Raw genomic sequence first — 57,671 nt, 5'->3', positions numbered from 1 at the left:
CTAAACCATATGGTCTTTATTAAAGATGTGCTGGTGAATGGCACCTCACGGTTCGCAGAATTACTGGATGGCGTGGCGTCCGGTCAGTTGAAAGCGTCAACCGTAAAAAATATCTTTGATCTGCCGTTTAGTGAAGGATTGATTCGCTCGCTGAACATGCTGCCGTGCTCTTATTTGTTGTATTACTTCAAGCAAAAAGAGATGTTGGCGATTGAAATGGGCGAATATTACAAAGGCGGCGCGCGCGCTCAGGTCGTACAGAAAGTGGAGAAACAACTCTTCGACTTGTACAAAAATCCTGAGCTAAACGTGAAGCCGAAAGAGCTTGAGCAACGCGGCGGCGCTTATTATTCCGATGCCGCTTGTGAAGTCATTAACGCTATTTATAATGACAAGCAGACTGAGCATTACGTTAATATTCCACATCATGGGCATGTCGAGAATATCCCGGCGGACTGGGCGGTGGAAATGACCTGCATTCTGGGACGCAATGGCGCGACGCCGCACCCGCGTATCACCCGTTTTGACGAAAAAGTGCTGGGGCTTATCCACACTATTAAAGGATTTGAGGTCGCGGCCAGCAATGCGGCGCTGAGCGGAAACTTTAATGATGTTCTGCTGGCGCTTAACCTGAGTCCGCTGGTGCATTCCGACCGCGACGCAGAAGTCCTGGCGCGTGAACTCATTCTGGCGCATGAAAAATGGCTGCCTAATTTTGCCGCTTGCATCGAAGCGCTTAAAGGTAAGCACCACTGACAGAGGTAGGCTATGGAACGCGTGTTGATTGTGAATGCCGATGATTTTGGCCTGAGTAAAGGGCAAAATTACGGCATTGTTGAAGCATATCGCAACGGCGTTGTGACCTCCACGACGGCGCTGGTCAATGGCGAGGCTATTGACCATGCGGCGCAGCTTAGCCGCGAGCTGCCTGCGCTTGGGGTGGGAATGCATTTTGTTTTGACGTTAGGCAAACCGGTGTCAGAGATGCCGGGCCTGACGCGAGACGGCCTGTTGGGGAAATGGATCTGGCAAATGGCGGAGGAGGATACGCTTCCGCTGGATGAAATTGCGCATGAACTGGCGTGTCAGTATCAGCGTTTCATCGACGTATTTGGCAGCGAGCCAACGCATCTCGACAGTCACCATCATGTGCATATGTTCCCGCAAATTTTCCCCATCGTCGCCCGCTTTGCGGCGCAGCGCGGGATTGCGTTACGTATTGACCGCCAGACGGTGTTGAACGCCGACGATCTGCCGTCGGATTTGCGCAGCACTCAAGGATTTAGTAGTGAATTTTACGGCGAGGAGATCACCGAAGCGTGCTTTTTACGCATTCTGGATGCCTCGGCGCATCGAGGAGAGGCCTCGCTGGAGGTGATGTGTCATCCGGCGTTTGTGGACAACATTATTCGCCAGAGCGCCTATTGTTACCCCCGCTTAACTGAACTGGAGGTGTTGACGTCTGCGTCACTCAAGGCAGCGATTGCGGAACGTGGATATCGTCCTGGCAGTTTTCTTGATATTTAGCTCCTGAGTTTGCGGCGCAAGAATGCGCCGCATTTTTTGCTGTTTATGCAGGAATCGCGTTAATTTTCCCCGCACGCGACCAGACACGGTGTGCCGCCATCAGCGTCAGCAGAGTGTCCATAAAGTGGTGGTCAACGTTATCTGCCTCAACAAGTCCTTCTTCCCCCTGGCTATCAATGTTTAAAAGCGCCTTAAACCGTCGGGCGTCGCCTGCCAGTGCGATGGGCTTCAGATGTTTGTAGGCTTCCAGAAGGTAGTAACGGGCATCGCCGCAACTCTCGATATCGGCAATATTGCCGCACGGTACTATTACCGCATCGACCGTTAGCGACGGCGCGCCGGCAAAGGTTGCCGCAATCGTTAATGTTGAACCATCATCAGCCGTTACTTCACCCATCCGTGAATAGAGCAGTTTTGCGTGGACGCCTTTGGCTTTTAAAGCCTGCAAAATGGTCAACAGTTCGGCGGCGTTAACTTTGTCGTTCAGCAGAATAGCGACCACTCGGCCTTTAACATCGCCGTCCGGCACCGCATACAGGCTGAGCGCCGGATCTTTTTTCAGACCGTTGACATCAGGAGGCGGGGCAATTTGCGTTTGCTCATGGGTGAGTGCAAAACCGAGATTATGCGCGACGCCCTGAGCCAGCGTGACATCAATATGCGCTAACTGATCGACCACCCGCTCCCGAATATACGCGCGGGCGACTTTACCCAGTTCAAAGCTGAACGCGTCAATAATATGCTGCTGTTCTATCGGCGTCTGACTGAGCCAGAACAGGCGAGGATGCGAGTAATATTCACCGAAAGAGGGGCTGCGTTCGCGGATTTTATTGCCATCCACGCGTTCCTGGTATGATTCGAAGCCGCCGCGTTTTGGCGCTGGCGGCGTTTCGCGTGGCCAGTTGTCATTAATGGAGTTTGGTTCATAGTTCGCCGGATTGGTGTCGATATCCATCCGGTGCATACCGTCACGCTGGAAGTTATGGTAGGGGCAGGTAGGGCGGTTAATCGGAATTTCGTGGAAGTTTGGCCCGCCCAGACGACTGATTTGCGTGTCGGTATAAGAGAACAGACGCCCCTGTAACAGCGGATCGTTGGTAAAATCAATGCCGGGAACAATATGTCCTGGATGAAATGCCGCCTGTTCGTTTTCAGCGAAAAAGTTATCCGGATTACGGTTTAACACCATTTTGCCGACGCGTTGTACTGGCACCAACTCTTCCGGAATCAGTTTGGTCGGATCGAGCAGATCAAAATCGAATTTAAATTCATCCTCTTCGGCAATGAGTTGTAGGCCCAGCTCGTATTCCGGGAAATCGCCCGCTTCGATGGCCTCCCACAGATCCCGGCGGTGAAAATCCGGATCGCGACCGGTCAGTTTTTGTGACTCATCCCATACCAGCGAGGCTTTACCTGCCAACGGTTTCCAGTGGAAACGGACAAAGGTCGCTTTCCCTTGTGCATTGATCAGACGGAAGGTGTGAATGCCGAACCCTTCCATCGTCCGATAACTGCGTGGAATACCGCGATCCGACATTGCCCACATGACGTTGTGCAGCGTCTCAGGCTGTAAGGAAACATAGTCCCAGAAGGTGTCGTGCGCACTCTGCCCTTGCGGAATAGCCCAATGTGGTTCGGGCTTAACGGCGTGCACAAAATCCGGAAACTTATGCGCATCCTGGATAAAAAAGATCGGCGTGTTATTACCGACGAGATCGAAAATTCCCTCTTCGGTATAAAATTTGGTCGCAAAACCGCGGATATCACGTACGGTATCAGCAGACCCCGCGCCGCCCTGTACTGTCGAAAAGCGAACAAAGACCGGGGTAATTTTCTGTGGATCGCACAGAAACGCGGCTTTCGTGATGTCGCTCAGGTCTTTATATGGCTGGAAATAGCCGTGCGCTGCAGATCCGCGGGCGTGAACGATCCTCTCCGGGATGCGCTCATGGTCAAAGTGGGTAATTTTCTCGCGCAGGATAAAATCTTCCAACAGCGTAGGGCCGCGGCTGCCGGCGCGAAGAGAATTTTGATCGTCGGCGATGCGCACGCCCTGATTGGTGGTCAGCGCATAATTTTCGCTGCCTTTACGAAAGGCGTCGAGGGCAGTGAGCTTATCATTCGCGGTCTCGGGCGCTTTTAAGCTGCCGGGGGCCGTCGGTTGCGCGCCCGGCGGCGTCGTTTCTGGCGTGGGGCGATGTGAACCGTCTGACGGCGCCAGGGAGTCCAGGCCGGGCTGTGATTCACGGGTATCATGCACGGGGGACTGATGGGGGGATTTCTCATTATGCGACATTGAACTCGTCTCCTGCTTTCATCACTGAAATGGGCGTGGTAGTAGTCAAAATCACTCTAACTATAGAACATTTCAGCAATTATGCTGGGGGAGAGCGGAACGGCAGACAGGGTATAACAGGGAAATCGCACGCGCGGAACAGGACGTCGGGGGCGAAGATCGGCTAAAATAGTGTTTTTCTGATTTTTAGCCTTAGAGCCTATCCCAGTAGGCGTTATTGGCGCAGCCAGTTTGGACACGGACAGCGCGCAAAAACCGGAGCGTACACGTAGTACGTGAGGATTTTGAGCACTGCCCAGGACCAAAATGGCAAGTAAAATAGCCCTAATGGGATAGGCTCTTAGCCTCTTTTAGTGAAGCATTAATGATGAAACCTCTTCGCCAGCAAAATCGCCAGATTATTAGCTATATTCCGCGTGTTGAACCCGCGCCGCCGGAACATGCGATAAAAATGGATACGTTTCGCGACGTCTGGATACTGCGCGGTAAATATGTTGCCTTTGTTCTGACGGGGGAGTCATTTCAACGGTCGCCCGCCTTTAGCGTGCCAGAATCGGCGCAACGTTGGGCGAATCAGGTTCGCCAGGAAAACGAAATCGCTGACTAAGAAAAAACAAAACGCCGGTACTGGAGACCGGCGTTTTTAGTGACAGACATTTTGAGTTGCCGATCGTCATGTCTCAGACGATGTGAACGCCCGATAATGTATTATCGATGCGCCAGTTCAGCGTCTTCTTCGCTATCGAGAATGGTTTTATCGGTCTGCTTCAGCCACTGGCTGGTCAGCGTACCAGCGGTCATTGAGCCACTCACGTTCAGCGCGGTACGGCCCATATCAATCAACGGTTCGACGGAGATTAACAGCGCGACCAGCGTGACCGGTAAGCCCATGGCAGGCAGCACAATCAGCGCGGCGAAGGTCGCGCCGCCGCCAACGCCGGCAACACCCGCCGAACTTACAGTAACGATACCCACCAGCGTGGCTATCCATACGGGGTCTAAGGGGTTGATGCCGACCGTCGGCGCAACCATTACCGCCAACATCGCAGGATAAAGACCGGCACAACCGTTTTGGCCGATGGTCGCGCCAAAAGAGGCAGCAAAGCTGGCGATGGACTCCGGCACGCCCAGGCGGCGGGTTTGCGCTTCGACATTAAGTGGAATGGAGGCGGCGCTGGAGCGGCTGGTAAAGGCAAATGTCAGCACCGGCCACACCTTGCGGAAATATTTCAGCGGGCTAATCCCGTTCACGCCCAATAGTATGCCGTGAACCACAAACATTATCGCCAGACCAAGATATGACGCTACCACGAAGCTTCCAAGCTTAATAATGTCCTGCAGATTGGAGCCGGCAACCACTTTCGTCATCAGCGCCAGTACGCCGTAAGGCGTAAGTTGCATCACCAGACGCACCAGCTTCATCACCCAGCTTTGCAGGGTATCGATAGCAACAAGCACACGCTCGCCTTTTGGCGCATCATCTTTCAGCAGTTTAAGCGCGGCCACGCCCAGGAATGCGGCGAAAATCACCACGCTGATAATAGACGTAGGATTTGCGCCAGTCAGATCCGCAAACGGATTTTTCGGTACAAAAGACAGCACCAGTTGCGGCACGCTGAGATCGGCCACTTTGCCGACATAGCTCGTCTCAATGGCATTCAGACGCGCGGTTTCCGCGCCGCCCTGAACCAGACCTTCCGCCGTCAGTCCGAACAGATTGGTGACCAGCACGCCCACCAGCGCTGCGATAAGGGTAGTAAACAGCAGCGTGCCGATAGTCAGAAAACTGATTTTCCCCAATTGAGAGGCGTTATGCAGTCGTGCCACGGCGCTTAAAATAGAGGCGAATACCAGCGGCATCACAATCATTTGTAGCAATTGCACATAGCCGTTGCCGACAATATTGAACCACTGAATGGAGTCTTTTAACACCTGACTGTCAGCGCCATAAATGGTGTGCAGGGCCAGACCAAAGACCACGCCCATCACAAGGCCGACAAGCACTTTTTTAGCCAGACTCCACTGTTTATGACGGGCCTGCGCCAGTACAAACAGCAGAATGACGAACACCGCAATGTTCGCAATTAATGGAAAATTCATCCCCGTTCTCCTGATTTTTTTATTATGAAGCGCTGTGTTTTAGCGATTCTGTTCGCGCAAGATTAGCAGAACTGTGAGCTGGCTCTTATATTCAAATGGAATGGTTTATACCAAAAATGATTTTGGCGTTGATTTACTAATCAATCTGGTGATTTATAAAACGATTGAACTGCATTTGCAGGATAGTAATCATCTGCGAAGACCAGCGTATGACGTTGTTTTCCGGCATGGACTGTGGCATCCACACCGCCCAGGCAAACAACGCCATGCATAAAAATCGCTCCAGTTGATTGCCTTTGCGCGGCGCCAGAATAGGCAGGCGGAAACGCCAGCGGCACGGCCACAGTAAGGGAACGCCTGCGGGGGTGAGCATATCCGCGACGATATGGCTTAAATAGCCAAGTACCATGCCTTGCAGCGCATCCGCCGGGATAATCCACGTATCCGGTACCTTGAGATAAAAGGTCGCCAGTAGGGCAAAGACCGCCAGCAGACTATGGGTAAACCCCCGGTGACCGAACGCGCGGGCGATCGGTTTCGATACCCATTTCAGGCGCTGACCAAGAAAAGATTTGGGGTGGTCGATATCCGGCAGCAGACAGGTCAAAATAGCCGAAGGAATAATATGCCACCAGTCGCCGTGCGCAAGGACGGGCGTTAACTCGGCATTCTTGGCGAAAACCGCGCTGGCTATAGAAAAAAGAAGATGTCCTTCCGCCGTCATGATAAAACCCATTAAACTGTCAATTCATACAGTATAGGGTTTTTATACAGTAGGCGGAAGTGGTGACGTTGTAACTCTTTGTCTCTGTCAAAGCCGCTTGCCGTCTGGCTCAGCGGCTAATTGCCCGTTGACTTTGTTTCGGAAACATCTTAACCGAGTAGATGCGCCGCCGTCAGCTCTGTCAGTGAGTTAAGTTTGACATTCGCCAGCGCAAAGCGCGGATCAGGCTGGTTTTCTTCTGCTGGCACCACAATGGCGCGCATTCGCGCCGCCTTTGCCGCGATTAAACCATTCACCGAATCCTCCAGCGCCACGCAGGTTAATGGATCAACGCCTAATTTGGCCGCACAATCCAGATAGACCTGCGGGTGCGGTTTGCTGTAGGGCAATTTTTCTGCAGAAGCCAGCGCGTCAAAACTGTCGCGCAGTTCAAACATGGTGAGCACTTTTTCCAGCATATGCAGCGGCGATGCCGAGGCAAGCCCCACTAATAGCCCCTGCGCTTTACACAGCGCCACAGCTTCGCGCACACCCGGCAAAAGAGGGCGCGTCTCTTCGATAAGCGTAATCGCGCGGGCAATAACACGGTTTGTCACTTCCTGGCGATCGGGGCCGTTCCACGGTTGCTGCGCAAACCAGAGATCGACAACCATATCAATGCGTAGCCCAAGCGTGTCTGGCAGCTCATGGCGCCGAGTAATATCTACGCCTAAACTTGCCATCACGTCCAGTTCAGCGCGATCCCAGAGCGGTTCGGAATCGATCAGTAGTCCATCCATATCGAAAATTGCAGCAAGAATTTGACGTGGGGTTGACATCACAACCTCTCCTGTTGAGATTAAAAAATAACGAATTAAGCGTTCATTATGACCATGTTCTTAGTATATCGCCCTTAAAGATCAGGCGAAAACGGGAATCAACAGGTAGACTTAGGCCAAAACGACGCGTCTTTATCAAGGGGAACTCATGACGTATCAACAAGCTGGACGCATTGCAATCCTAAAAAGAGTTGTTGGGTGGGTTATTTTTATTCCGGCACTGCTTTCCACGCTCATCTCAGTCCTTAAATTTATGTATGCGCACAGTGAAAAGCAGGAGGGGATAAATGCGGTAATGCTGGATTTTACCCACGTAATGATAGACATGATGCGCGTGAATACGCCGTTTCTGAATGTTTTTTGGTACAACTCGCCGACGCCGAATTTTCAGGGAAGCCTGAATATCGGTTTCTGGCTCATTTTTATTCTGATTTTTGTCGGGCTGGCGATGCAGGATTCCGGCGCCAGAATGAGCCGCCAGTCACGTTTTTTGCGTGAAGGCGTGGAAGATCAGTTGATCCTGGAAAAAGCAAAAGGCGCGGAAGGGCTAACGCGTGAGCAGATAGAGTCACGTATCGTGGTGCCGCACCATACCATCTTTTTACAGTTTTTCCCGCTCTATATTTTGCCGGTCATTATTATCGTGCTCGGCTACTTTTTCTTTTCCTTGTTAGGCTTCATGTAAACTGAAAAATGCCGGATAGCCCGTATCCGGCATGGGCTGTACCTATACCGCAAGCAGCCGATCCATCGCTTTTTGCGCAGTAGCCAGGTGCTGACCGCCAAACAGCCTTGCCCGATTAAGCAGGGTGTAGAGCTGGTAAATCGGCTGCCTGTCGAGAAAATCCAGCGGTAGCGGCGAAACGGACTGATAGCCGTCATAAATCTGCGGTGGCTGATCGGTATGCAGCGGCAGCATCGCCAGATCGCATTCTCTGTCGCCCCAATAGCAGGCTGGATCGAAGATATAGGGGCCGTCAGGGCCAAGCGCGCAGTTCGCCGACCATAGATCGCCATGCAAAAGAGAAGGCTGCGGTTGATGCGACGCCAGACGTTGCTGAACATGTTCAACAATGGCGTCAATATTACCAAAAGTAATGCCTTTTTCCGCAGCGAGTTCAAGCTGCCAGCCAATGCGCTGTTCGGCGAAAAAAGTCGACCAACGGCGTTGCCAGGTATTCGGCTGCGGCGTGGTAGAGAGCGCGTTATCAAAATCGAGGCCGAATTGAGGTTGGTCGCTCCATTGGTGCAGGCGCGCCAGCTGTTGCCCAAGAATAAACGCATTATGGGCATCCAGCGGGCGGGGCGAGAGGTAGTCCATGACTAAAAAGCTGTAATCCCGATCCGAACCTACCGCCCATACCTTAGGCACAACAACGGTTTTACTGCGGGAGAGCAGCTCCAGCTGATCGGCTTCTGCGGTAAAACCGCGGAGCATTTCTCGTTCATCGCACTTCACGAAAAAATCATGGCCTGCATAACGTAAATGCCATGCGGCATGAACTTCTCCGCCTGGCAGTTCATTACGCAGTTCGATTTCGCCTTCACCGACTTGCTCGCTTAAAAGACGACTGATAGCTTGCCACATAATGTCTCTCCCCACGTTGTCTGCCAGATCATAAGGTTAGTGCAAAAATGCGGTTGAAAAATACGAACTAACGCACATCGCGGACGCGCCGCGGCGGGAATGGCACTTATTGTGCGTTTTTACTCCACGCCTCCCAGGTCGCCACGGTAATGTCGACATCCTTATCTAACGCGCTTTTCGCAAGTCCGGCGACAAGCGCTTTGATTTCATCAGCGCTCTGAGCGCTAACAAAGCCAAACGTATTGGTGCCGAGCTCATGCACATCCCCTTCATCGTCCGTTAATGTCAGCAAAAAACCGCTACGCGTCAGATGGTTATTGAGTTCGTTAATCTCGGTCAGGGAATCTTCATGGAAGGTTACGGTAATAACATAACGGGTAATATCGCCACTGGCCATCGTTCACCTCGTTGGGAGCAACTGTGTTTTTAACAGCGGCGGATGCGCCGCCCGTTAACCGATTTTCCGTTATCCCCCTCGGCGAGGGGGAAACGATTATTGTCTATGGAAAACCCCCAGCTAGGCTGGGGGTTCCGGAAAGCTTTCAGCTTTAAGCCAGTTATTAAAACCCCTTTTGATTTGTTAAAACATCTTGCGGTCTGGCAACTGCAAAAGTTCAACAAGAAATCAAAAGGGGGTCCCAATGGGGGACGAAAAGAGCTTAGCGCACACCCGATGGAACTGTAAATATCACATAGTTTTCGCGCCCAAATACCGAAGACAAGCGTTCTATGGAGAGAAGCGTAGGGCAGTAGGCAGCATATTAAGAAAATTGTGTGAATGGAAAAACGTACGAATTCTGGAAGCAGAATGTTGTGCAGATCATATTCACATGCTTCTGGAGATCCCGCCGAAGATGAGTGTGTCGAGTTTCATGGGATATCTGAAGGGTAAAAGTAGTCTGATGCTTTACGAGCAGTTTGGGGATCTAAAATTCAAATACAGGAACAGGGAGTTCTGGTGCAGAGGGTACTATGTCGATACGGTGGGTAAGAACACGGCGAAGATACAGGACTACATAAAGCACCAGCTTGAAGAGGATAAAATGGGTGAGCAATTATCGATCCCGTATCCGGGCAGCCCGTTTACGGGCCGTAAGTAACGAAGTTTGATGCAAATGTCAGATCGTATGCGCCTGTTAGGGCGCGGCTGGTAAGAGAGCCTTATAGGCGCATCTGAAAAACCTCCGGCTATGCCGGAGGATATTTATTGCGCGGAAAGATAGGCGTATATTTTTTGGGTATCGTCACGAGAACACAGACGCGTACCTTGATTGAGCGTAGCAGCGCTGCCTGCCGCCACACCGAAGCGCACCATCTCTTCCAGCGACGCGTCTTGCGCCAGTTTTAACGTCATCGCGCCTACCATACTGTCGCCTGCGCCAACAGTACTTTGACTTTTCACCGGGGGAGGAACAACCTGGATGCAATTCTCACTGTCTATGCCCAGCGCCCCTTGCGGCCCCAGAGAGACCACTACCCGGCGAGCCTTGCCGCTTTGCACTAATTCCTGGGCCGCTTTACGCACATCATCAGGCTGCGTCAGATCACGATTAACCAACGCGCTCAATTCTTTCAGGTTCGGTTTCACCAGTTCGATATCGCCAAGCGCCAGCGCGGCGGTGAGCGCGTCGCCAGAGCTATCAATAATGCAGCGAATGCCTTGCTTCTGCGCGGCGGAAATCAGTTGCGTGAGTTTCTCGACCTTAACGCCGGGCGGAAGGCTGCCGCTGATAACCAGAATTGCCCCGGATTCAATTTCCAGTACCTGTTCTTCAAGCTGGCGAAATTCGTCATCGTCCAGCGTGGCGCCGGGCATAACAAAACGATACTGTTCGCCGCTGGACTCGACGTGGACGTGCAGGTTCTGACGCGTCCAGTCCTTCGCATCGACGGTAGACACGGGGACATTTTCGTCAGCCAGTAGTGCGACAAGATGTTCGCCGGTAGCGCCGCCAGCCGGGAAAATGGCGGTCGCGGTGCCGCCAAGATGCGCAATGGCGCGAGCGACATTAATACCCCCGCCGCCGGGTTCGAATACCGGCGCGGAGCACCGCAGTTTACCTTCGGGATAAATTTGCGGCGTGATTGTTGCGCTATCGAGAGAGGGCGCAAGCGTCAACGTATAGATACGTACCATCGTTACCTCCTGTTAGGCTGATTTCAGTCTGGCACTTAATCCCCGGAAAGTGAAGGAATTAACAATATGATTTTCCGGATCTTTATTTAAAGAAGTGCGATGTAAAGTTATATAAATAAATGAATGCTTCGGGAGGGTTCTTATTCAAAAAATGAAATAGTAATTGATTGCTATGTTATTCGGGGCTTCTTATAATTCGCTACCTTTCCAGGGGCGTTTGTCATTGATCCCTATGAAAGTTTCCGGGACCGTCGTGGTCTCTTTTTTAGTTGTACGGACTCTATATAAATGAAGCTTTTGAAGGCAGTACCCGCTGTAGTTATGCTGGCGGGTGGCGTGTTCGCGTCTCTGTATGCCGCCGCCGATGATTCCGTTTTTACTGTCATGGATGATCCCTCCACCGCGAAAAAACCTTTTGAAGGTAATCTGAATGCGGGCTACCTTGCTCAGTCAGGCAATACTAAAAGCTCTTCCTTAACGGCTGACACGGCGATGACCTGGTATGGACAACGTACCGCCTGGTCATTATGGGGCAATGCCAGCAATACCTCCTCTAATGATGAACGCTCTTCAGAAAAATATGCGGTAGGCGCACGTAACCGTTTTAATATGACGGATTATGATTATACCTTTGGCCAGGCCAGTTGGCTGACAGACCGTTTCAACGGTTATCGTCAGCGCGACGTACTGACCGCCGGTTACGGGCGGCAGTTCCTTAATGGTCCAGTGCACAGCTTCCGTTTTGAATTCGGTCCTGGGGTTCGCTATGACGAACATACGGACGATACCACTGAAACGCAGCCGTTGGGTTATGCTTCCGGCAGCTATGCCTGGCAGTTAACTGACAATGCTAAGTTTACACAGGGGGTGTCAGTATTTGGCGCAGAAGACACCACACTAAATTCGGAAACAGCCCTCAATGTCGCCATTAACGAACATTTTGGTCTAAAGGTGGGGTATAATTTAACGTGGAACTCGCAGCCGCCTGAATCTGCGCCTGAACATACCGATCGTCGCACTACGGTAACGCTGGGCTATAAGATGTAATATTGTACCGGGTTACGTTACGTAACCCGGTTATTCCGTGGTGACGCCTCAGAAGAAGAAGGTGATGTCTCCGTTGATATAAGAATAGTCGTCTCCGGTGCGAAATTCCGACGTGACTTTGTTTAAAGAAAGAGAAAATGCGACGGGAGAATAGCCGATGGTGGCACCGACGCGATATTCATCCACGGTTTTATTAATATCCACCGTTTCCATTTTTGTTTGCAGCGTTTTCCCCTGTAACGTGTAGTTTTTATCAACTTCCCTGCGCTCAACGCCAGCAAATACTTTATAGATCAATCCCTCTTTTTGAGTGTGTATTAACCCTCGGCGGGACAGTAACCCAAACCCATTATCAGAGTTGAAGGTCTTATCATTTCCCAGCGCAACGGTTGCGCCGTACCCCAAATACTGGAAGAGATTGCCGCCGACAGCAGATACTTCTGGATAGAAGCCCACATTGACGCCCAGAATATCAATAGCTGGCGTAAGGGACACCATTCCTTTTGCCGTGTAACCATAACGGTTTTCAATTTGATCCTGCCAGGCAGGGTATTTTTCTGCGCCTATTATTCGATGCGCCCGATTCTGAACCTCCTGACCGCCTGCGTCAGGACCAATAACGCCAATATCGGTACCTAAACGATAACGTAACCAATTGGTGGCTAATGAATTCCACTCCAGTCCGGTATGAAGAAAGGCGCTGAACGCGCGGTCGCCTTTGACGGCTTCAGGCTTTCTCTTATTGGCGCCTGATGGAGAATAAATATCTTGCGCGATATGAAAAGAGAGTTGACTGGCGTCAGTGAGATCGTGGCTGTAGCCTAAAAAGAGCCCGGCAGTATAATCACCCCGGTCTGCAGCCGGGTGCCCATAAAGGGCATTTAAGGATGGTTGAAATATACCTGCATCATCATTCGCCACTGAAATAGCAAGGCTACTGGCATTGGCCATTGTGGTCGTACTGAGTATGGCGGCAATCATCGTTGCGCAATAGCTGTATTTGTTCACTTTTTACCCCTGAATATGAAAGTGAATACTCTTATTTTTACAAAGTAATAAGCACAGCAGCATGATGCGCAGTGCCTATTAAACCTTTAAATATAACTAAACTCCTGCCAGCAGCGAGTCATTGAGAGGATACGTTGCCTTAATGTTGAAAAATGGTGTTGAAAAACATGCGTCAGATATTATTGAATATCCATTTTTCATTCGCTATCTGAGTGCGAGAAATTATTGGCTTCACGATTATGCATATAATACGATGTTTTTTGGTATCAATATGAATATCACGTTGTATTCTTTTGAGCTCATTTTCTATGATGGCTTCGATGTTTATCTGTTATTAATTTTTACCGTGATAGTGTTGTCTTTAATGATGAGAATATCTAACGGCTGTCAGGGTAATATAACCAAATTATTGCTATCTGAATTATTAGGGCAGTTATTATTAAGGAAGAAAAAGTGAACAAGACCATTAATTTGCTAAAATTACTGCCCGTAGTATTATTAAGCGCATGTACTACATCGTATCCTCCCCAGGATACAACATCGGCACCCGAGTTACCCCATCGTAACGTACTCGTTCAGCAACCTGATAACTGTAGCGTTGGCTGTCCTCAAGGAGGAAGCCAACAAACAATCTATCGCCATGTCTATACGCTCAATAATAATAGCGTCACGAAATTTGCCAACTGGGTTGCCTATAGCGTGACAAAAACCAGCCAGGCAAGCGGTCGCCCGCGGAACTGGGCGCAGGACCCCGATTTACCGCCCTCGGATACGTTGGCCCCTTCCGCCTATAAAAATGCCCATACGCTATTAAAAGTCGACAGGGGGCACCAGGCGCCGTTGGCAGGATTGGGCGGCGTATCGGACTGGCCGTCGTTAAATTATTTATCGAATATTACGCCGCAGAAATCCGCCCTGAATCAGGGAGCATGGGCTGCACTGGAAAACCGGGTGCGCGAACTTGCCAAACAGGCTGATGTATCTGTAGTGCACGTAGTGACCGGCCCCCTTTTTGAGCGGCATATCGCCACATTGCCAGAAGATGCGACGGTAGAAATTCCCAGCGGGTACTGGAAGGTTTTATTCACCGGAATGGCGCCGTCAAAAAGTGAAGGAAATTACGCTGCATTTATTATGGATCAGAATACGCCCCGTTCGGCGAATTTTTGCGACTATCAGGTTACCGTGGAGGCTATCGAACATAAAGCGAAGCCAGTGCTGACGCTGTGGTCTGCTTTGCCTGAAGCGGTAGCCAGCGAGGTGAAAACGACAAAGGGGAGTCTGGCGCAGAAGTTAGGTTGTCGATGAGAAGCGCTATACGGCGCGTAGAAAGATAACGGAGAAACCCTGTCAAGGGTCTTGATTTGCTATAGAGTGATGCAATCTCCCTTTTTTTAGTGTTACCATCATCATGCCGGACGAAGATAGCGATTTTCGTCTGTGTCGAAGGTTGTGCGCCAATTTAGCAATGGTTGGCTAGATGGATACACAACTCACTGTCAATAAATTCATTTTCTCTTTGTATGTGATCTTGCGTAATAAGTACAATCCTTCATTCACATCCATTCTCGTTCGTTTAAACCTGTTTCACCAGTTCCGCGTCATTACTGGTAATAGCGGATATATATGTTTCATACCGTTTTACATTGATCCCTTTCGCGCCGTAAGATGTACGTACCTAATCTAACTTAAGCAGGGAACTGTCATTCATAACACAGAGTTTATTGGTATCAATGGTAGATTATATTACGGTGACAATCTCGGGATGATCCGCATATGAGTAGATGTGGATTAGGGCGGAGTAGCGGCAGGACTAATAATAACCGGCGGCGAGAAATACATAATTGAGGGGCTATTCATAAATCATCATCTAGAAACGCAAGCACTATCATGAATATATCATAAGTAATTTACGTTGGTAATGATGGCTCAGCAAACCCAACAAGCTTTACAGGAACAATTTTTACGCTTCAGAGCCAAATAAAACGGCGGCATTGCCGCCGTATAACTTATTTATTGTTTCTTAGTAAAACGAATCTTATATGCTCTGAAAAAACAAAGGAAGATGCAATGTATACCATAAAAGCAATCATCAAATGCTCAGGGAACAACCATCCCATGCTAACAGGAATCACACTTATTCCAATGCAAAATAGGAACATTATGAAATAATGCGCTGACTTTGTTTCCTGAGTTTTATTGGAGAAATACTTAGCTAGGACGCCTTTAAATACTCCAGATATAACTAACCAAACTGGTGTAAAAAGCCCGAAATCTGCGTATAGTTCACCATACCCGAAAGCAGGAGCGCCCTGATTTCTGTAGAATGCATCAGGGAAAAATACTTTTGCCAGATACAATGCGCCAAAATCTTCAGGCTTATCAGGCCAAATAGCCCTCGGAATCCTCGAGTAAACCTCGCTTTCCATTAGTAATTTTCCGTACATAAAGTCAAAGTTTGAGGAAGCAACAAGAACAGCATTACGGGTATAATCCGAGTAATTCGCCATATTTTCTATCGGATTCCCATCAGTAAACGTATATGCAAAGAATGCCGTTACAATGACTGCTATAACAGCAAACGATTTTACCAGGAACATAAATTTAATTTTTTTATTTTCAATATATGAAAGGTAAAGGATGAATGCTATAAATATACTAAATATTGGTCCTTTGTTACCATGCAAGAAAATAAGTATACAGTTAAATAAAACTATGGAAATACAAAATAACTTTGATTTTTTGTATGTAAAGAACGCGCAAATAGAAGCGACAAGAGAAAACATTAATGAAGGATAGAAGTATATACCATACCCTGTTCTGGTTAATTCGTATATTCTTCTTGGGCTAAGTATATACTCTCTGAACTCCATCAACACTGGAAGGTAAATGATAAAAGCAAGGAAGGTGAATAACAATGAAGTAAACACATACCTTGGTTTATTTTTCGTGTTTGATTTGTTGTATATGGGTTTTCTTTGTGTGTAAAGATAAGAAATAACAAATGATGCTATGTATGTTATATAGCAAGTATAGAAAAACAAATATTCCACTGTATAATTCTGCACCTCTGAGAGGTATACAAATATACCTTCAAACACGTACAGTGTAGGGACTGTTATTATCAGGTATGGGACCATTACATTTATTATTTTCCCCTCAATTCTTACGGAAAGAGTATAGAGATAAACTATAAATAATAAGCATAATGCAATGTATGAAATTATAAGCATATAGAGCCTTTAGAAAAAATGCTTAGTATTAAAAATATTACCATCAGGCAAATAAGGTGTGGTACGGAAAATCTTCTGGCAAGATATTCTGAATCTGGTAGTCTATAATCATTACTCATCACTATCTTCCCGATATCAAAACCGTGTTATTGACATATTAACACTCATTAACACTCCTATCTACTGCGCCTCCGATAGCATGAAGCTATCAAGCATTTGCAGCACAAACATCAAACAATGTAAATGCTTTTGATAATTACACATGATTGTTACTGTGTTTATATACAGTGGCATTCGAAGATTCATCATGAGGTTCCCGAGTCCTGTAAAAGACTATACAGAGAAAGAGCTATCACTCGACGAGTAATTCATCTCACATCGTGCCGCGACATACTTCAAGCAACACAGACGAATTACAAGTACGGCATCATAAGTGAGACGTTGCTAGTTATAGAAGCTTCATAGCAGCATGTAATGGCTCTTTGCTGGTATGTGCTTTGGAAAGTGGGTTTCGTATTGTGCGTTATCGCATGCTGCCAGGTCCCCATCTGGAGAATATAGATAGCGGTCGTCGTGAAAAGCTATCTGATGTGAATGCCTCATACGGTGGCAGTAAGCCGAGACTCAGAGTGACCATGTACATCATTAACGATACGCGTGCCGGGTAGTGTGTTGGGATTCAGGTTCTGTAGAACAGAAAGATGCAATCTCCCTTTTTTTAGTGTTACCATCATCATGCCGGACGAAAATAGCGATTTTCGTCTGTGTCGAAGGTTGTGCGCCAATTTAGCAATGGTTGGCTAGATGGATACACAACTCACTGTCAATAAATTCATTTTCTCTTTGTATGTGATCTTGCGTATGGGTCACCACTGCAAATAAGGATATAACATGCCTGTTATTACTCTTCCTGATGGCAGCCAACGCCATTATGACCACCCTGTAAGCCCGATGGATGTTGCTCTGGACATTGGTCCTGGCCTGGCGAAAGCCACCATTGCGGGCCGTGTGAATGGCGAGCTGGTTGATGCTTCCGATCTGATTGAAAATGATGCGACGCTTTCCATCATCACCGCAAAAGATGAAGAGGGTCTGGAGATCATTCGTCACTCTTGTGCGCATCTGTTAGGTCACGCTATCAAGCAACTTTGGCCGCACACGAAAATGGCGATCGGCCCGGTTGTCGACAACGGTTTTTACTATGACGTTGATCTTGACCGCACGCTAACTCAGGAAGATGTCGAAGCGCTCGAAAAGCGGATGCATGAGCTCGCCGAGAAAAATTACGACGTTATCAAGAAAAAGGTGAGCTGGCATGACGCGCGCGAAACCTTCGTGAAGCGCGGCGAGACTTACAAAGTCGCTATTCTTGATGAAAATATCGCCCATGATGATAAGCCAGGCTTGTACCATCATGAAGAATATGTCGACATGTGTCGTGGTCCGCACGTGCCGAATATGCGTTTCTGCCATCACTTTAAACTGATGAAAACTGCCGGCGCATACTGGCGCGGTGACAGCAATAATAAGATGTTGCAGCGTATTTACGGTACGGCATGGGCAGATAAAAAAGCCCTGAACGCTTATCTGCAGCGCCTGGAAGAGGCCGCAAAACGCGACCATCGTAAAATTGGTAAGCAGCTCGACCTGTATCATATGCAGGAAGAAGCGCCGGGCATGGTGTTCTGGCATAACGACGGCTGGACTATCTTCCGCGAGCTGGAGGTCTTTGTTCGTTCTAAACTCAAAGAATACCAGTATCAAGAAGTTAAAGGCCCGTTCATGATGGACCGTGTGCTGTGGGAAAAAACCGGGCACTGGGACAACTATAAAGATGCGATGTTCACCACATCCTCAGAAAACCGCGAATATTGCATCAAGCCGATGAACTGCCCGGGCCACGTTCAGATCTTTAACCAGGGTCTGAAATCCTATCGTGATTTGCCGCTGCGTATGGCGGAATTCGGTAGCTGCCACCGTAACGAGCCATCAGGCGCGCTGCATGGTCTGATGCGCGTACGCGGCTTTACGCAGGATGATGCGCATATCTTCTGCACCGAAGAGCAGATCCGCGATGAAGTTAACGCTTGTATTCGTATGGTCTACGATATGTACAGCACCTTTGGCTTCGAGAAGATCGTCGTCAAGCTTTCCACTCGTCCTGATAAGCGTATCGGCAGCGATGAGATGTGGGATCGTGCTGAGGCGGATCTGGCGGTTGCGCTGGAAGAAAATAATATCCCGTTTGAGTATCAACTGGGTGAAGGCGCATTCTACGGTCCGAAAATTGAATTTACCTTATATGACTGCCTCGATCGTGCATGGCAGTGCGGTACAGTACAGCTGGACTTCTCCTTACCGTCTCGTCTGAGCGCCTCCTATGTAGGCGAAGACAACGAGCGTAAGGTGCCGGTAATGATTCACCGTGCGATTCTTGGGTCGATGGAACGCTTCATCGGTATCCTGACCGAAGAGTTCGCTGGTTTCTTCCCGACATGGCTCGCGCCTGTTCAGGTAGTCGTGATGAATATTACCGATTCGCAGTCTGAATACGTTAACGAATTGACGCAGAAACTACAAAATGCGGGCATTCGTGTAAAAGCAGACTTGAGAAATGAGAAGATTGGCTTTAAAATCCGCGAGCACACTTTACGTCGTGTCCCTTATATGTTGGTCTGTGGTGATAAAGAGGTGGAAGCAGGCAAAGTTGCCGTTCGCACCCGCCGCGGTAAAGACCTGGGCAGTCTGGACGTAAATGACGTGATTGAGAAGCTGCAACAAGAGATTCGCAGCCGCAGTCTTCAACAACTGGAGGAATAAAGTATTAAAGGCGGAAAACGAGTTCAAACGGCGCGTCCGAATCGTATTAATAGCGAAATTCGCGCGCAAGAAGTTCGCTTAACAGGTCTGGAAGGCGAGCAGCTTGGTATTGTGAGTCTGAGAGAAGCTCTGGAAAAAGCTGAAGAAGCCGGAGTAGACTTAGTCGAAATCAGCCCTAACGCCGAGCCGCCGGTTTGTCGTATAATGGATTACGGCAAATTCCTCTATGAAAAGAGTAAGTCTTCTAAGGAACAGAAGAAAAAGCAAAAAGTTATCCAGGTGAAGGAAATTAAATTCCGTCCTGGGACAGATGAAGGCGACTATCAGGTAAAACTCCGCAGCCTGATTCGCTTTCTCGAAGAGGGCGATAAGGCCAAAATCACGCTGCGTTTCCGCGGTCGTGAAATGGCCCACCAGCAAATCGGTATGGAAGTGCTTAATCGCGTGAAAGACGATTTGCAAGAACTGGCAGTGGTCGAATCCTTCCCAACGAAGATCGAAGGCCGTCAGATGATCATGGTGCTTGCTCCTAAGAAGAAACAGTAAGGCCTTCAAGTAACAATTCTGTGAAGCCTTCGGGCTTCACAGGCTTTGTTCGCCTATGTTTCGTTTATTAACAATGCGAAGTGGAAGTTATTAAAATGCCAAAAATTAAGACCGTACGCGGTGCTGCTAAGCGCTTCAAAAAAACCGGTAAAGGTGGTTTTAAGCACAAGCACGCTAACCTGCGTCACATTCTGACCAAAAAAGCGACTAAACGTAAACGTCACCTGCGTCCGAAAGCCATGGTTTCTAAAGGCGATCTGGGCCTGGTTATCGCGTGCCTGCCGTACGCATAAGCCGTTAACGTTTTTAACTTTTTAATTAGAATAGATACAGGAGAGCACATATGGCTCGCGTAAAACGTGGTGTAATTGCACGCGCACGTCACAAGAAAATTTTGAAACAAGCCAAAGGCTACTACGGTGCGCGTTCTCGCGTATACCGCGTTGCCTTCCAGGCAGTTATCAAAGCTGGTCAGTATGCTTACCGTGACCGTCGTCAACGTAAGCGTCAGTTCCGTCAACTGTGGATTGCGCGTATCAACGCAGCAGCACGTCAGAACGGTATTTCTTACAGCAAATTCATCAACGGCCTGAAAAAAGCCTCTGTTGAAATCGACCGTAAGATCCTGGCTGATATCGCCGTATTCGACAAAGTCGCGTTCACCGCGCTGGTTGAAAAAGCGAAAGCAGCTCTGGCATAAGCCAGTGAAAAGAGGGAGCCTGGCTCCCTCTCTTTTATTTACTGTTCAGTGAGTTGACAATTGACCTGTAACCCTTTTCAATAAAGGATATTCGGTTTTACCACATAAGGTAACGCAAGCATGAACGCTGCTATTTTCCGTTTCTTTTTTTACTTTAGCACCTGATCCCAGGAGGCTAGCGCGTGAAAAACGAAACGAAAAACAGCGCAAAAAAGCCTCCTGATGGAGGCTTTTTTTGTATCTGAAATCGAGAGATTACGTCCAATGAACCGGTGTCTTCACCGACACAATGAGGAAAACCATGTCACATCTCGCAGAGCTGGTTGCCAATGCAGCGGCCGCCATTAACCAGGCGTCAGATGTTGCCGCGTTAGACAATGTACGCGTCGAATATTTGGGCAAGAAAGGGCATTTAACCCTTCAGATGACGACCCTACGCGATCTGCCGCCGGAAGAGCGTCCGGCAGCCGGGGCAGTCATTAACGCCGCGAAAGAGCAGGTACAACAGGCGCTTAACGCGCGTAAAGCCGAGCTGGAAAGCGCAGCGCTTAACGCCCGTCTGGCCGCTGAGACCATCGATATCTCCCTGCCGGGGCGCCGTATTGAGAACGGTGGTCTGCATCCGGTCACGCGTACCATTGACCGTATTGAAAGTTTCTTCGGCGAGCTTGGTTTTACCGTGGCGACTGGCCCGGAAATTGAAGATGACTACCATAACTTCGATGCGTTAAACATTCCGGGTCATCACCCGGCCCGCGCCGATCATGATACCTTCTGGTTTGACGCGACCCGTCTGCTGCGTACCCAGACGTCTGGCGTCCAGATCCGGACGATGAAAGCGCAGCAACCGCCGATCCGTATTATTGCGCCGGGCCGTGTATACCGTAATGACTACGACCAGACGCATACTCCGATGTTCCATCAGATGGAAGGTCTGATTGTTGATACCAACATCAGCTTCACCAACCTCAAAGGTACGCTGCACGACTTCCTGCGTAATTTCTTTGAGGAGGATCTGCAGATTCGCTTCCGTCCTTCTTATTTTCCGTTCACCGAACCTTCTGCGGAAGTGGATGTGATGGGTAAAAACGGCAAATGGCTGGAAGTGCTGGGCTGCGGGATGGTGCATCCGAATGTGCTGCGTAATGTCGGTATCGATCCGGAAATCTATTCTGGCTTCGCTTTTGGTATGGGGATGGAACGTCTGACCATGTTGCGTTACGGCGTCACCGACCTGCGTTCATTCTTCGAAAACGATCTGCGTTTCCTTAAACAGTTTAAATAAAGGCAGGATAAAACAATGAAATTCAGCGAACTGTGGTTACGCGAGTGGGTTAACCCGGCAATTGATAGCGATGCGTTGGCTAACCAGATTACGATGGCTGGCCTGGAAGTAGACGGCGTTGAGCCGGTCGCGGGAAGCTTCAATGGCGTTGTGGTTGGGGAAGTGGTTGAGTGCGCCCAGCATCCGAACGCTGACAAATTGCGTGTAACGAAAGTCAACGTCGGCGGAGAACGCCTGTTGGATATCGTCTGCGGCGCGCCAAACTGTCGTCAGGGGCTGAAAGTAGCGGTGGCCACCATTGGCGCTATTCTGCCGGGCGATTTCAAAATTAAAGCGGCAAAACTGCGTGGCGAACCGTCTGAAGGGATGCTGTGCTCCTTCTCCGAACTGGGGATTTCCGACGATCACAGCGGCATTATCGAACTGCCGGCGGATGCGCCGCTGGGTACCGATATCCGTGAATACCTGAAGCTTGACGACAATACCATCGAAATTAGCGTCACGCCGAACCGTGCGGATTGCTTAGGTATCATCGGCGTTGCGCGCGATGTGGCGGTACTGAACAAAGCGCCGCTCCAGGAGCCTGAAATGGCGCCGGTTACGGCAACCATCAGCGATACGCTGCCGATTACGGTAGAGGCCGCTGATGCGTGTCCTCGCTATCTGGGCCGGGTGGTAAAAGGCATTAATGTTAACGCGCCGACGCCGCTGTGGATGAAAGAGAAACTGCGTCGCTGCGGTATTCGCTCCATCGATGCGGTGGTTGACGTCACGAACTATGTGCTGCTCGAACTGGGTCAGCCAATGCATGCTTTCGATAAAGATCGCATTGATGGCGGTATTGTCGTGCGGATGGCAAAAGAGGGTGAAACCGTCGTCCTGCTGGACGGTAGCGAAGCGACGTTAAATGCGGACACGCTGGTGATCGCCGATCACCATAAGGCGCTGGGGATAGCCGGTATTTTTGGCGGCGAACATTCCGGCGTGAACGGCGAAACGCAAAATGTGCTGCTGGAATGTGCGTACTTTAATCCGCTGTCTATCACCGGTCGCGCTCGCCGCCACGGTCTGCATACCGATGCGTCTCACCGCTACGAGCGCGGGGTGGACCCGGCGCTGCAATATAAAGCGATAGAGCGCGCTACTCGTCTGCTTCTTGATATCTGTGGCGGTGATGCGGGTCCGATAATTGATGTGAGCAACGAAGCAACGTTGCCGAAACGCGCCACCATTACGCTGCGTCGCAGTAAACTGGATCGCCTGATCGGGCATCATATTGCGGATGAGCAGGTCAGTGATATTCTGCGTCGTCTGGGCTGTGAAGTGACCGAAGGGCAGGACGAGTGGAAAGCCGTAGCGCCGACCTGGCGTTTCGATATGGAGATTGAAGAAGATCTGGTGGAAGAGGTGGCCCGCGTTTACGGCTATAACAATATTCCGGACGAGCCAATTCAGGCCGGTTTAATCATGGGGACGCACCGTGAAGCCGATCTGTCGTTGAAGCGGGTTAAAACCATGCTGAACGACAAAGGCTATCAGGAAGTGATTACCTATAGCTTTGTCGATCCTAAAGTACAACAGCTCATCCATCCAGGCGCAGAAGCGCTGCTGCTGCCAAACCCTATCTCCGTTGAGATGTCGGCGATGCGTCTGTCTCTGTGGAGCGGATTGTTGGCGACGGTGGTCTATAACCAAAACCGTCAGCAGAATCGCGTGCGTATTTTTGAAACCGGTTTACGTTTCGTTCCGGATACACAAGCCAATCTGGGTATTCGACAGGATCTGATGCTGGCTGGCGTGATTTGCGGTAACCGCTATGATGAGCACTGGAACCTGGCAAAAGAGACCGTTGATTTCTATGATTTGAAAGGCGATCTGGAAGCAGTACTGGATTTAACCGGCAAACTGGGTGATATCCAGTTTAAGGCGGAGATGAATCCGGCTCTGCATCCGGGACAGTCTGCGGCGATTTATCTGAAAGATGAACGTATTGGTTTTATTGGGGTTGTTCACCCTGAACTGGAACGTAAACTGGATCTGAATGGTCGTACGCTGGTGTTTGAACTGGAATGGAATAAGCTCGCAGACCGTATCGTGCCGCAGGCGCGGGAGATTTCACGCTTCCCGGCCAACCGTCGCGATATTGCGGTTGTTGTTGCAGAAAACGTTCCCGCAGCGGATATTTTATCCGAATGTAAGAAAGTTGGCGTAAATCAGGTAGTTGGCGTAAACTTATTTGACGTGTACCGCGGTAAGGGTGTTGCGGAGGGTTATAAGAGCCTCGCTATCAGCCTGATCCTTCAGGATACCAACCGTACACTCGAAGAAGAGGAGATTGCCGCTACCGTCGCCAAATGTGTAGAGGCATTAAAAGAGCGATTCCAGGCATCATTGAGGGATTGAACCTATGGCGCTTACAAAAGCTGAAATGTCAGAATATCTGTTTGATAAGCTTGGGCTTAGCAAGCGGGATGCCAAAGAACTGGTTGAACTGTTTTTCGAAGAGATCCGTCGTGCTCTGGAAAACGGTGAGCAGGTGAAACTCTCTGGTTTTGGTAACTTCGATCTGCGTGATAAAAATCAACGTCCGGGGCGTAACCCGAAAACGGGTGAAGATATTCCTATTACAGCACGGCGCGTGGTGACCTTCAGACCCGGGCAGAAGTTAAAGAGCCGGGTCGAAAACGCTTCGCCCAAAGAAGAGTAATCAGATCCAGGCATAACATCCATCAGGGTGTATTGCGGCAGATACGCTGCCATCCCGAAAGTAGATCAGCGGGATGACAGCGTATTTGTCAGCCTGAAAGATGACCCGTATAACTAAAAAGGCCGCATTGCGGCCTTTTTTCTTTCAAGTAAAGGATACCCACCGTAAAATCACGCTACCTCTTTTCAGCTGAATGGATAACATGCTGACTTTTGCCCGCCAACAACAGCGACGAAACGTTCGCTGGCTTCTGAGCCTGTCACTGCTGGTGCTACTGGCTACACTTCTGAGCTTATGCGCAGGCGAACAGTGGATTGCCCCCGGTGACTGGTTAAGCGCCCGGGGGGAACTGTTTGTCTGGCAAATTCGCCTTCCCCGCACGCTTGCGGTATTGCTGGTTGGCGCTGCGCTGGCGCTATCTGGCGCTGTGATGCAGGCGCTGTTTGAAAACCCACTTGCTGAACCGGGTCTGCTCGGCGTTTCGAATGGGGCCGGTGTTGGGCTTATTGCCGCCGTCTTACTGGGGCAGGGGCAACTGCCAGGATGGGCGCTGGGACTGTGCGCTATAGCCGGCGCGCTCATTATTACGTTAATTCTGCTGCGTTTTGCGCGCCGCCATCTCTCTACCAGCCGCTTGTTGTTGGCGGGCGTCGCGCTGGGCATTATCTGTAGCGCGCTGATGACGTGGGCTATCTATTTTTCCACCTCTTTCGATCTGCGGCAATTAATGTACTGGATGATGGGAGGATTTGGCGGCGTTGACTGGCAGCAGAGCTGGCTAATGATTGCGCTCATCCCGGTACTGATCTGGATATGTTGCCAGTCGCAACCGCTGAATATGCTGGCGCTAGGGGAAACCTCGGCGCGGCAGCTTGGCCTGCCGCTGTGGTTCTGGCGCAATTTGTTGGTCGTCGCCACCGGCTGGATGGTGGGCGTCAGCGTGGCGATGGCGGGGGCGATTGGTTTTATCGGTCTGGTTATTCCGCACATCCTGCGCTTATGTGGTTTAACCGATCACCGGGTTTTACTTCCCGGCTGCGCGCTGGCCGGGGCTATCGCCCTGCTATTGGCTGATGTGGTCGCCCGACTGGCACTGGCGTCGGCTGAACTGCCTATCGGGGTGGTCACCGCCACATTGGGGGCGCCAGTGTTTATCTGGCTGCTACTCAAATCCGCGCGTTAGCGCATCGGTAAACAACTGCTTTCATCATTCGCAGTCTATGATTAAAGGCTAACGATGAAACCCGCTATTCTACCGACATCAGGGAGACACCATGCAAAACTCGCTTCTTAATACTCACGTTACGACGATTGATGGAGAGGTCACTACACTTGAAAAATACGCCGGAAAAGCGCTGCTCATTGTAAACGTCGCCTCCAGATGTGGCCTGACGCCGCAATATGAACAGTTGGAAAATATCCAAAAGGCGTGGGCAGATCAGGGGTTTGTCGTGTTGGGTTTTCCCTGCAACCAGTTTATGGGGCAGGAGCCAGGCAGCGAAGAGGAGATTAAAACCTATTGTGCCAGCACCTGGGGCGTCACGTTCCCGATGTTCAGTAAAATTGATGTGAATGGCGACGCGCGCCATCCGCTGTATCAAAAACTGATAGCCGCTGCGCCAACGGCAGTCGCGCCGGAGAAGAGCGGCTTTTACGAACGGATGGTAAGCAAAGGGCGTACGCCACTCTATCCGGATGATATTCTGTGGAATTTTGAAAAATTTTTGGTAGGCCGGGATGGTCAGGTGGTACAGCGTTTTTCGCCGGATATGACGCCTGAAGATCCTATTGTGATGGAAAGCATAAAAATCGCGTTGGCAAAATAATGTCTCAATTGATGCAATTAAAGGATGTCGCCGAGAGCACCCGCCTGGGGCCGCTTTCCGGCGAAGTAAGCGCAGGAGAGATCCTTCATCTTGTCGGGCCGAACGGTGCCGGGAAAAGCACGCTACTGGCGCGTATGGCGGGGTTAACCTCCGGCGAGGGGAGCATCAGGTTTGGCGGAGCGCCGCTGGAGGCATGGGCGACGGCAACGCTTGCCCAACACCGCGCTTATCTTGCGCAACAGCAAAATCCGCCGTTCGCCATGCCGGTCTGGCATTACCTGACATTGCATCAACCTGATAAAACGCGAACCGGGCAGCTTAACGAGGTGGCCGATATGCTTGGATTGGGCGACAAACTGGGGCGAAGCGTGAATCAGCTTTCCGGTGGCGAGTGGCAGCGTGTTCGCCTTGCTGCCGTTGTACTACAAATTCATCCCGACGCTAATCCGGTCGGTCAATTATTGCTGCTTGATGAGCCGATGAACAGTCTCGATGTTGCGCAACAAAACGCTCTGGATCGGGTATTACATCATTTATGTCAGGCAGGAATTGCGATTGTGATGAGTAGCCACGATCTGAACCACACGCTGCGCCATGCGCATAAAGCCTGGTTACTAAAGCGCGGTAAACTCATTGCCTGCGGCCGCCGGGAAGAGGTGCTCACCCCCTCTTATCTGGCGCAAGCCTACGGTTTGCGCTTTCGACGACTCGACGTCGAGGGGCATCCAATGCTCATTTCGGCCACTTAAGTAAAATCGTTTCTTGAAAAGCAGGTAATTTCGACGCTAAATTAATACCAAAATAAAAACAGAGGATTGTTGCGGCATGCGTTTTTGGCTTCTTGTTATCACAGCATTGTTCCTGGCAGGATGCAGTACTCATCGGGCACCGGCGCCAAATGCCAGATTATCAGACTCCATTACCGTCATTGCGGGTCTGAACGATCAGTTGCAGTCCTGGCGCGGTACGCCATACCGTTACGGCGGCATGAGTCGCAGAGGCGTGGACTGTTCCGGCTTTGTGGTAGTCACTATGCGCGACAAGTTTGATTTGCAGTTGCCTCGTGATACGCGTGAACAATCAAAAATCGGCACCAGAATCGATAAAGATGAATTGCTGCCCGGAGATTTGGTTTTCTTTAAAACCGGTTCGGGCGAAAGTGGTTTACATGTTGGTATTTACGATACAAATAATGAGTTTATTCATGCCTCTACCAGTCGTGGCGTGATGCGTTCATCGCTGGATAATGTGTACTGGCGAAAAAACTTCTGGCAGGCACGGCGAATTTAACCTCGCAGACGATATAAATTTTATAGTCTATTTTTAACATATCGCCGGTTGAACTTATGACATCTGTTGTCATCATATATAATGATATAACCGTAGCATTTACAAACGTACTTTTATTAAAAACGGGCGTGTTCACGCCCTGTGAAAAGTACAAGATTGAATATTGGTTTATAATCAGAGTAAGTTAAAAAAAGGAACCGGTTCACCGGTAAACAAGAAAAATGATGACGCTTCAATTAGTATCTGAAGTTACGTCTGTTTCCGTCCGTAGTGACTGGATGGCGAATAGCGCCCTAACCATGGGACTGGCGTAATGATTGCTTCACTTGATGAGCTTTACCATTCCGAACTCTTTTTCCTTCCCGTCATGGATGAAAACGCTCGGCTTGTTGGTTTAGAGATTATTGCAACGTTTGCCGCTGAAGACGGCGCCGTGCGGATGCCGACTGAGTTGGTAGCGCCTCGCCTTTCGGTGGAGGAACAATACTGTCTGTTTGTTGAAAAACTGGCGTTGTTAGAAACCTGTCAGCACTTTTTTATTCAGCATAAACTTATTGCATGGCTTAATTTACCGCCTGCAATTAGTGACTTATTATTATTAGATAGCGAACTTTTTTCCCGGGCAGCGCGCTTTCCGTTTCTTGAATTAGCTATAAATGAGAATTATCCTGGGTTAAACCAGGGCAAAAACAATGAAACGTTAGCTAATCTGGCAATGCATTTCCCATTAATGCTGGCAAATTTTGGGGCAGGCGAGGCGTCGACTAAAGCTATTTTCGATGGGCTTTTCAAACGAGTCATGTTGGATAAAAATTTTATTCAGCAGCGAGCTGAAATGATCTCATTCGAACCATTCATGCACGCTATTGTTGCCCAGATCTCCTCCAGCTGCGAGTCGCTGATGATTGCCGGTATTGATACTGAGGCGATGTTTGCGCGCGCAGCGCCATTGGGGTTTAGCGCATTCCAGGGCGGACTATGGCCTCCGGTGCCGGTAAGCCAGCTCATTAAACTCGTTCAGCGATAACCTTTCTGTTTGCCGGTGTTTAACCGGTGATTAACCGTCTACACTGAAGACAGGAGGCCCTATGACCCTGTCTTTTACTGCCCGTTGGCGCGATGAATTGCCAGCAACGTATACCGCGCTTTTACCCACACCGTTAAAAAATGCGCGACTGATTTGGTATAACGACGAACTGGCGCAGCAGTTAGCCATTCCCGCTTCGTTATTTGATGCTACCAATGGCGCTGGCGTTTGGGGCGGCGAAACCTTATTACCCGGTATGTCGCCTGTCGCGCAGGTATATAGCGGGCATCAGTTCGGCGTCTGGGCGGGACAACTCGGCGACGGACGCGGTATTTTGCTGGGCGAACAGCTCCTGGCGGATGGCTCGACGCTCGACTGGCATCTGAAAGGCGCCGGATTAACACCCTATTCGCGAATGGGGGATGGACGCGCCGTCCTGCGTTCAACCATACGAGAAAGCCTTGCCAGCGAAGCCATGCATTATCTGGGTATTCCCACTACGCGCGCGTTATCTATCGTAACCAGCGATACGCCGGTTCAGCGAGAGACGCAGGAAACGGGCGCGATGTTAATGCGTCTGGCGCAAAGTCATATGCGTTTTGGTCATTTCGAACATTTCTACTACCGCCGTGAGCCGGAAAAAGTTCAGCAACTGGCTGATTTCGCTATTCGTCATTACTGGCCGCAATGGCAGGATGTCCCGGAAAAATATGCTTTGTGGTTTGAAGAGGTGGCGGCGCGTACCGGAAGACTCATCGCCGAGTGGCAAACCGTCGGTTTTGCGCACGGCGTTATGAATACGGATAACATGTCGATTCTGGGGCTGACCATCGACTATGGTCCCTTTGGTTTTCTCGATGACTACGATCCCGGCTTCATTGGTAACCATTCCGATCATCAGGGACGTTACCGCTTCGATAATCAACCGTCGGTGGCGCTGTGGAATTTACAACGTCTGGCGCAGACGTTAACCCCTTTTATTGAGATCGACGCGTTAAACAGAGCGCTGGATCGTTACCAGGACGCGTTGTTAACGCACTATGGGCAGCGAATGCGCCAGAAGCTGGGCTTCTTTACCGAGCAAAAAGACGATAACGTTTTACTGAATGAATTGTTTAGTCTGATGGCGCGCGAAGGGAGTGATTATACCCGTACATTTCGGATGTTAAGCCATACGGAGCAACAGAGCGCCTCCTCGCCGTTGCGGGATACGTTTATCGATCGCGCGGCGTTTGATGCCTGGTTCGATCGCTACCGGGCGCGATTGCGCACAGAGGCGGTGGATGACGCGCTGCGCCAGCAGCAGATGCAACGCGTGAATCCTGCGATTGTGTTGCGCAACTGGCTGGCGCAACGCGCGATAGATGCGGCTGAACAGGGAGACATGGCGGAACTGCATCGGTTGCATGAAGTTTTACGTCAACCTTTTACCGATCGAGATGATGACTATGCCCGCCGACCACCGGAGTGGGGAAAGCGGCTGGAGGTCAGTTGTTCAAGTTAGCCTGATGCCAGCAGCATCGTCTGCTGGCGGAGCGCTATTTGGTTAACAGTAGCTTCCCGGCCTGAGTTTTGCGCAACAGATACTCCTGACCGTTGTGATCGATAATGACTTTGCCGTCCGGACCTAATAGCGCCTGACTGTTGACGCGCCGTTCAGCGGCAGGGAGAAGCGTTTCATTGTCTATTTCCTTAGGGTGAGGCAGCTCGGTGTTATCCATACGCGACATGCTATTTATTAATAATCAAACTCACAATGATTATTATTATCAATAATTAATGCGATAACAGCAAGTGCTAATTCTGCGGAGTGATATACGCGCGCGGAGAGAAAAGGGCGGGTAACGCATCGAAGAAACGCCCATCCCGGCAGGATGGGCGAGCTATTAAAAGCGGCTGTCTACCGCCGCGGCAAGTTTTTCCAACAAAACTTCCGTATCTTCCCAGTTCAGGCAAGGATCGGTAATGGACTGACCATAGATTAATGGTTGACCGCTGATAATTTTTTGCGTGCCTTCCCGTAAAAAACTCTCTGCCATAATCCCGGCAATTGCCGTGGAGCCATTACGAATCTGCTGGCAAATATCATCACATACCTCTAACTGGCGGCGATGCTGTTTTTGACAGTTGCCGTGGCTGAAGTCGACGACCAGATGTTCCGGCAGATCAAATTCATGCAACGTATCGCAGGCGGCGGCAATATCTTCAGCGTGGTAGTTCGGTTTTTTACCGCCGCGCATGATGATGTGCCCATACGGGTTGCCACTCGTCTGGTAGATAGTCATCTGTCCGTCTTTATCCGGCGAGAGAAACATATGACTGGCGCGGGAGGCGCGAATAGCATCAACGGCAATGCGGGTATTGCCATCCGTACCATTTTTAAAGCCGACCGGACAAGAGAGCGCAGAAGCCATTTCCCGATGGATTTGGCTTTCGGTGGTACGCGCGCCAATCGCTCCCCAACTGATCAGATCGGCAATAAACTGGCCGGTGACCATATCAAGAAACTCTGTGGCGGTCGGTACTCCCAGTTCGTTCACCTGCAATAGCAAGCGACGCGCCAGTTCAAGCCCATAATTGACGCGGTAACTGCCATTCAAGTCGGGATCGGAAATCAGGCCTTTCCATCCCACGACGGTGCGCGGTTTTTCAAAATAGGTGCGCATGACGATCTCCAGACGCGCCTGATGCTTTTGGCGTTGTGCCTGGAGCTGCGTCGCGTATTCCATGGCAGCATTCAGATCGTGAATCGAACAGGGGCCAATGACGACCAGTAGCCGTGGATCTTCACCATTTAAAATCTTTTCTATCCGGCGTCGGGAGTCGGTAACGTGACTGGCGACGGAGGACGATACAGGATACCGCTGCGCGAGTTCGGTCGGTGTTACCAGGCTGTCGATACGCGCAGTACGGAGTTCGTCGGTTCTGTTCATTACAAGTCTCAGAAATTTGTTGCTTCAACGGCAGGACTACCGGGAAGTGATGGGCATCACGATAAACCAATCCCTGCTGATTTCAAGTGCGAGGCGTGTCACACCTCGCAGGCAGAACGGCATGATAACAAAAACCAACCCATTAAACTAGTTTGCTAGTACATCCTGCGGTTAAGCCCCATAATATCGAGAATCTTGGTGGCTATCTCTTCAACGGAATAATTAGTGCTGTTCAGGCAGGGGATCTGATTCTTACGATACAGCGCTTCGACCTCCGCCACTTCCATGCGGCACTGACGCAACGAGGCATAGCGACTGTTTTCACGGCGTTCTTCGCGAATTGCCGCCAGGCGTTCAGGGTCAATTGTCAGGCCGAACAGTTTATGTTGTAGCGGTTTTAACGATGTGGGCAGCGTCAAATTATCCATATCATCGGCGATGAAAGGGTAGTTAGCCGCACGAATACCGAATTGCATCGCCAGATAGAGGCTGGTGGGCGTTTTTCCACAGCGCGAAACGCCAAGTAAAATGACCTGAGCCTGATCGAGGTTGCGCAATGAAATGCCATCATCATGCGCCAGGGTATAATCGATAGCGGCAATACGGGCGTCATACTTGTTCAGGTTACCCGGATTAAGCCCATGAGTACGATGAGCGATCGGCGTCGGATCCAGTTTCATCTCCTGCTGAAGCGGCGCCACCAGCGCCTGGACGATATCCTGGCAGAAACCTTCGCTCTGTAAGATGATGGCGCGAATTTCAGGTAAAACAATCGAGTAAAACACCAGCGGGCGAACGCCGGTTTGCTGATAAATGGCGTCAATTTGGTCTTTGACGGCGCGGGCGCGACTTTCGTTTTCCACGAATGGCAGCGTGATGCTGCTGATCGTCACCGGAAACTGCGACATAACCGCGTGACCCAGGACCTCGGCGGTGATGGCGGTACCATCAGAAATATAGAAAACATGGCGATCAACAACATTATCCATTCTGTTCATCCTGAAGAGTAAACATAATTATCTGAAAGCATAAATTAAAAGTAACGGGAAACGTATAACTTGTCGCTTATTTTATAAAATGACAGGGACTTTTTATAATTAATGAAAAGTGTGTTTCATTTCCTGGAAACGCAGTTTATACCGGGGGTTATTCAGGGAATGCCGTGCTATGCGCGGGTTTGCGCAACTACGTAAACAATCTGAAAAAATGAAAAAATAAATTTGCTTGAACGATTCACCGTTTTTTTCGCGGGTTTAAGTATGCCAGGATAAATACGCAACTATGTGTTTCTTAAACTCGTTCATTTATCACAAAAGGATTGTTCGATGTCCAACAATGGCTCGTCACCGCTGGTGCTTTGGTATAACCAACTCGGCATGAATGATGTAGACAGAGTTGGGGGCAAAAATGCCTCCCTGGGTGAAATGATTACTAACCTTTCCGGCATGGGCGTATCCGTTCCGAATGGTTTTGCAACCACTGCCGATGCGTTTAACCAGTTTTTGGATCAAAGCGGCGTAAACCAGCGCATTTATGAGCTGCTGGATAAGACAGATATTGATGATGTCTCCCAGCTGGCGAAAGCGGGCGCGCAGATCCGCCAGTGGATTATCGACACTCCTTTCCAGCCGGAGCTGGAAAACGCCATCCGCGATGCCTATGCGCAGCTTTCGTCGGATGATGAAAATGCCTCTTTTGCCGTGCGTTCCTCCGCCACGGCGGAAGATATGCCAGATGCTTCGTTTGCGGGTCAACAGGAAACGTTTCTTAACGTTCAGGGCTTCGACGCGGTGCTGGTGGCAGTGAAACACGTATTTGCTTCTCTGTTTAACGATCGCGCCATCTCTTATCGCGTTCACCAGGGATATGATCATCGCGGCGTAGCGCTTTCCGCTGGCGTGCAGCGGATGGTTCGCTCCGATCTCGCCTCGTCAGGGGTGATGTTCTCTATCGATACCGAATCCGGCTTTGACCAGGTGGTCTTTATCACCTCGGCATGGGGACTGGGTGAAATGGTGGTGCAGGGCGCGGTTAACCCGGATGAATTTTATGTCCATAAACCAACCCTGGCGGCAGGCCGTCCGGCCATCGTACGCCGCACCATGGGGTCGAAAAAAATCCGCATGGTTTACGCCGCCACCCAGGAGCACGGTAAGCAAGTGAAGATTGAAGATGTGCCGCAGGAACAGCGCGACATTTTCTCGCTCACCAACGAAGAAGTGCAGGAACTGGCGAAACAAGCGGTGCAGATTGAGCAGCACTATGGTCGTCCGATGGATATCGAATGGGCGAAAGACGGTCATACCGGTAAGCTCTTTATTGTGCAGGCACGTCCGGAAACCGTGCGCTCTCGTGGCCAGGTGATGGAGCGTTATACGCTACATGCGCAGGGGAAAATCATTGCCGAAGGTCGTGCCATTGGTCATCGTATCGGCGCAGGTACGGTAAAAGTTATTCACGATATCGGCGAAATGAACCGTATTGAGCCTGGCGATGTGCTTGTCACCGATATGACCGACCCGGACTGGGAACCGATCATGAAAAAAGCGGCGGCGATTGTCACTAACCGTGGCGGGCGCACCTGTCACGCGGCGATTATCGCCCGCGAATTGGGCATTCCGGCGGTAGTCGGCTGCGGCGACGCCACCGAACGCATGAAAGATGGCGAAAAAGTAACCGTCTCCTGCGCAGAAGGTGATACCGGTTATGTGTATGCCGACATGCTGGATTTCAGCGTAAAAAGCTCCAGCGTAGATACCATGCCAGAGCTACCGCTGAAGGTCATGATGAACGTCGGCAACCCGGACAGGGCATTTGACTTTGCCTGCCTGCCGAATGAAGGCGTAGGTCTGGCGCGACTGGAATTCATCATTAACCGTATGATTGGCGTTCACCCGCGTGCGCTGCTGGAGTTTGACGACCAGGATGCCGCGCTGCAAAACGACATTCGTGAGATGATGAAAGGGTTCGACTCGCCGCGTGAATTTTACGTTGGTCGACTGACGGAAGGGATCGCGACGTTAGGCGCCGCCTTCTACCCGAAACGCGTCATCGTTCGCCTGTCTGACTTTAAGTCCAACGAATACGCCAACCTGGTCGGCGGCGAACGCTATGAGCCGCATGAAGAAAACCCGATGCTGGGCTTCCGCGGCGCGGGTCGTTATGTCGCAGAAAGTTTCCGCGATTGTTTTGCGCTGGAATGCGAAGCGGTGAAACGCGTGCGCAACGATATGGGCCTTACCAACGTCGAAATCATGATCCCGTTCGTGCGAACGGTCGACCAGGCGAAAGCGGTCATCGAAGAGCTGGCGCGCCAGGGGCTTAAACGCGGCGAGAACGGGCTGAAGATCATCATGATGTGCGAGATCCCGTCCAATGCCTTGCTGGCTGAACAGTTCCTCGAGTATTTTGATGGCTTCTCGATTGGTTCTAACGACATGACGCAGCTGGCGCTGGGGCTGGATCGCGATTCCGGCGTGGTGTCTGAACTGTTTGACGAGCGTAACGACGCGGTGAAAGCGCTGCTGTCGATGGCGATCCGCGCGGCGAAAAAACAGGGCAAATATGTTGGAATTTGTGGTCAGGGTCCGTCCGACCATGAAGACTTTGCCGCCTGGCTGATGGAAGAGGGGATCGACAGCCTGTCGCTGAACCCGGACACCGTGGTTCAGACCTGGCTGAGTCTGGCGGAACTGAAGAAGTAGTGTAATACCGGATGGCGGCGTTAACGTCGCCATCCGGCAATTTATACCGCAGTGTGCTCCTGGCGCAGCCGCTCAATAATATCCTGCCGCAACAGAAACTTCTGCACTTTGCCAGAGGCGGTTCTGGGCAGTTTTTCTACGATGACGATCCGTTCCGGATATTTATACTTCGCTACCCGTTTTCGACTGAAAAAAGCGATCACCTCTTCCAGCGTCAGCGAAAGGTGTGGCGGTTTTAAGACTACATACGCGCATGAACGTTCGCCTAAGCGTTCATCAGGCATAGCAACGACGCAAGCATCGTGTATGCGGGGGTGTTGCAATAAAATATCCTCCACCTCGCGACTGCTGATATTTTCACCTCCACGTATAATAATATCCTTTTTGCGCCCGGTAATTTTGATATAACCGTCTTCATCCATGCGGCAGAGGTCGCCGCTGTAATACCAGCCCTCATTATCCAGTGCGCGGGCGGTAAGTTCCGGCTCGTCCAGGTATCCCATAAAAACGTTCGGCCCGCGCGAGGCTTCTTCGCCTTCGTGGCCTGCTGGAAGCGTATTGCGATCTTCATCCACGATTTTAATTTCTACACCGGTGGCGGCATAACCATCGGTGTTCATCATGCGTGAAGTCGAATCACCCAGATTAACCATCGAGTGTGGAGAACTTTCTGTAGAACCGTAAATACTCAATAATTTGATACCGCGCTGCTGGCAGTCGCGGGCAACCTTTTTGGGAATAGTCGTGCCGCCGCATAAGAAGAATCGTAGTGAGGAGAGGTCGGCAGGCTGTTGCTCAATGGCACAAAGCAGATCGTAAATAAACGGCGTCGCGCCTGACATACAGGTACAGCGTTGCTGCGCTAATAAGGTAAGGCAGGCTTCTGGGGTAAAGATGTCCAGCAATACGCTACGCGCCCCGATTAAAAAGGGCTGATGTAGCCCCCTGAAACACCAGACAGTAGCTGTATCTCCAGATAAGAGATAGGCTTGAATATATGTCTAACACTAACACCAATTTTGAGATGACCGGGATCCTGTTAGGGCAAGAAGTCCGTAAACGTAAAACTCCTCAGGAGAAGATCGCCATTATCCAGCAGACGATGGAGCCGGGTATGAATGTCTCCCATGTCGCCCGCCTGCATGGTATCCAGCCCAGCCTGCTGTTTAAGTGGAAGAAGCAATATCAGGAAGGCAGCCTCACCGCCGTTGCGGCTGGAGAGGAAGTCGTTCCTGCTTCTGAGCTTACTGCTGCTCTGAAGCAGGTCCGGGAGCTTCAGCGCCTTCTGGGCAAGAAGACGATGGAAGTTGAGATCCTGAAAGAAGCCGTGGAGTACGGTCAGTCGCGAAAATGGATAGCGCACGCGCCCTTGTTGCCAAAGGACGGGGAATAGCCATGGTCAGCCGGACCATGGGCGTGTCGCGTGCGCAACTGTCACTGCGGATTAACCGTTCTGCCGACTGGCAGGACAGGCGCTGTAACCGGCGTAATGAAGAAGCAGACGCAGAAATACTGTCGGCTATCCTCAACATTATCAGCGATATGCCGAGTTATGGTTATCGACGCGTGTGGGGCATCCTGCGCAAGCAACGTCGCACAGAGGGACAGCCACCTGTGAATGCCAAACGGCTTTACAGGATAATGAGCGAGCATAACCTGTTGTTGTTGCATCACAAACCAGAGCGACCGAAGCGTGAACATAAGGGCAAGATAGCGGTGGCAGAAAGCGATATGCGCTGGTGTTCAGATGGCTTCGAGTTCGGCTGCGACAACGGCGAAAAACTGCGGGTAACGTTCGCGCTGGACTGCTGCGACCGTGAGGCCATAGACTGGGCAGCAAGCACGGGAGGCTATGACAGTTCGACCGTGCAGGATGTGATGCTGAGGTCGGTGGAAAAGCGCTTCGGCGACAGGCTGCCCGACACAGCGGTGCAGTGGCTGACGGACAACGGTTCAGCATATACCGCGCATGAAACGCGGAGGTTCGCCAAAGAGCTGAATCTGGAGCCATGTACAACAGCGGTGAGCAGCCCGCAGAGCAATGGCATGGCCGAACGGTTCGTGAAGACGATGAAGGAAGACTATATCGCGTTCATGCCGAAACCGGATGTGAGAACAGCCCTGCGAAACCTTGCAGCGGCGTTCACGCATTACAATGAAAATCACCCGCATAGTGCGCTGGGATATCACTCTCCGAGAGAATACCGGCGGCAGCGGGCATCGTTAACTTAAGATACAAAAGCTGTCCGGAAATGGCGGGTCAAGATCACCGATTAAAAAGGGCGCGGTGACGCCGTGTAAAAATCCGGTGGCGTGGCCCAGTGGCGCAGGCATCAGGAACACATCTTGCCAGGTTAAATTCAACCGCGCGCAATACGCCCGTTCGCTGGCAAGAATATTATTGTGGGTCAACATCACCCCTTTCGGCATTCCTTCTGTGCCGGAGGTAAACAGCACTGCCGCCAGTTCATCACCGTGAATGTTAATGTCTGACTGCAACGGTTCGCTGCGGTCGATGATTTGACTAAGCGCAAGCGCTGTGGTGGCAGGCGCCAGTTTATCCACGCCGACAATATGCGTCAGATGGCGCAGTTGATTTTGTAGCGGAAGGATAAGATCGACCGGACGATTCTGTTTGAACACGGTGGGGGCGAAGAATATTTTAGCCTGACATTTGTTCAGCACCCAAACCAGCTCTGCTTCTCGCCAGGCGGGAAGTAGCGGGACAGATACCGCGCCCGTTTTCAGGCAGGCCAGATAAATGAGGGTAAACTCACACCAGCCCGGAAGCTGAAAGGCCACGCGATCGCCCGGTTGAATCCCCTGAGACAGTAACCAGTTTGCCAGGCGGCTTGCCGCGTAGTCGAGCGCGGCGTAGGTCCAGGACGCGCCATGATTATCGACCACGGCGATTTTATCGGGTACGGCGCGTGCGGTTTGCCGCCAGTAGTCGCCCAGTGAAGCATCGCCCCAGTAGCCGGACTCGCGATAGGTTTTCCGCCTTGCGGCGTCAAACGTTAATGTAACACTCATTGACTTGTTCTCTATTAATACAAATGACGTAATCTCCGGGGGCAAGCCGAATAAGACGCCGTAGCGTCGTTATCCGGTGTTTCAGAGCGTCAGCCGTAGCGAAACTCAACGCCGAACGTTCCCGCCGGGTATTCCCATTTTTCGAGAAGAGTATTGCCGCAGAGAACCCTGCAGGTCCCGCATTCCAGGCAGCCCGCGGAGTCAAAATGAATATTTCCCGCATCGTCCAGCTTATAGAGTCCGGCAGGGCAGGCTTTTATTAATTTATTAAACTCCTGCATGTCAGGCGAGGAGCGCAAAATGATATGTGGGTGTCCTTCATCTACGTAAAATTTATTTACGCCCAATTTGACGTCAACATTCACCTTATTGTCCGAACTCATAATGCCGTAGCCCCTTTTATGCCGTCTTTTAATAGATTCACCAGTCCAATTTTTTTCGCATGTGACAGGATAGTTTTACGCAACGGTGGGACTGGACCGCCATCAACGGTGAACAGATCGCCCACAATGTTTGCCGCCATACGCGGGTACTCGGTAAAAAGCCGTGGGTTTTCCATTAATCCGGGGAGTTTGCGGAAATGCCGCATATCGCGTAACACGCCGTTTTTCTCCAGCGCGCGTTTGTAACCGGCAAGACTCGCGGCGGAAAAATCTTGCCGCGCTTTAGCGTCAATGGCGGTTTGAGCGGCCGCTTGCGCGGACGCGATGGCTAAATCCATGCCGCGGACGGTATAGCCGAGATTCAGACAAAGACCGGCGGCGTCGCCGACAATCATCACGCCGTCATTTGCCAGCTCCGGCATCATTGCTATGCCGCCTTCGGGCACCATATGAGCGGAGTATTCAAGCAGTGTTCCCCCCTGAATCAAAGGGCGTATTGCCGGATGCTGTTTAAAATCTTCCAGCATTTGCGGTACGCTTTTGGTCGCGTGAGCAATGTCGCCCAGGCCACATACCAGCCCCAGAGAAACCGAATCGCGGTTGGTATAAAGAAACCCGCCGCCCATGAGCCCGTTGGAGGGCGCGCCAGCGAATAACCAGGCGGCGCCTTCATGGGACGCCAGATTAAAGCGCTCTTCAATAAGTGCCGGAGAGAGCCCAATCAACTCTTTTACGCCGACTGCATAGTGATGCGCAGAAGAGACAGGCACCATGTCCAGCGAACGGCCCAGCATGGAATTCACGCCGTCCGCGAGAATCACAATATTCGCATCCAGAATATCATCCCCGGCCTGAACGCCAGTGACGCGATTGCCTTCACGTACCAGAGCGTCGACTCGTACACCTGGGATAAACTGCGCGCCAGCCTGTTCCGCCTGCGCCATTAACCACGAGTCCAGTTTGTTGCGCAGTACGGTATATGACGTAAGGGGCGGAGTAGGGGGCGCGCGGTGAAAATCAAGTGTGACGGCGCTTTCTTCGGTTAAAAAGGAGATTTTTTCACGGGTAACGACGCGTTCGATGGGGGCGGACGTTGCGAATCCCGGCATAATACTTTCGATACTGTGAGCGTAGAGCCGGCCACCGGTCATATTTTTGCTGCCCGCGCTGTTTCCGCGTTCAATAACCAGTACATCCAGTCCCGCTTTTGCCATCACATACGCGGCGACCGTTCCTGCTACGCCTGCGCCCACCACAATAGCGTCAAATTTATCATCCGACATGCTTTATGCTCCTTTCCCGCCGTATCGACGACGGGAGATGTGCGTTGAAAAAGGAATTAGCGGCTTAACTGGTCGATGAGGGCAGGAACAACCTTATAGATATCGCCCACCAGGCCATAATCGGCATAATTGAAAATGGGCGCGTTTTTATCTTTGTTAATTGCGACAATAATTTTTGCGCCGTTTCCACCCACCATATGTTGAATTTGGCCGGAAATGCCCAGCGTCAGATAGAGATCGGATTTCAACAGAACGCCGGATACGCCAATATAACGCTCACGTTCCATCCAGTTTTCACCTTCCGCAATGGGGCGGGAACAGCCCACTTCTGCGCCGAGGACGGTCGCCAGTTTATGCACCATATCCAGATCGCTTTGCGCCGCCAGACCTCGTCCTACGCCGATGACCCGTTTGGCTTTGCTCAAATCGACGCTGCTTAACGATTTCGCGCGCCGCTGCTGGCACAATACCTCGTGGCGTGGGGCAATATATGCCAGCGTGGTCTGCGGGCAAGTATGACCGGGGAGAGGGGCGGCGGGTTCCAGTACGCCGGGTGCCAGCGTAATAATCGCCTGCGGACTGTTTAATTTCTCTTTGCCGAAAGCAAGTCCGCCGTACATGCGATGCTCTGCGTGTAGCGTCCCGTCGAGGAGGTCAATAGACGTCGCGTCGTTCACCATCACGGCGTCAAGCTGGATGCTCAGCCGGGCGCCCAGCGCTTTACAGCGCTTGGTCGCCGCCATGAGCAGCAGCCCATTTTGGTCGCCTAATAACGAGGCCAGCGTTTCGGCATAGTTTTCCACGCGCTGCAAATCCGTATGCGATTCAAGAATGACTATCTCATCAGCGCCAAGCGCTTTCACGTAGTCGATATCCGTGTTTCCTTGCACGATGGCGTAAACTTTTTCTCCCCACTGCCGCGCGCCGGTCATTAATTCGGCATAACGCTCTACGTTATCGCTAAATACCCATACGTTAGCTAAATGATTCATGATAATTTTTCTCCGTTGGGCTTAGTTCAGGGATTTTTTCAAATGGTCGGCCAGTGCGGTAATGGCTTCCGGCGAATCGTTATCGAGAATGATATGCTTGCGTTCTGTCTGCGGCGGTACCGAGATGGCGACCAGTTCCGCCATTGGCGTGGTTGGGGTCCAGTGGATATCGCTCGCCAGCCACGACGTAACGGCTTTTTTCCCGGCGCCGAGAATGGCTTTCATTGACGGGATGCGTGGAACGTTAATATCTGAGGTCACGCAAAGCACCGCGGGCAGCGTGAGCTCGATAATTTCAACGTCTTCTTCCAGTGTGCGTTCAACGATGATTTTGTCGCCGTCGCGTTGAATATGGCTTACTGCGTTGATGACGGGGAGTTTCAGGAGTTCGCCAGTCAGCAGGCCCACCTGTTGGGCATAAATATCGCCGGAGCCCTCTCCAAAGAGCAACAGGTCAAAGCCGATTTTCTCCGCCGCGGATGCTAGCGCCAGCGCGGTTTCTTTGGGCAGGGCGTGCTCCATTTGCGCATCCTGAACCATGAAAAGCGCATCTGGCCCGCGGGATAACACATCTTTGCGGACTTTTGAATTTTGTAACAGAGAGCCGCCGACGGTGAGCGCGGCGATCTCGTCGCCACCGCCAGCTAACTGCGCGGCGGCCTCAATTGCATTTAAATCAAACTGGCTGATTTTGGCCTCGGCACGATCAAAATTGAGCGAATGCTCCGGGGTCACGGTAATGTCCTGTTCTTCAGGCACCAACTTAAAGCAGGTTATTATTTTCATTGCATCTCCAGTGAGTCGCGTGCGGATAAGTAACGTAAATCTGACTGAAAATAGTCTGCGGCAGTCTGAAGAGGTTTACGATGGGTCAATCTGTTTTCCTTGCCAACAATCTTGCACAAAAAATCTGCGAACAGAGAATCGTTAGCAACCATCTGAAAAGGGCGTCATAAAAATATAAATACGGTAGTGAGAATAATAAGTGCGAAGCATATCATCATTTTTTAACATGAAACGTGCGATGTTGTTTCTGTGAGGTTAAAAGAAAACATCAAAGATATGTCGGCTATGTATTTTTGTCTGATAATACGCTATCGACAGGTAATCTGAGCTGTCTGCAGGTAATGACTCCAACTTATTGATAGTGTTTTATGTTCAGATAATGCCCGATGACTTTGTCATGCAGCTCCACCGATTTTGAGAACGACAGCGACTTCCGTCCCAGCCGTGCCAGGTGCTGCCTCAGATTCAGGTTATGCCGCTCAATTCGCTGCGTATATCGCTTGCTGATTACGTGCAGCTTTCCCTTCAGGCGGGATTCATACAGCGGCCAGCCATCCGTCATCCATATCACCACGTCAAAGGGTGACAGCAGGCTCATAAGACGCCCCAGCGTCGCCATCGTGCGTTCACCGAATACGTGCGCAACAACCGTCTTCCGGAGCCTGTCATACGCGTAAAACAGCCAGCGCTGGCGCGATTTAGCCCCGACGTATCCCCACTGTTCGTCCATTTCCGCGCAGACGATGACGTCACTGCCCGGCTGTATGCGCGAGGTTACCGACTGCGGCCTGAGTTTTTTAAATGGCGGAAAATCGTGTTGAGGCCAACGCCCATAATGCGGGCGGTTGCCCGGCATCCAACGCCATTCATGGCCATATCAATGATTTTCTGGTGCGTACCGGGTTGAGAAGCGGTGTAAGTGAACTGCAGTTGCCATGTTTTACGGCAGTGAGAGCAGAGATAGCGCTGATGTCCGGCAGTGCTTTTGCCGTTACGCACCACCCCGTCAGTAGCTGAACAGGAGGGACAGCTGATAGAAACAGAAGCCACTGGAGCACCTCAAAAACACCATCATACACTAAATCAGTAAGTTGGCAGCATCACCCATTTGCTTACACTCTGACCGCACTTTACTATGAAAATTTTAAAAACGCCTATCGTTCTGAACAAGGTTACATTAAAAAAGATGTATTAATTAAGGATGTACTTGTTTATCTCAATAATAATTATCGTGAGAAAATCACGCTTGACCAGCTATCGAAAAAATTTCGCGCCAGCGTCAGTTATATATGCCATGAATTTGCCAAAGAATATCATATATCCCCTATCAACTATGTTATTCAACGACGTATGACCGAGGCCAAGTTTGCGCTGACAAACACTGAGTCGCCACTGGCAGAAATTTCATGGCGGGTAGGATATGAAAATGTGGACCATTTTGCCAAATTGTTTATGCGGCATGTAGGATGTTCTCCCAACGATTATCGTAAGCAATTTAAAAATAGTCTGGTTGAGCAGGCGTATTTGCTGCCAAATACCTGACGGCGAAATATATCTGATTTATTCGGCCTGATGCCGTAAAGCAGTCAGGCCGAATAAGACGTTCCGGTACGATCCTTACTTGTTCTGATAGTCTTTCAGAATCTGGCGTCCTGCCACATAGATCATAATTTCATCCGTGCCGCCACCGATACGTTCGCAGCGAACATCGCGCCAGAAGCGGGAGACACGGGCTTCGTCAGTATAACCAAGCCCACCCATAATCTGAATCGCATCGTCAATCACTTCCATCGCTGTGCGTGCGCAGTACAGCTTAGCCAGCGCGGCGCTGGTACGCAGTGACTCTTCCCGATCGGCCTGCCAGGCGACTTTCAACACCATATTGCGCATGTTTTCGATTTTGATGGCCATTAACGCCAGCTTTTCCTGGATCATCTGGTTATGGCCGATGGGTTTACCAAAGGCGATACGCTGGTTGGCGTAACGGGCGGCATCTTCAAATGCGCATTCGGCGAAACCTGTACTGCGCGCCGCATTAATCAAACGCTCCATCTCAAAATTGTACATGACATTGAGGAAACCCATGCCTTCTTCACCGACCCGGTCGCTTTCGTCCACCTCGACATTATCGAGATAAACTTCGCATGTACTCAACATGTGCCAGCCAATTTTGTGCAGCGGATTAATCTTTATGCCCGGTTTATTTGAGTCCACCCACCAAAGCGTGAACGCTTTTTTAGGATCTTTTGGCTCCGTATCGCGCGCCAGAACCAGCATGTAAGGATATTCTTTTGCACCGGTGATAAATGTTTTTTGGCCGTTAAGATAAACCTTGCCGTTTTTACGCGTCCAGGTTGTTGTGGCGCTATTATTATCAGAGCCCGCGCCAGGTTCTGTTAAGGCTAGCGCATATGCTGGATCGCCGGTGGCCAGAGTACTTTCTGCTGTTTTACGCAGTTGTTCTGCGGAACCAAAACGGCGCATACTGTGAATGCATTGGCCGTTGGTAATCAAAAAGGCCGGAGCGCCGCATTTTGAGATTTCCATCAGCGCCAGCATTTGCGTTACATAGTCAGCCGGAATGCCGCCGAATTCTTCCGGGACGCCCAGCATCGAAATACCGTTTTCCGCCAGCGCCTGCATAAATTCTTTGGGATAGGTGCCCGTTTGATCGCAGGTACGGAAATACTCTTCCGGAAAATTGCTGGTGATTAACTCGCGAATACTGGCCAGTAATAGTTCTTGTTCTTCAGTTAATGAAAAATCCATATTTGTACTCCTTTTAATGTGTTGCGTCAGGAAGCGTGAATCCCATAGTGCTATCGGTAAATAATCTTGTGTCCATCAGTTTTAAATCTGGTGAGATAACCGGTGAAAAATCCATCTTGTCAAGAATATCCCGTTGCAGATCGACGCCAGGCGCAATTTCAATTAAATGCAGGCCATCTTGTTTGAGAGTGAAAACCGCACGTTCAGTGATGTAACGCACGTCTAACCCGCGCTCAAGCGCAATTTTTCCACTGAACGTAATTTCCGGCAGTTCGCTGACGAATTTTTTCACGCGACCTTCCTGCAGAATATTTAATTTGCCATCGGTAATTTCAGTTTTTAAACTTCCGGCCGTCAGAGTTCCGCAGAAAATAATTTTTTGCGACGTTGCGCTAATATCGATAAACCCGCCGGTGCCCATAATTTTGCCGTTGAATTTATGTACACCGACATTACCGTGTTGATCCACTTCGGCAAAACTTAAATAGCAGACATCGAGCCCACCGCCGTGATAAAAATCAAATTGTGAGGTCATATCAAGGATCGCGCGGGTGTTGACATTAGCGCCGAAGGCCACGCCCTGAGAGGTAATACCGCCCACCGGGCCAGTTTCTACGGTCAGCACGAAGTCATCGGCGCAGCCTTCCTCGCGAGCGACCAGACCAATACCGTCGGCAATGCCTACGCCCACATTGCCTACCGCGCCTTTACGCATTTCAAACAGCGCGCGTCGGGCTACCAGCTTGCGCTGATTAAGGGGTAGGGTAAGCTGCGTACTATCATCAAGAGTGAAATCCCCGGAGATAAATCGGTTCACCGGCGCGCCGCCATAGAGTTGCGTCTGGTCGGCGTCGACAACCACAATATCCACCAGATAGCCGGGAATACGCACGGATTTTGGATGCAGCGTGGCTTTTTTTACCATTTTCTGCACCTGCATCATTACAATACCGCCATTATTGTGAACGGCCTGGGCGATCACCAGCGCATCAAGATACATCACCTCATCTTCAAATGATGCATAGCCTTCGCTGTCGCAGGTGGTGGCGCGGATAAAAGCCACATTAGGCGCTATCGCTTTATAATAGAGATATTCTTTATTATCGATCTCTACCAGCTTAATGAGATCTTCTTTAGTCACGTCGTTTAATTTTCCGCCCTGTTGGCGAGGGTCGACAAAGGTACCAATACCGATATCGCTCAGAATACCCGGCTGGTGTGCGGCGCTGGCGCGCAGCGTCTGGGTTAATACGCCTTGTGGGTAGTTATAGGCGGCGATTTTATTTTGTTCAGCCAGTTCAGAAATACGGGGAGATTGCCCCCAATGTCCGCATAGCGCCCATTTTACCAGTCCCTCCTGCGCCAGCGGGCTGATGCCGCGATCGGCGCGGTCACCTAATCCGGTAGGGCTAATAATAGATAAATCTCGTGGTGACTGGGTTGTTTGATATTTATCTGCCAGTGCGGTAATTAATGTTGTCGCTTCGAGAATACCGCCGCCTGCGCCCAGAATACATAAAGTGGCCTCATCTGGAATATAATTTACTGCTTCTTGTGCAGAGAGCACGGGAACGCGGCCATTAATGCGTGATGGCTTATTGATTTTCATATTTACTCCACTATTATCCCTGAAAACAATATCGATATAACCGTGTTAAGGTAATAAAGACAGCGGCTTTCAATGAATATGGAACATATTCATGTCAGATAACTATTTATTTTATTGTGGCAGAAAGAGAATATTCCGCCACACGATAAAGTATTACGCCTGGTGCAATATAGTTAATACGGTACGCAGATCGGCTACCGATATTTGTCCCGGCGCAGATGCTTTTTTCACCGCGCCAAACGTTGCCGCAGAACCGAACACTTCGCCGGCAAGACGAGATATTACCCCGGTTTTCGACATCGACATGGTAATAATCGGACGATCCGCATAGCGCTCCTGCATTTCTACAGTGGCGGTAAGTAAGGTCAGGACATCGGCTTTAGTCTGTGGCATGACGGCGATCTTCGGAATATCAGCGCCCAGTTCCTGCATTTTACGCAGACGCTGAACAATCTCTTCCGCTGCGGGCGTTTTATGAAAATCATGGTTAGACATGATCACCGCAACATTGTGTTGATGAGCATAGCCGACGGTGGCTTTCACCTCATCGTCGCCGGTAAAAAGCTCAAGATCGATCATATCGACCAGACCGCTGTCAACCGCTGCACGATTCAGATCGATATACTGTCCGGTGGTTAGCGCCTGTTCGCCGCCTTCTTTCGCGCTGCGGAAGGTAAATAGCAAGGGTTTATCGGTAATAATCTCCCGGATGGCGCCGGCGGCCTCAAGTACGCTTTCCGCCGTTGTCACGTTGGCAAAATGGTCAACGCGCCACTCCAGAATATCGAAATCCGCTTCACGGTAGGCGAGTGCTTCCGATTTCACATCGGTAATGGTTTTTCCCATTAGCGACACAATGATCTTTGGCGCGCCTTCGCCAACCACGAGATCTCTTACAGTTACGGTTTTCATTTGGTACCCTTCATTGTCATTCGTCGCAATTATAATTTTACCGGTCAGGCTGTGAATCCCATCACCTGCTTTACATAGTCCAATGGAAACGCTTTTCCTGTCCACAGTTCAAACTGTTCGGCTCCTTGCCATAACAACATGCCGTAACCATCAATTGTTTTGCAACCAGCTTGTTGCGCCTGCTGCAATAACTTTGTCATATGCGGATTATAAACACATTCGGTGACCAGCAATTCAGGGCGGAGCAGGGAAACATCGCCGATCAGGGATTCGTTCTCCAATGGTTTCATGCCAACTTTGGTGCCGTTCGTCAGAATATCTGCGCTGGCAAGCGCTTCAGTAAAAGCGTGCTGATCGGCAAGATCGGTGACGGTAACGACACAATCAGTGTTTTCATTCACCCGCTTCGCAAAGGCAACCGCTTTTTCGAAAAAGTCATCTTTACGGTTAAACAGTTTAATTTCCTTAATGCCTTCAATAGCTGCCTGGGCGCCAATGGCGGTAGCCGCGCCTCCCGCGCCGAGCAGCACCATGGTTTTTCCCCGCATATCGAAACCGCTTTCTTTAATTGCCCGAATATGGCCCGTACCATCCGTGTTGTAGCCGCGTAGATAGCCGTCATCGTTAACAATGGTGTTGATAGCGCCAACCAGTTTTGCTGCTGGCGTTAATTCATCGACATACTCACACGCGAGCTGTTTGTTTGGCATGGAGACGCCCGTACCGCGCATTTTTAATGCTTTCAGTCCTTCAATGGCGCTGGCAAACGTCGTGTTATCCACTTCGAAAGCCATATAGGTATACGGTAGCCCCGCTTTTTCTAACGCTTTGTTTTGCATTTCGGGCGATAAGCTATGACGGATAGGATACGCCATAAGACCAATTAATTCATATTTTGCGGTAACATCCATTTTATACTCCTTAATAAGTGGACAGTGCAGAGCAGGGCGCATGCCTGTTGCGCATCGTTAACATTTTTACTGGAAATAATGCTCGCCAAATCGGACATCGTTTTGCGGGATCTTAAATACGCGATAATAGCGAATAAATACAATAATGGCGGTGATAAATGTCAGTAGTGCAAAGGCAAAATCTAACAAAATGATATATTGCAGGCCAATAGTAGAGAGATAACCGGTAATCAGTGGGATAAGAAAGTTAGCTACGCCCCCCATCATCATATATATACTGGTGACTTTAGCTTTACTCTTAGGGAAAAATTCCGACATTACCGATACGCCTAATTGTAAAATACCTCCAGCAGCGGAAAAACCAATCACGAAGGCGCCAGCATTACAGATCAGTGGAGAGGGATACAGGTAAATTGCCGCAGCGGTGATTGTCGCCAGCCCGGCATTGAAAACATTGGCCCAGATGGGGCGAACCATTTTTTTCAGCAATGCGGCAAAAATAAACACGCAAACCAACGATCCCATACTGTAATAAGAGATGGTTTTCAGCGCGTCGGATTCCGCCATTCCGGCGAAGGCCATCGCATATTTAGGCATCCAGACCACAATCACATAGAAGGTTGAGAACGCGGCGACGCCAAATAAAACGGAAGCTACGCCTTCCAGCCAGACGAGGGGAGTACTGTTCATCTGGGGTAATTCTTTCGCAATACTGGCATCGACAAGTTGGCTGGGAAAACGGCTTTTCAACAGCATCAACGTGATGAGGACGAAAAGGATACCGGGGATTACCACCGCGTAGCCGTACCAGATATGGTTGACTAGCAAGGCGCTGACGATAAGGGGATAAATCATTTGCCCAAAAGAGACCATCGCTTTAACCAGAATAACTGCCGAGCCCGATGCTTTGGGAAAACACTCCATTAATGCAGGGTATCCGCCGGTATCCAGCGCGGAGTTCGCCACGCCGACACACACCGCTAATATGAAAGCGATCATCAGGTTAGGACTGGCGGGAATACCGAAGAAAAACAGCATATATAGTACGGCGCCAAGCAGTATTATTGCCCGACGGCCAAATTTATCGGACAGTACGCCAAAGAATAAAATACTGACCAGACGACCAAGACCAATGCCAGAGATTAAATAGGCAATACCGGCACTATCCGTGGAGAATTTCTGTGCAAGGGAGGTCATGTTCTGGGCTAGTGTAATAACACTCATGCCGTGGAGAAAGTAACTAAAATAAATGCAGATAACAGCCAGCAAATATGGCATGTTGCGAGCCTTGTTCTGAGACATTTGTTCACAGCTCCTTGCTGATGGTTTGATTCAATGTCCTGCTTATTACTGCTTTACTACATGCAGCGATTGTTCAGTAACACTATAAGTCGGTACTGTCGTTATATGTACATAACATGGCGTTTAAAATGCCAGGTTTATTGCATTGATAGCATTTCATTTGTTAGCCAGGAAATATAAAAATTGCTGCGAATTTGTTGTTTAATACATATAACTCGTGATGCTCATCGCAATTTTTCTGATAAGTGTGAAGATAATGAATAATAATTAACACGAAAATTACATTTTTTGTTTCCCGGTGATAATGGCTAACGTTTTATTTTGCATAGCAAGGCAATAATATTGCAACTGGCACGCTAACATTTATTGCGCGGTTGACGCTGCTTCAGCGTGATGTTGTGATTCAGCCCGACTTCGGTAACCGATGAACAGTGCGAGGAGAAATCCCACTGCGGCGATACCGGTATCAAACCACATAATATGTGCAATGCTCATTTCTGAAATCCGCGCTGTGATCAACGGAATAGTGAACGTCGCGATACTGCCGGCGCTGTAATAAATACCGGTCGCTTTACCTTTCTCCTGTGGAAAACGGGACGCCATCAGCGTCAGGCCGATTTGTACTACGCCACCGGCGGAAGAGAATCCAATGACGAATGCGAAGATCATAACAATATAGGTCTGAGGATGCAGGCAGACCGTCAGAAGCGCAATAAAAGAGATAAAGGTATAAAACATCAATAATGTGGTAGAGCGAATTGTTTTTCTGACCAGCGGGGCGGTAATAAAAACGCAGAGTAGCGATCCGCAGGTATAAATACTTAACAGTTTGATGGATTGGGTATACGACATTCCTGCGACGAACTGTCCATACTGCGCCAGCCACTGGCTGATAAGATAAAAGGTTGCCATCGAGATATAGCCATAAAGGGTGTAGCTGATAAGATCGATGAGGGAGCAATGATGTACGCCTGTGACTGGCGCTTGCGAGATTTTGGGCTTCAATATCCGACCAGGATAGGGTGGAAAAGGGCAGCGTAATAAAAACAGAGCATTAATAAGCATGATCGCCCCGGCAAGCAGGAAGGACCAGCCAAACCACATATTAGCCCAGACTAATAAACTGATAATAATGGGCAACAAGAATTGCCCGCCAGAGACAAATGCTTTGATCAGAATATTTGCCGTACTGGGGGAGCGAGGGAAGGCTTCCATCAAACTGGGATAGGTACCTGCATCTAAAAAACTGTTGGCCATACCCGCTAAAAAGCCACAGGCATAAGCGACAAAAATCGTCTGAGCATAAAGAATGCCAATGAAAAAAATCAGGTAACAGGTGGTCCCCAGAATGATAAAAGGACGGCGACCAAAGCGATCGGAAAGCATACCGGCGATTAACAAAACGCTTAGCCGGCCAATACCAAGCGAAGAGATCACAATAGATACGCCTGCGGCACTGGTATGCCATTGCTGTTCAAGCGATGACATGTTCAGGCTCATCAGGATAACCCCCATGCCATGTACAAAGTAATTAAAATACAACCCTACAGCGGTAGGGAAATAACGATTTTTCATATTATCTGACTCAGAGATGCCGCCTGAACGTTACAGTGGTATACACAGGCAGGAAGCATATTGGATAGGGTGACAAGTCAATGTCGTGATTGTGTGGCTTTCTATCCGGTATCAATACGATGCGGCGATAAAGTTTACGTCTAACACAGCCGCTCCAGATCATGTGCGAAAAGTTCGGCAGCAACAGATTGATAAATTTTCCACTCGATAAAATCCCCCTCTGTATAAATGGACTGAAAAGAAGATAAATCAGGGAAGTAACGCATTGTATTATTGCCGATGCGGTTATTTATTTTGTCAACAATGGCGTTAATTCGTCGCTGTCTCCTGGCTTTCATTTCCTTTAGCCTGGCAATGATTTCTGGAGAGATGGGTATGTCGCCAGCTTCCCATCGTTGCCAGGTTGCCGAATTATTATCCTGGGTGATATAGATTGTGCATTCTTCAATCGTCATATCAAAAATACGCCGTAGTGCTTGTAGTTCTAACGCGTTCATCATTTTTTAGGCTTTTATATGAAAAAAGTGATGCTATAAATAGCACCACCGACACCGTTTCGACTTGAACAGAATCACACTATTTTGTGCAATATTATTTGTTCGTTGCAGATATCGCGGTGTTGAAGGAAAACGGGAGCTGGCTTATGTAACAATGCGGCGAAAAAAGTTAAAAAAAAAGCCCATCGTAGGAGACGGGCAAAGACTACACACAGCAATTCGTTGTTTCACTCAGGGGATTTCCATGCTTATAAATCAATGTGTTGATTTATAACCGTGTGCTAATAGTAGGCATGAGCACTTTTTGCGTCGATCAGATTCGTCTCAATAGTTTAAAAACTGTAACGGATTTGCGACAGAAATGAGATGCGGCGGGGAACAGACGGGCGAATCAAAATGGAGTGTGCGTTGAATTGATAAACGTCGCTAAAGCATCGGGCGGCAATGCCGCCCGACGGGATTATGACTGCTTGTTGGCTTCCTCGATATCATCCAGCTCTTCAAGGATCTCCTCTGGTTCATTCGTCGGCGCCGGAACTTCATGTACCCATGCGGAGAACAAACGCCAGGTCACGGCCAGAAGCACCGGTCCAATAAACAGACCAATCATACCGAATGCAATCAGGCCGCCGATTACCCCGGAAAGGATCAGAAGCAGCGGTAAATCGGCGCCCATGCGGATGAGTACCGGGCGAATCACGTTATCCAGAGTGCCGACGACGGCGCTCCAAACCAGCAGCACGGTGCCCCAGGTGGTGTCGCCTGTCCAGTAAAGCCAGATAATGGCTGGAATCAATACCGGCAACGGCCCCAACTGAACCAGACACGAAAGGATCATCACTACCGTCAACAGAGTAGCGTAAGGCACGCCGGAAATCGCCAGCCCGACGCCGCCAAGTACCGCCTGTACCAGCGCGGTGACCACCACGCCAAGCGCCACGGCGCGGATCGCCTGGGCAGCCAGCAGAACCGCCGCATCGCCGCGTTTAGCCGCGAGACGACAGGCAAAATGGCGTATACCCATCGCCACTTGTTCGCCGCGCCAGTAAAGCAGGGCGCTAAACAACAGCATCAGGGCGCAGTGCATCATAAAGCGTCCGATATGCGCCGCCTGACCGACAAACCAGGTCGTGGTTGTGCCGATATAAGGCCGCACTTTCGCCATAATAGCGCTACCGCCCATATCCAGCAGGCTATGCCATCCGGCATACAGTTTGGCGCCAACCAACGGAATATTATTTAACCATGCCAGATCGGGTAGCGTCATATCGCCGCCGGTCACTGCATGGATGAGCGGGCCGCTACCATCGACAATGCTGTTCACCAGCAAGGCGACGGGAATAACGAAGAGCAGCACTAACAGCAGCGTCATGACCAGTACGGCAAGCGAGCGGCGGCCCCACAATATTTTTTGTAATTTCAGCAAAACGGGCCAGGTCGCGATAACAATCGTACCTGCCCATGCAAACCCCAAAATAAAAGGCTGTACTATCCACAAACAGGCCACAATCATGATGGCTAAAAACAGCACCGATAGCAGCACTTGCGCAATATCCCTGGGCTGACGAACATTTACCATAAATACTTTTCACCTTTGTCTTTGCGCCAGAACGTTGGCGCGACGTGAACATGCAAACCACACCCTATAATGATGAGCAATTTCAGCGGTTTTTAACAGGCCGATTCTGCATGTAATTCTGTTGGGCGCACAGGAAAAAAATGTGATACAACAAATAACGCAACACGCAAACGATTAAGCATCCCTTCCTGTGCGTAGACCGCTCGCGCTCGCCGGGTTGGGCGCCACCGTTCACAACATAGACCGCAGGAAAAGGTCAATATAATGATTCCACAAATTTCTCAGGCACCCGGCGTCGTTCAGCTGGTGCTCAATTTTTTGCAGGCGCTGGAGCAGCAAGGGTTTACGGGCGATACGGCAACCAGCTATGCCGACCGTCTGACAATGTCGACCGATAACAGTATCTACCAGCTTCTTCCCGATGCTGTTGTGTTTCCCCGTTCTACGGCAGATGTCGCGCTTCTTGCCCGTCTGGCGGCGGAGCCGCGCTTTACGTCGCTGATATTTACCCCTCGAGGCGGCGGTACTGGCACGAATGGCCAGGCGCTAAACCAGGGCATTATTGTTGATATGTCCCGCTATATGAACCGCATTATTGAAATTAATCCTGAAGAGGGATGGGTGCGGGTAGAGGCGGGAGTGATAAAAGATCAGCTTAATCAAGCGTTAAAGCCGTATGGCTATTTTTTTGCGCCGGAACTTTCCACCAGTAATCGCGCCACGCTTGGCGGTATGATTAATACCGATGCCTCCGGTCAGGGTTCGCTGGTCTATGGAAAAACGTCAGATCACGTCTTAGGCATACGGGCCGTATTGTTGGGGGGCGATATCCTTGACACGCAATCGATGCCCGTAGAGCTTGCCCGGACGCTGGGTGAAAACACGACGACGCCAGGCCGCATCTATCAGACCGTCTATCAGTCCTGCCTGGAAAACCGCCAACTTATCCTCGATAGCTTTCCAAAGCTCAATCGCTTCCTGACAGGCTACGATTTACGCCACGTCTTTAACGATGACATGACCCGCTTCGATCTCACCCGCATCTTAACGGGGTCGGAAGGGACGCTGGCGTTTATTACTGAAGCCCGGCTGGATATTACCCCGATACCCAAAGTCCGCCGTCTGGTGAATGTAAAATACGACTCCTTTGATTCCGCGCTGCGTAACGCCCCTTTTATGGTTGATGCGCGCGCCTTATCCGTCGAGACGGTCGATTCCAAAGTCCTTAACCTCGCGCGGGAAGATATTGTCTGGCACTCCGTTAGCGAATTGATTACCGATGTGCCGGATAAAGAGATGCTTGGCCTGAATATCGTGGAATTCGCGGGTGACGATGAAGCGCTTATTGACGGACAGGTCGAGGCGCTGTGCCACCGGCTGGATGGCCTGATGGCGCGAGCGGAAGCGGGCGTGATCGGCTGGCAACTTTGTACCGATTTGACGGGTATTGAGCGTATTTACGCGATGCGTAAAAAAGCGGTAGGGCTGCTGGGTAATGCGAAAGGCGCTGCCAAACCGATTCCTTTCGCGGAAGATACCTGCGTGCCGCCTGAACATCTGGCCGATTACATCGCCGAATTTCGCGCTCTGCTGGATGGTCATGGCTTAAGTTACGGCATGTTCGGCCACGTGGATGCCGGGGTGCTGCATGTGCGTCCGGCGCTGGATATGTGCGATCCGCAGCAGGAACTGTTGATGAAACAGATCTCCGATGAGGTCGTCGCGCTGACCGCCAGATACGGTGGGCTGTTGTGGGGCGAGCATGGAAAAGGTTTTCGTGCGGAATACAGCCCGGCCTTTTTCGGCGAAGTTCTGTATGGCGAGCTGCGCAAAATAAAAGCGGCTTTTGATCCGCATAATCGACTTAACCCGGGTAAAATCTGTCCGCCGCAAGGGATAGAGGCGCCGATGATGAAGGTGGATGCGGTAAAACGCGGCACCTGGGATCGGCAAATCCCGCTGGCAGTGCGGCAGACCTGGCGCGGCGCTATGGAGTGTAATGGTAACGGCCTGTGCTTTAATTTCGATGCGAAAAGCCCAATGTGCCCGTCGATGAAAATTAGCCTTAACCGGATCCACTCGCCGAAAGGGCGGGCGACGCTGGTGCGGGAATGGCTCCGTCTATTGGCCGATCGCGGCGTCGATCCGTTGAAGCTGGAAAAGGAGTTGCCAGAAAAACGCGCCAGCTTACGCACGCTGATTGCCCGCACCCGGAATAGTTGGCACAAACGCAAAGGCGAGTATGACTTTTCCCATGAAGTTAAAGAGGCCATGTCCGGCTGTCTGGCGTGTAAAGCCTGTACGACCCAGTGTCCGATTAAAATCGATGTTCCGGAGTTTCGTTCACGTTTCTTACAGCTTTACCATACGCGTTATCTGCGCCCGGTACGCGATCATCTGGTGGCGACGGTCGAGACCTACGCGCCGCTGATGGCGCGTGCGCCAAAGACCTTTAACTTTTTTATTAACCAACCGGTGGTTCGTAATCTGGCGAAAAAACATATCGGTATGGTGGATTTACCTCTGCTTTCTGCCCCTTCATTGCAACAGCAACTGGTGGGCCATCCGTCTGCCAATATGACGCTTGAGCAACTGGAACGCATGAGCGCCGAGCAAAAAGCGAAAACGGTACTGGTGGTTCAGGATCCGTTTACCAGCTACTACGACGCCCGGGTCGTGGCGGACTTTATCCGCCTGGCGGAAAAACTGGGCAGGAGGCCGGTATTGTTACCGTTCTCGCCGAATGGTAAGGCGCAGCATATTAAAGGTTTTCTTAATCGCTTTGCGAAAACGGCGAAAAAAACCTCTGAGTTCCTTAATCGGATCGCCGCGTTGGGGATGCCGATGGTGGGTGTCGATCCGGCACTGGTGCTGTGTTATCGCGACGAATACAAACTGGCGCTGGGCGAACAGCGCGGCGATTTTCATGTGTTGCTGGTGCATGAATGGCTGGCGCAGGAAATAAATGCAAGACTGTCCGTCGAGGTGAGCGGCGAACCGTGGTACTTTTTTGGTCATTGTACGGAAGTCACGGCTTTACCCGGCGCGCCTGCGCAGTGGGCCGCCATCTTTGCCCATTTTGGCGCGAAGCTGGAAAATGTCAGCGTAGGCTGCTGCGGTATGGCGGGCACTTATGGACATGAACTCACCAATCATAAAAATTCGCTGGGAATTTATGAGCTATCCTGGCATCAGGCGATGCAACGTTTACCGCGAAACCGTTGCCTGGCAACCGGTTATTCCTGCCGAAGCCAGGTTAAACGCATTGAAGGTACGGGCGTGCGTCACCCGTTGCAGGCATTACTGGAGATTATAGGTTGATCTGGAAACGTGAAGTGACCCTCGATGCGCTTAATGCGATGGGGGAAGGGAATATGGTTGGCCTGCTTGATATCCGCTTTGAGCGTATTGGGGACGATACGCTGGAAGCGACAATGCCCGTCGATCATCGCACCAAACAGCCGTTCGGCTTGCTGCATGGCGGAGCGTCTGTGGTGCTGGCGGAAAGTATCGGCTCGGTCGCAGGTTATCTGTGTACGCAGGGGGAGCAAAAGGTGGTGGGGCTGGAGGTGAATGCCAACCATGTACGGTCGGCGCGTCAGGGGCGCGTACGAGGCGTCTGTAAAGCGTTGCATACCGGGGCTCGCCATCAGGTCTGGCAGATAGAGATCTTTGATGAACAGGGACGTCTGTGCTGTTCTTCGCGTCTTACTACAGCGATTGTGTGACGTTGTCACCATAAAAGTGTGATGCATATTGCTTTTGGTCAAAATGTGCGCAGAAAAAGGTGATATACTGTGCACGTTTACACATAAGCGAGGATGATATGTCTACTGATTTGGACCCAACCCAACTGGCGATTGAATTTTTACGCCGTGATAAAACCGAACTTTCTCCCGCGCAGTATTTGAAGCGTTTAAAACAGCTGGAGTTAGAGTTTGCCGATCTCCTCACCCTCTCAGCAACCGAACTGAAAGAAGAGATCTATTTCGCCTGGCGGTTGGGCGTGCATTAATAAAGTCTGTGTAGGCCGGATAAGGCGTTAGCCGCCATCCGGCTATGTTACCAGGCAATCTCACCAGACCTTGTCCCCAGGTAATAGATAACCCCCTTGATTTTGTTTAAAAAAAATACAGATCGCCATTTGTGCTAAAAAGGCGCGCTCTCTTTATGAGATTATTCTTATGCCCCTTCAAGAGCTAAGCCATTAAGAGTGCCGGAGATAAGCGCCGGATGGGGCCGGAACCCTTAAGCCTGTATTGAACAGACTTAAGGGTTTTTCTTTTCCGGGCGCGTAAAAAACTAAGGTCTGTCAATAACCGCCGGCATGTCGTCAGCCGTATGATTATTCAAAATACGGTTAGCCAGCACCCCTGACATCATCGATCCGTTAACGTTCAGTGCCGTGCGGGCCATATCAACGATAGGTTCGATGGCAATAAAAATACCGACCAGCGCAACGGGAAAATTCAACGTCGACAGGACAATCAGCGCCGCGAACGTACCACCGCCGCCGACGCCGGCTACGCCAATAGACCCTAGCGCAATGGCAGGCAACATCGCGGCCAGAAAATGCAGCGAGAGCGGATCGATGCCGATGGTGGGCGCAATCATCGCTACCATAATAGCCGGATAAATCCCGGCGCAGCCATTTTGCCCCATACTGGAGCCAAACGAGGCGGAAATATTGGCAATGGTGCTTTGTACGCCAAATTTTTCCTGGG

54 protein-coding genes, 1 other RNA gene, 3 pseudogenes and 1 other annotated feature (2 of these 59 only partly in view) are annotated in these 57,671 nt (G+C 50.4%); of the genes and pseudogenes, 29 read left to right on the top strand and 29 right to left on the bottom strand.

From position 1 onward, the window contains the following. Both QEN31_RS12990 and chbG read left to right on the top strand, forming a co-directional pair. On the top strand, window positions 1-756 hold the 3' portion of the coding sequence (locus QEN31_RS12990; RefSeq protein WP_000078785.1) for a 6-phospho-beta-glucosidase. Its footprint begins 600 nt before the window's first position; only the last 756 of its 1,356 coding nucleotides appear in the window; its start codon lies off the left edge, out of view; its stop codon occupies window positions 754-756. Window positions 757-768: 12 nt separating this feature from the next. Continuing rightward, window positions 769-1,527 carry a chitin disaccharide deacetylase gene (gene chbG, locus QEN31_RS12985; RefSeq protein WP_000442738.1) on the top strand — a complete coding sequence of 253 codons (759 nt, stop codon included), beginning with the start codon at window positions 769-771 and terminating at the stop codon, window positions 1,525-1,527. Between the two features lie 43 nt (window positions 1,528-1,570). Here chbG and katE read toward each other — a convergent pair whose 3' ends face one another. Continuing rightward, the gene (gene katE, locus QEN31_RS12980; RefSeq protein ID WP_000019119.1) at window positions 1,571-3,823 is read right to left on the bottom strand and encodes a catalase HPII; all 2,253 of its coding nucleotides are present in this window, start codon (window positions 3,821-3,823) and stop codon (window positions 1,571-1,573) included. Between the two features lie 364 nt (window positions 3,824-4,187). Between katE and cedA the strand changes: the two genes are divergently transcribed. Further along, the gene (gene cedA, locus QEN31_RS12975) at window positions 4,188-4,430 is read left to right on the top strand and encodes a cell division activator CedA (protein WP_000977510.1); all 243 of its coding nucleotides are present in this window, start codon (window positions 4,188-4,190) and stop codon (window positions 4,428-4,430) included. A 101-nt stretch (window positions 4,431-4,531) separates the two neighbouring features. On the opposite strand, the gene tcyP is transcribed toward cedA, so the two are convergent. From tcyP to hxpB, 3 genes are all read right to left on the bottom strand, one after another. Then, window positions 4,532-5,923, bottom strand: a complete 1,392-nt coding sequence (gene tcyP / locus QEN31_RS12970; protein WP_001010662.1) for a cystine/sulfocysteine:cation symporter — start codon at window positions 5,921-5,923, stop codon at window positions 4,532-4,534. 136 nt (window positions 5,924-6,059) lie between these two features. Beyond that, window positions 6,060-6,659, bottom strand: coding sequence for a metal-dependent hydrolase (locus tag QEN31_RS12965; RefSeq protein WP_000505804.1), 600 nt, complete (start codon window positions 6,657-6,659; stop codon window positions 6,060-6,062). 137 nt (window positions 6,660-6,796) lie between these two features. After that, on the bottom strand, window positions 6,797-7,465 hold the full coding sequence (hxpB, locus tag QEN31_RS12960) for a hexitol phosphatase HxpB (RefSeq protein ID WP_000106848.1): 669 nt from the start codon (window positions 7,463-7,465) through the stop codon (window positions 6,797-6,799). 148 nt (window positions 7,466-7,613) lie between these two features. Between hxpB and QEN31_RS12955 the strand changes: the two genes are divergently transcribed. Then, window positions 7,614-8,150 carry a YniB family protein gene (locus QEN31_RS12955; RefSeq protein ID WP_000222158.1) on the top strand — a complete coding sequence of 179 codons (537 nt, stop codon included), beginning with the start codon at window positions 7,614-7,616 and terminating at the stop codon, window positions 8,148-8,150. A gap of 42 nt (window positions 8,151-8,192) precedes the next feature. On the opposite strand, the gene QEN31_RS12950 is transcribed toward QEN31_RS12955, so the two are convergent. Further along, window positions 8,193-9,053: a fructosamine kinase family protein gene (locus QEN31_RS12950; RefSeq protein ID WP_000267686.1), complete on the bottom strand. Its 861-nt coding sequence runs from the start codon at window positions 9,051-9,053 to the stop codon at window positions 8,193-8,195. 106 nt (window positions 9,054-9,159) lie between these two features. Continuing rightward, window positions 9,160-9,450, bottom strand: a complete 291-nt coding sequence (gene ghoS, locus QEN31_RS12945; RefSeq protein WP_000146127.1) for a type V toxin-antitoxin system endoribonuclease antitoxin GhoS — start codon at window positions 9,448-9,450, stop codon at window positions 9,160-9,162. A 244-nt stretch (window positions 9,451-9,694) separates the two neighbouring features. Here ghoS and tnpA point away from each other — a divergent pair, with 244 nt between their 5' ends. Beyond that, window positions 9,695-10,153: an IS200/IS605-like element IS200F family transposase gene (gene tnpA / locus QEN31_RS12940; protein ID WP_000502119.1), complete on the top strand. Its 459-nt coding sequence runs from the start codon at window positions 9,695-9,697 to the stop codon at window positions 10,151-10,153. 104 nt (window positions 10,154-10,257) lie between these two features. Here the strand turns inward: tnpA and pfkB are convergent, their stop codons facing one another. Then, window positions 10,258-11,190 carry a 6-phosphofructokinase II gene (gene pfkB, locus QEN31_RS12935; RefSeq protein WP_000251707.1) on the bottom strand — a complete coding sequence of 311 codons (933 nt, stop codon included), beginning with the start codon at window positions 11,188-11,190 and terminating at the stop codon, window positions 10,258-10,260. Window positions 11,191-11,478: 288 nt separating this feature from the next. Here pfkB and QEN31_RS12930 point away from each other — a divergent pair, with 288 nt between their 5' ends. After that, the gene (locus QEN31_RS12930; protein WP_000770981.1) at window positions 11,479-12,237 is read left to right on the top strand and encodes a DUF481 domain-containing protein; all 759 of its coding nucleotides are present in this window, start codon (window positions 11,479-11,481) and stop codon (window positions 12,235-12,237) included. A 48-nt stretch (window positions 12,238-12,285) separates the two neighbouring features. Here the strand turns inward: QEN31_RS12930 and QEN31_RS12925 are convergent, their stop codons facing one another. After that, window positions 12,286-13,245 carry a lipid A deacylase LpxR family protein gene (locus tag QEN31_RS12925; RefSeq protein ID WP_001046438.1) on the bottom strand — a complete coding sequence of 320 codons (960 nt, stop codon included), beginning with the start codon at window positions 13,243-13,245 and terminating at the stop codon, window positions 12,286-12,288. A 142-nt stretch (window positions 13,246-13,387) separates the two neighbouring features. Between QEN31_RS12925 and QEN31_RS12920 the strand changes: the two genes are divergently transcribed. From QEN31_RS12920 to QEN31_RS12910, 3 genes are all read left to right on the top strand, one after another. After that, window positions 13,388-13,702, top strand: coding sequence for a membrane protein (locus QEN31_RS12920; protein ID WP_000916602.1), 315 nt, complete (start codon window positions 13,388-13,390; stop codon window positions 13,700-13,702). Then, entirely contained in the window at window positions 13,699-14,553 is an 855-nt protein-coding gene (locus QEN31_RS12915) for a DNA/RNA non-specific endonuclease (RefSeq protein ID WP_001044098.1), read from the top strand. Before QEN31_RS12920 ends, QEN31_RS12915 begins: the two co-directional genes overlap by 4 nt. A 172-nt stretch (window positions 14,554-14,725) precedes the next feature. Then, the gene (locus QEN31_RS12910; protein ID WP_011233063.1) at window positions 14,726-14,932 is read left to right on the top strand and encodes a hypothetical protein; all 207 of its coding nucleotides are present in this window, start codon (window positions 14,726-14,728) and stop codon (window positions 14,930-14,932) included. A gap of 322 nt (window positions 14,933-15,254) precedes the next feature. Here QEN31_RS12910 and rfc read toward each other — a convergent pair whose 3' ends face one another. Beyond that, complete coding sequence (gene rfc, locus QEN31_RS12905; RefSeq protein ID WP_000905563.1) at window positions 15,255-16,478, bottom strand: O-antigen polymerase Rfc; 1,224 nt, start codon at window positions 16,476-16,478, stop codon at window positions 15,255-15,257. 891 nt (window positions 16,479-17,369) lie between these two features. Here rfc and thrS point away from each other — a divergent pair. From thrS to selO, 14 genes are all read left to right on the top strand, one after another. Beyond that, window positions 17,370-19,298 carry a threonine--tRNA ligase gene (gene thrS / locus QEN31_RS12900; protein ID WP_001144223.1) on the top strand — a complete coding sequence of 643 codons (1,929 nt, stop codon included), beginning with the start codon at window positions 17,370-17,372 and terminating at the stop codon, window positions 19,296-19,298. A gap of 3 nt (window positions 19,299-19,301) precedes the next feature. Further along, on the top strand, window positions 19,302-19,844 hold the full coding sequence (gene infC / locus QEN31_RS12895; RefSeq protein WP_001574431.1) for a translation initiation factor IF-3: 543 nt from the start codon (window positions 19,302-19,304) through the stop codon (window positions 19,842-19,844). Between the two features lie 95 nt (window positions 19,845-19,939). Further along, the gene (rpmI, locus tag QEN31_RS12890; protein WP_001124225.1) at window positions 19,940-20,137 is read left to right on the top strand and encodes a 50S ribosomal protein L35; all 198 of its coding nucleotides are present in this window, start codon (window positions 19,940-19,942) and stop codon (window positions 20,135-20,137) included. Between the two features lie 50 nt (window positions 20,138-20,187). After that, a complete protein-coding gene (rplT, locus tag QEN31_RS12885) occupies window positions 20,188-20,544 on the top strand; it encodes a 50S ribosomal protein L20 (RefSeq protein WP_000124850.1) in 357 nt (118 codons plus the stop codon). A 115-nt stretch (window positions 20,545-20,659) separates the two neighbouring features. Further along, window positions 20,660-20,783 (top strand) — a sequence feature (Phe leader region). Continuing rightward, on the top strand, window positions 20,665-20,709 hold the full coding sequence (gene pheM, locus QEN31_RS12880; protein ID WP_001386830.1) for a pheST operon leader peptide PheM: 45 nt from the start codon (window positions 20,665-20,667) through the stop codon (window positions 20,707-20,709). (Overlaps the previous feature by 45 nt.) 62 nt (window positions 20,784-20,845) lie before the next feature. Next, window positions 20,846-21,829, top strand: a complete 984-nt coding sequence (pheS, locus tag QEN31_RS12875) for a phenylalanine--tRNA ligase subunit alpha (protein WP_000018570.1) — start codon at window positions 20,846-20,848, stop codon at window positions 21,827-21,829. Window positions 21,830-21,844: 15 nt separating this feature from the next. After that, window positions 21,845-24,232, top strand: coding sequence for a phenylalanine--tRNA ligase subunit beta (pheT, locus tag QEN31_RS12870; RefSeq protein ID WP_000672402.1), 2,388 nt, complete (start codon window positions 21,845-21,847; stop codon window positions 24,230-24,232). 4 nt (window positions 24,233-24,236) lie between these two features. Further along, on the top strand, window positions 24,237-24,536 hold the full coding sequence (gene ihfA, locus QEN31_RS12865) for an integration host factor subunit alpha (RefSeq protein ID WP_001229266.1): 300 nt from the start codon (window positions 24,237-24,239) through the stop codon (window positions 24,534-24,536). A gap of 202 nt (window positions 24,537-24,738) precedes the next feature. After that, the gene (btuC, locus tag QEN31_RS12860) at window positions 24,739-25,719 is read left to right on the top strand and encodes a vitamin B12 ABC transporter permease BtuC (protein WP_000954984.1); all 981 of its coding nucleotides are present in this window, start codon (window positions 24,739-24,741) and stop codon (window positions 25,717-25,719) included. Between the two features lie 91 nt (window positions 25,720-25,810). Further along, window positions 25,811-26,362, top strand: a complete 552-nt coding sequence (locus QEN31_RS12855) for a glutathione peroxidase (RefSeq protein WP_099949677.1) — start codon at window positions 25,811-25,813, stop codon at window positions 26,360-26,362. Further along, complete coding sequence (gene btuD, locus QEN31_RS12850; protein ID WP_000080607.1) at window positions 26,362-27,111, top strand: vitamin B12 ABC transporter ATP-binding protein BtuD; 750 nt, start codon at window positions 26,362-26,364, stop codon at window positions 27,109-27,111. The genes QEN31_RS12855 and btuD overlap by 1 nt, the downstream gene beginning before the upstream one ends. A 76-nt stretch (window positions 27,112-27,187) precedes the next feature. Next, window positions 27,188-27,652, top strand: a complete 465-nt coding sequence (locus QEN31_RS12845) for a C40 family peptidase (RefSeq protein WP_001213256.1) — start codon at window positions 27,188-27,190, stop codon at window positions 27,650-27,652. Window positions 27,653-27,965: 313 nt separating this feature from the next. Then, a complete protein-coding gene (gene ydiV / locus QEN31_RS12840; protein ID WP_000562005.1) occupies window positions 27,966-28,679 on the top strand; it encodes an anti-FlhDC factor YdiV in 714 nt (237 codons plus the stop codon). Between the two features lie 61 nt (window positions 28,680-28,740). Continuing rightward, window positions 28,741-30,183 (top strand): protein adenylyltransferase SelO, encoded by a 1,443-nt coding sequence (selO, locus tag QEN31_RS12835; RefSeq protein WP_000175669.1) that lies wholly within the window; start codon window positions 28,741-28,743, stop codon window positions 30,181-30,183. A gap of 34 nt (window positions 30,184-30,217) precedes the next feature. Here selO and hemP read toward each other — a convergent pair whose 3' ends face one another. The 3 genes from hemP to ppsR all read right to left on the bottom strand — a co-directional run bounded on the left by hemP (window position 30,218) and on the right by ppsR (window position 32,601). Then, a complete protein-coding gene (gene hemP / locus QEN31_RS12830) occupies window positions 30,218-30,409 on the bottom strand; it encodes a hemin uptake protein HemP (protein ID WP_000089115.1) in 192 nt (63 codons plus the stop codon). Window positions 30,410-30,565: 156 nt separating this feature from the next. Further along, complete coding sequence (gene aroH, locus QEN31_RS12825) at window positions 30,566-31,612, bottom strand: 3-deoxy-7-phosphoheptulonate synthase AroH (RefSeq protein WP_001082196.1); 1,047 nt, start codon at window positions 31,610-31,612, stop codon at window positions 30,566-30,568. 155 nt (window positions 31,613-31,767) lie between these two features. Continuing rightward, entirely contained in the window at window positions 31,768-32,601 is an 834-nt protein-coding gene (gene ppsR, locus QEN31_RS12820; RefSeq protein WP_000370992.1) for a posphoenolpyruvate synthetase regulatory kinase/phosphorylase PpsR, read from the bottom strand. Window positions 32,602-32,937: 336 nt separating this feature from the next. Between ppsR and ppsA the strand changes: the two genes are divergently transcribed. Then, on the top strand, window positions 32,938-35,316 hold the full coding sequence (gene ppsA, locus QEN31_RS12815) for a phosphoenolpyruvate synthase (protein WP_000069340.1): 2,379 nt from the start codon (window positions 32,938-32,940) through the stop codon (window positions 35,314-35,316). Between the two features lie 41 nt (window positions 35,317-35,357). On the opposite strand, the pseudogene QEN31_RS12810 reads toward ppsA, so the two are convergent. Further along, window positions 35,358-36,260: pseudogene (locus QEN31_RS12810) on the bottom strand (AMP-binding protein); the annotation flags it as partial. 80 nt (window positions 36,261-36,340) lie between these two features. Between QEN31_RS12810 and QEN31_RS12805 the strand changes: the two are divergent. Next, window positions 36,341-37,548, top strand: a protein-coding gene (locus tag QEN31_RS12805) for an IS3 family transposase (RefSeq protein ID WP_087776199.1) whose coding sequence is annotated in 2 segments (ribosomal slippage) — window positions 36,341-36,662 and window positions 36,662-37,548 — 1,209 coding nt in all. Because the reading frame shifts where the segments join, the coding sequence is not laid out codon by codon here. 36 nt (window positions 37,549-37,584) lie between these two features. On the opposite strand, the pseudogene QEN31_RS12800 reads toward QEN31_RS12805, so the two are convergent. From QEN31_RS12800 to QEN31_RS12775, 6 genes and pseudogenes are all read right to left on the bottom strand, one after another. Continuing rightward, window positions 37,585-38,349: pseudogene (locus QEN31_RS12800) on the bottom strand (AMP-binding protein); the annotation flags it as partial. Between the two features lie 89 nt (window positions 38,350-38,438). Next, window positions 38,439-38,732, bottom strand: a complete 294-nt coding sequence (locus QEN31_RS12795) for a ferredoxin family protein (protein WP_000093362.1) — start codon at window positions 38,730-38,732, stop codon at window positions 38,439-38,441. Then, entirely contained in the window at window positions 38,729-40,015 is a 1,287-nt protein-coding gene (locus QEN31_RS12790; RefSeq protein ID WP_058653053.1) for an FAD-dependent oxidoreductase, read from the bottom strand. The genes QEN31_RS12795 and QEN31_RS12790 overlap by 4 nt, the downstream gene beginning before the upstream one ends. Window positions 40,016-40,071: 56 nt before the next feature. Beyond that, the gene (locus QEN31_RS12785) at window positions 40,072-41,007 is read right to left on the bottom strand and encodes an electron transfer flavoprotein subunit alpha (RefSeq protein ID WP_001015871.1); all 936 of its coding nucleotides are present in this window, start codon (window positions 41,005-41,007) and stop codon (window positions 40,072-40,074) included. 21 nt (window positions 41,008-41,028) lie between these two features. Next, entirely contained in the window at window positions 41,029-41,793 is a 765-nt protein-coding gene (locus QEN31_RS12780; RefSeq protein WP_000692105.1) for an electron transfer flavoprotein, read from the bottom strand. 352 nt (window positions 41,794-42,145) lie between these two features. Then, window positions 42,146-42,843, bottom strand: a protein-coding gene (locus QEN31_RS12775; RefSeq protein WP_095033700.1) for an IS1-like element IS1B family transposase whose coding sequence is annotated in 2 segments (ribosomal slippage) — window positions 42,146-42,594 and window positions 42,594-42,843 — 699 coding nt in all. Because the reading frame shifts where the segments join, the coding sequence is not laid out codon by codon here. 57 nt (window positions 42,844-42,900) lie between these two features. On the opposite strand from QEN31_RS12775, the pseudogene QEN31_RS12770 reads away from it, so the two are divergent. Beyond that, a pseudogene (locus tag QEN31_RS12770) lies at window positions 42,901-43,335 on the top strand (helix-turn-helix transcriptional regulator); the annotation flags it as partial. 75 nt (window positions 43,336-43,410) lie between these two features. On the opposite strand, the gene QEN31_RS12765 reads toward QEN31_RS12770, so the two are convergent. The 9 genes from QEN31_RS12765 to ydiK all read right to left on the bottom strand — a co-directional run bounded on the left by QEN31_RS12765 (window position 43,411) and on the right by ydiK (window position 52,947). Next, on the bottom strand, window positions 43,411-44,562 hold the full coding sequence (locus tag QEN31_RS12765; protein WP_000347819.1) for an acyl-CoA dehydrogenase: 1,152 nt from the start codon (window positions 44,560-44,562) through the stop codon (window positions 43,411-43,413). Window positions 44,563-44,575: 13 nt separating this feature from the next. Continuing rightward, window positions 44,576-46,171 (bottom strand): acyl CoA:acetate/3-ketoacid CoA transferase, encoded by a 1,596-nt coding sequence (locus tag QEN31_RS12760; RefSeq protein WP_000700599.1) that lies wholly within the window; start codon window positions 46,169-46,171, stop codon window positions 44,576-44,578. Between the two features lie 153 nt (window positions 46,172-46,324). Beyond that, the gene (gene aroD / locus QEN31_RS12755) at window positions 46,325-47,083 is read right to left on the bottom strand and encodes a type I 3-dehydroquinate dehydratase (RefSeq protein ID WP_000860225.1); all 759 of its coding nucleotides are present in this window, start codon (window positions 47,081-47,083) and stop codon (window positions 46,325-46,327) included. 44 nt (window positions 47,084-47,127) lie between these two features. Continuing rightward, window positions 47,128-47,994 (bottom strand): quinate/shikimate dehydrogenase, encoded by an 867-nt coding sequence (gene ydiB, locus QEN31_RS12750; RefSeq protein ID WP_000383490.1) that lies wholly within the window; start codon window positions 47,992-47,994, stop codon window positions 47,128-47,130. A 66-nt stretch (window positions 47,995-48,060) separates the two neighbouring features. Beyond that, entirely contained in the window at window positions 48,061-49,296 is a 1,236-nt protein-coding gene (locus tag QEN31_RS12745) for an MFS transporter (protein WP_000081208.1), read from the bottom strand. Between the two features lie 363 nt (window positions 49,297-49,659). Further along, entirely contained in the window at window positions 49,660-50,871 is a 1,212-nt protein-coding gene (locus QEN31_RS12740; RefSeq protein WP_000797678.1) for an MFS transporter, read from the bottom strand. 140 nt (window positions 50,872-51,011) lie between these two features. Then, window positions 51,012-51,371: a YdiL family protein gene (locus QEN31_RS12735; protein ID WP_000980452.1), complete on the bottom strand. Its 360-nt coding sequence runs from the start codon at window positions 51,369-51,371 to the stop codon at window positions 51,012-51,014. A gap of 167 nt (window positions 51,372-51,538) precedes the next feature. Beyond that, window positions 51,539-51,646, bottom strand: an RNA gene (rprA, locus tag QEN31_RS12730) — antisense sRNA RprA. Window positions 51,647-51,828: 182 nt separating this feature from the next. Continuing rightward, a complete protein-coding gene (ydiK, locus tag QEN31_RS12725; RefSeq protein WP_000248615.1) occupies window positions 51,829-52,947 on the bottom strand; it encodes an AI-2E family transporter YdiK in 1,119 nt (372 codons plus the stop codon). Between the two features lie 264 nt (window positions 52,948-53,211). Here ydiK and ydiJ point away from each other — a divergent pair, with 264 nt between their 5' ends. The 3 genes from ydiJ to QEN31_RS12710 all read left to right on the top strand — a co-directional run bounded on the left by ydiJ (window position 53,212) and on the right by QEN31_RS12710 (window position 56,962). Further along, window positions 53,212-56,268 carry a D-2-hydroxyglutarate dehydrogenase YdiJ gene (ydiJ, locus tag QEN31_RS12720; protein ID WP_000612921.1) on the top strand — a complete coding sequence of 1,019 codons (3,057 nt, stop codon included), beginning with the start codon at window positions 53,212-53,214 and terminating at the stop codon, window positions 56,266-56,268. Further along, a complete protein-coding gene (gene menI, locus QEN31_RS12715; protein ID WP_000637930.1) occupies window positions 56,265-56,675 on the top strand; it encodes a 1,4-dihydroxy-2-naphthoyl-CoA hydrolase in 411 nt (136 codons plus the stop codon). The genes ydiJ and menI overlap by 4 nt, the downstream gene beginning before the upstream one ends. A 98-nt stretch (window positions 56,676-56,773) precedes the next feature. Beyond that, window positions 56,774-56,962 carry a YdiH family protein gene (locus QEN31_RS12710; RefSeq protein WP_001537749.1) on the top strand — a complete coding sequence of 63 codons (189 nt, stop codon included), beginning with the start codon at window positions 56,774-56,776 and terminating at the stop codon, window positions 56,960-56,962. A 287-nt stretch (window positions 56,963-57,249) separates the two neighbouring features. On the opposite strand, the gene QEN31_RS12705 is transcribed toward QEN31_RS12710, so the two are convergent. Then, window positions 57,250-57,671 carry the 3' portion of an L-cystine transporter gene (locus QEN31_RS12705; RefSeq protein WP_099949675.1) on the bottom strand. 925 nt of this gene lie beyond the right edge of the window, so only the last 422 of its 1,347 coding nucleotides appear in the window; its start codon lies beyond the right edge, outside the window; the stop codon is at window positions 57,250-57,252.

Origin of the sequence: Salmonella sp. SA15303, assembly GCF_029962125.1 — a bacterium.
GTDB classification, from domain to species: Bacteria; Pseudomonadota; Gammaproteobacteria; order Enterobacterales; family Enterobacteriaceae; genus Salmonella; species Salmonella enterica.
This window is presented reverse-complemented; position numbering and strand designations above follow the sequence as displayed.

Bases quoted from the DNA above. Each gene is read 5' to 3' on its own strand.
- chbG (WP_000442738.1), top strand. From the start codon at position 769: ATGGAACGCGTGTTGATTGTGAATGCCGATGATTTTGGCCTGAGTAAA.
- katE (WP_000019119.1), bottom strand. From the start codon at position 3,823: ATGTCGCATAATGAGAAATCCCCCCATCAGTCCCCCGTGCATGATACC.
- cedA (WP_000977510.1), top strand. From the start codon at position 4,188: ATGATGAAACCTCTTCGCCAGCAAAATCGCCAGATTATTAGCTATATT.
- tcyP (WP_001010662.1), bottom strand. From the start codon at position 5,923: ATGAATTTTCCATTAATTGCGAACATTGCGGTGTTCGTCATTCTGCTG.
- QEN31_RS12965 (WP_000505804.1), bottom strand. From the start codon at position 6,659: ATGGGTTTTATCATGACGGCGGAAGGACATCTTCTTTTTTCTATAGCC.
- hxpB (WP_000106848.1), bottom strand. From the start codon at position 7,465: ATGTCAACCCCACGTCAAATTCTTGCTGCAATTTTCGATATGGATGGA.
- QEN31_RS12955 (WP_000222158.1), top strand. From the start codon at position 7,614: ATGACGTATCAACAAGCTGGACGCATTGCAATCCTAAAAAGAGTTGTT.
- QEN31_RS12950 (WP_000267686.1), bottom strand. From the start codon at position 9,053: ATGTGGCAAGCTATCAGTCGTCTTTTAAGCGAGCAAGTCGGTGAAGGC.
- ghoS (WP_000146127.1), bottom strand. From the start codon at position 9,450: ATGGCCAGTGGCGATATTACCCGTTATGTTATTACCGTAACCTTCCAT.
- tnpA (WP_000502119.1), top strand. From the start codon at position 9,695: ATGGGGGACGAAAAGAGCTTAGCGCACACCCGATGGAACTGTAAATAT.
- pfkB (WP_000251707.1), bottom strand. From the start codon at position 11,190: ATGGTACGTATCTATACGTTGACGCTTGCGCCCTCTCTCGATAGCGCA.
- QEN31_RS12930 (WP_000770981.1), top strand. From the start codon at position 11,479: ATGAAGCTTTTGAAGGCAGTACCCGCTGTAGTTATGCTGGCGGGTGGC.
- QEN31_RS12920 (WP_000916602.1), top strand. From the start codon at position 13,388: ATGTTGAAAAATGGTGTTGAAAAACATGCGTCAGATATTATTGAATAT.
- QEN31_RS12910 (WP_011233063.1), top strand. From the start codon at position 14,726: ATGGATACACAACTCACTGTCAATAAATTCATTTTCTCTTTGTATGTG.
- rfc (WP_000905563.1), bottom strand. From the start codon at position 16,478: ATGCTTATAATTTCATACATTGCATTATGCTTATTATTTATAGTTTAT.
- thrS (WP_001144223.1), top strand. From the start codon at position 17,370: ATGCCTGTTATTACTCTTCCTGATGGCAGCCAACGCCATTATGACCAC.
- rpmI (WP_001124225.1), top strand. From the start codon at position 19,940: ATGCCAAAAATTAAGACCGTACGCGGTGCTGCTAAGCGCTTCAAAAAA.
- rplT (WP_000124850.1), top strand. From the start codon at position 20,188: ATGGCTCGCGTAAAACGTGGTGTAATTGCACGCGCACGTCACAAGAAA.
- pheS (WP_000018570.1), top strand. From the start codon at position 20,846: ATGTCACATCTCGCAGAGCTGGTTGCCAATGCAGCGGCCGCCATTAAC.
- pheT (WP_000672402.1), top strand. From the start codon at position 21,845: ATGAAATTCAGCGAACTGTGGTTACGCGAGTGGGTTAACCCGGCAATT.
- ihfA (WP_001229266.1), top strand. From the start codon at position 24,237: ATGGCGCTTACAAAAGCTGAAATGTCAGAATATCTGTTTGATAAGCTT.
- btuC (WP_000954984.1), top strand. From the start codon at position 24,739: ATGCTGACTTTTGCCCGCCAACAACAGCGACGAAACGTTCGCTGGCTT.
- QEN31_RS12855 (WP_099949677.1), top strand. From the start codon at position 25,811: ATGCAAAACTCGCTTCTTAATACTCACGTTACGACGATTGATGGAGAG.
- btuD (WP_000080607.1), top strand. From the start codon at position 26,362: ATGTCTCAATTGATGCAATTAAAGGATGTCGCCGAGAGCACCCGCCTG.
- QEN31_RS12845 (WP_001213256.1), top strand. From the start codon at position 27,188: ATGCGTTTTTGGCTTCTTGTTATCACAGCATTGTTCCTGGCAGGATGC.
- ydiV (WP_000562005.1), top strand. From the start codon at position 27,966: ATGATTGCTTCACTTGATGAGCTTTACCATTCCGAACTCTTTTTCCTT.
- selO (WP_000175669.1), top strand. From the start codon at position 28,741: ATGACCCTGTCTTTTACTGCCCGTTGGCGCGATGAATTGCCAGCAACG.
- hemP (WP_000089115.1), bottom strand. From the start codon at position 30,409: ATGTCGCGTATGGATAACACCGAGCTGCCTCACCCTAAGGAAATAGAC.
- aroH (WP_001082196.1), bottom strand. From the start codon at position 31,612: ATGAACAGAACCGACGAACTCCGTACTGCGCGTATCGACAGCCTGGTA.
- ppsR (WP_000370992.1), bottom strand. From the start codon at position 32,601: ATGGATAATGTTGTTGATCGCCATGTTTTCTATATTTCTGATGGTACC.
- ppsA (WP_000069340.1), top strand. From the start codon at position 32,938: ATGTCCAACAATGGCTCGTCACCGCTGGTGCTTTGGTATAACCAACTC.
- QEN31_RS12795 (WP_000093362.1), bottom strand. From the start codon at position 38,732: ATGAGTTCGGACAATAAGGTGAATGTTGACGTCAAATTGGGCGTAAAT.
- QEN31_RS12790 (WP_058653053.1), bottom strand. From the start codon at position 40,015: ATGTCGGATGATAAATTTGACGCTATTGTGGTGGGCGCAGGCGTAGCA.
- QEN31_RS12785 (WP_001015871.1), bottom strand. From the start codon at position 41,007: ATGAATCATTTAGCTAACGTATGGGTATTTAGCGATAACGTAGAGCGT.
- QEN31_RS12780 (WP_000692105.1), bottom strand. From the start codon at position 41,793: ATGAAAATAATAACCTGCTTTAAGTTGGTGCCTGAAGAACAGGACATT.
- QEN31_RS12765 (WP_000347819.1), bottom strand. From the start codon at position 44,562: ATGGATTTTTCATTAACTGAAGAACAAGAACTATTACTGGCCAGTATT.
- QEN31_RS12760 (WP_000700599.1), bottom strand. From the start codon at position 46,171: ATGAAAATCAATAAGCCATCACGCATTAATGGCCGCGTTCCCGTGCTC.
- aroD (WP_000860225.1), bottom strand. From the start codon at position 47,083: ATGAAAACCGTAACTGTAAGAGATCTCGTGGTTGGCGAAGGCGCGCCA.
- ydiB (WP_000383490.1), bottom strand. From the start codon at position 47,994: ATGGATGTTACCGCAAAATATGAATTAATTGGTCTTATGGCGTATCCT.
- QEN31_RS12745 (WP_000081208.1), bottom strand. From the start codon at position 49,296: ATGTCTCAGAACAAGGCTCGCAACATGCCATATTTGCTGGCTGTTATC.
- QEN31_RS12740 (WP_000797678.1), bottom strand. From the start codon at position 50,871: ATGAAAAATCGTTATTTCCCTACCGCTGTAGGGTTGTATTTTAATTAC.
- QEN31_RS12735 (WP_000980452.1), bottom strand. From the start codon at position 51,371: ATGATGAACGCGTTAGAACTACAAGCACTACGGCGTATTTTTGATATG.
- ydiK (WP_000248615.1), bottom strand. From the start codon at position 52,947: ATGGTAAATGTTCGTCAGCCCAGGGATATTGCGCAAGTGCTGCTATCG.
- ydiJ (WP_000612921.1), top strand. From the start codon at position 53,212: ATGATTCCACAAATTTCTCAGGCACCCGGCGTCGTTCAGCTGGTGCTC.
- QEN31_RS12710 (WP_001537749.1), top strand. From the start codon at position 56,774: ATGTCTACTGATTTGGACCCAACCCAACTGGCGATTGAATTTTTACGC.